Source organism: Thermococcus nautili (genome assembly GCF_000585495.1).
In the GTDB taxonomy this organism is placed as follows: domain Archaea; phylum Methanobacteriota_B; class Thermococci; order Thermococcales; family Thermococcaceae; genus Thermococcus; species Thermococcus nautili.
In genome coordinates, this window is sequence record NZ_CP007264.1 from 164,603 (window position 1) to 218,157 (window position 53,555).

General features: G+C 54.5%; 63 protein-coding genes, 4 tRNA genes and 1 CRISPR repeat array (2 of these 68 running past the window's edge). Of the genes, 54 read left to right on the plus strand and 13 right to left on the minus strand.

Features of this window, described 5'->3' with window-relative positions; all coding sequences use genetic code 11:
* The 11 genes from BD01_RS00915 to BD01_RS00965 form a co-directional block, all read left to right on the plus strand.
* On the plus strand, positions 1 to 750 hold the final stretch of the coding sequence (locus BD01_RS00915; protein ID WP_042693076.1) for a DNA-directed RNA polymerase subunit A'. It extends 1,971 nt beyond the left edge of the window; only the last 750 of its 2,721 coding nucleotides appear in the window; its start codon lies beyond the left edge, outside the window; the stop codon is at positions 748 to 750.
* A gap of 5 nt (positions 751 to 755) precedes the next feature.
* On the plus strand, positions 756 to 1,931 hold the full coding sequence (gene rpoA2 / locus BD01_RS00920; protein WP_042688987.1) for a DNA-directed RNA polymerase subunit A'': 1,176 nt from the start codon (positions 756 to 758) through the stop codon (positions 1,929 to 1,931).
* 13 nt (positions 1,932 to 1,944) lie between these two features.
* Complete coding sequence (locus BD01_RS00925) at positions 1,945 to 2,253, plus strand: 50S ribosomal protein L30e (protein WP_042688989.1); 309 nt, start codon at positions 1,945 to 1,947, stop codon at positions 2,251 to 2,253.
* Positions 2,253 to 2,690: a NusA-like transcription termination signal-binding factor gene (locus tag BD01_RS00930; protein WP_042688991.1), complete on the plus strand. Its 438-nt coding sequence runs from the start codon at positions 2,253 to 2,255 to the stop codon at positions 2,688 to 2,690. The genes BD01_RS00925 and BD01_RS00930 overlap by 1 nt, the downstream gene beginning before the upstream one ends.
* A gap of 10 nt (positions 2,691 to 2,700) precedes the next feature.
* A complete protein-coding gene (locus BD01_RS00935; RefSeq protein WP_042688992.1) occupies positions 2,701 to 3,144 on the plus strand; it encodes a 30S ribosomal protein S12 in 444 nt (147 codons plus the stop codon).
* Positions 3,145 to 3,150: 6 nt separating this feature from the next.
* Positions 3,151 to 3,798, plus strand: a complete 648-nt coding sequence (gene rpsG / locus BD01_RS00940) for a 30S ribosomal protein S7 (RefSeq protein WP_042688994.1) — start codon at positions 3,151 to 3,153, stop codon at positions 3,796 to 3,798.
* Between the two features lie 97 nt (positions 3,799 to 3,895).
* A complete protein-coding gene (locus tag BD01_RS00945; RefSeq protein WP_245599256.1) occupies positions 3,896 to 4,138 on the plus strand; it encodes an AbrB/MazE/SpoVT family DNA-binding domain-containing protein in 243 nt (80 codons plus the stop codon).
* Positions 4,135 to 4,500 carry a type II toxin-antitoxin system VapC family toxin gene (locus BD01_RS00950; RefSeq protein ID WP_042688998.1) on the plus strand — a complete coding sequence of 122 codons (366 nt, stop codon included), beginning with the start codon at positions 4,135 to 4,137 and terminating at the stop codon, positions 4,498 to 4,500. The genes BD01_RS00945 and BD01_RS00950 overlap by 4 nt, the downstream gene beginning before the upstream one ends.
* A 94-nt stretch (positions 4,501 to 4,594) precedes the next feature.
* The gene (locus BD01_RS00955; RefSeq protein ID WP_042689001.1) at positions 4,595 to 4,825 is read left to right on the plus strand and encodes an AbrB/MazE/SpoVT family DNA-binding domain-containing protein; all 231 of its coding nucleotides are present in this window, start codon (positions 4,595 to 4,597) and stop codon (positions 4,823 to 4,825) included.
* Between the two features lie 2 nt (positions 4,826 to 4,827).
* Positions 4,828 to 5,223, plus strand: a complete 396-nt coding sequence (locus tag BD01_RS00960; RefSeq protein WP_042689002.1) for a type II toxin-antitoxin system VapC family toxin — start codon at positions 4,828 to 4,830, stop codon at positions 5,221 to 5,223.
* Positions 5,224 to 5,479: 256 nt separating this feature from the next.
* Positions 5,480 to 5,722, plus strand: coding sequence for a hypothetical protein (locus BD01_RS00965; RefSeq protein ID WP_042689003.1), 243 nt, complete (start codon positions 5,480 to 5,482; stop codon positions 5,720 to 5,722).
* 71 nt (positions 5,723 to 5,793) lie between these two features.
* On the opposite strand, the gene BD01_RS00970 is transcribed toward BD01_RS00965, so the two are convergent.
* The 3 genes from BD01_RS00970 to BD01_RS00980 all read right to left on the minus strand — a co-directional run bounded on the left by BD01_RS00970 (position 5,794) and on the right by BD01_RS00980 (position 8,986).
* Positions 5,794 to 6,522 (minus strand): hypothetical protein, encoded by a 729-nt coding sequence (locus BD01_RS00970; protein WP_042689005.1) that lies wholly within the window; start codon positions 6,520 to 6,522, stop codon positions 5,794 to 5,796.
* Between the two features lie 20 nt (positions 6,523 to 6,542).
* Positions 6,543 to 7,661 (minus strand): alkaline phosphatase family protein, encoded by a 1,119-nt coding sequence (locus tag BD01_RS00975; protein ID WP_042689006.1) that lies wholly within the window; start codon positions 7,659 to 7,661, stop codon positions 6,543 to 6,545.
* A gap of 74 nt (positions 7,662 to 7,735) precedes the next feature.
* Positions 7,736 to 8,986, minus strand: a complete 1,251-nt coding sequence (locus BD01_RS00980; RefSeq protein ID WP_042689009.1) for an Nre family DNA repair protein — start codon at positions 8,984 to 8,986, stop codon at positions 7,736 to 7,738.
* 87 nt (positions 8,987 to 9,073) lie between these two features.
* On the opposite strand from BD01_RS00980, the gene BD01_RS00985 reads away from it, so the two are divergent.
* From BD01_RS00985 to cas1b, 9 genes are all read left to right on the plus strand, one after another.
* Positions 9,074 to 9,159, plus strand: a tRNA-Ser gene (locus BD01_RS00985).
* A 19-nt stretch (positions 9,160 to 9,178) separates the two neighbouring features.
* Positions 9,179 to 9,253, plus strand: a tRNA-Cys gene (locus BD01_RS00990).
* 108 nt (positions 9,254 to 9,361) lie between these two features.
* Positions 9,362 to 10,195 carry a CRISPR-associated endoribonuclease Cas6 gene (cas6, locus tag BD01_RS00995; protein ID WP_051482141.1) on the plus strand — a complete coding sequence of 278 codons (834 nt, stop codon included), beginning with the start codon at positions 9,362 to 9,364 and terminating at the stop codon, positions 10,193 to 10,195.
* Positions 10,196 to 10,250: 55 nt separating this feature from the next.
* Positions 10,251 to 11,609 (plus strand): type I-B CRISPR-associated protein Cas8b1/Cst1, encoded by a 1,359-nt coding sequence (cas8a1, locus tag BD01_RS01000; RefSeq protein WP_245599257.1) that lies wholly within the window; start codon positions 10,251 to 10,253, stop codon positions 11,607 to 11,609.
* Positions 11,606 to 12,694 (plus strand): type I-B CRISPR-associated protein Cas7/Cst2/DevR, encoded by a 1,089-nt coding sequence (gene cas7i, locus BD01_RS01005; protein ID WP_042689010.1) that lies wholly within the window; start codon positions 11,606 to 11,608, stop codon positions 12,692 to 12,694. Before cas8a1 ends, cas7i begins: the two co-directional genes overlap by 4 nt.
* 4 nt (positions 12,695 to 12,698) lie before the next feature.
* A complete protein-coding gene (cas5b, locus tag BD01_RS01010; protein ID WP_042689013.1) occupies positions 12,699 to 13,316 on the plus strand; it encodes a type I-B CRISPR-associated protein Cas5b in 618 nt (205 codons plus the stop codon).
* Complete coding sequence (locus tag BD01_RS01015; RefSeq protein WP_042689016.1) at positions 13,313 to 15,490, plus strand: CRISPR-associated helicase/endonuclease Cas3; 2,178 nt, start codon at positions 13,313 to 13,315, stop codon at positions 15,488 to 15,490. Before cas5b ends, BD01_RS01015 begins: the two co-directional genes overlap by 4 nt.
* Positions 15,487 to 16,002, plus strand: a complete 516-nt coding sequence (gene cas4 / locus BD01_RS01020; protein WP_042689017.1) for a CRISPR-associated protein Cas4 — start codon at positions 15,487 to 15,489, stop codon at positions 16,000 to 16,002. The genes BD01_RS01015 and cas4 overlap by 4 nt, the downstream gene beginning before the upstream one ends.
* Before the next feature lie 9 nt (positions 16,003 to 16,011).
* On the plus strand, positions 16,012 to 16,992 hold the full coding sequence (gene cas1b, locus BD01_RS01025) for a type I-B CRISPR-associated endonuclease Cas1b (RefSeq protein WP_042689018.1): 981 nt from the start codon (positions 16,012 to 16,014) through the stop codon (positions 16,990 to 16,992).
* Here cas1b and cas2 read toward each other — a convergent pair.
* Both cas2 and BD01_RS01035 read right to left on the minus strand, forming a co-directional pair.
* Positions 16,989 to 17,246 (minus strand): CRISPR-associated endonuclease Cas2, encoded by a 258-nt coding sequence (cas2, locus tag BD01_RS01030; RefSeq protein WP_042689020.1) that lies wholly within the window; start codon positions 17,244 to 17,246, stop codon positions 16,989 to 16,991. The genes cas1b and cas2 overlap by 4 nt on opposite strands.
* Positions 17,247 to 17,758: 512 nt before the next feature.
* Positions 17,759 to 20,196: direct repeats of the CRISPR family, unit length 30 nt; unit sequence GTTGCAATAAGACTCTAGGAGAATTGAAAG.
* Positions 20,197 to 20,254: 58 nt separating this feature from the next.
* The gene (locus BD01_RS01035; RefSeq protein ID WP_042689023.1) at positions 20,255 to 20,953 is read right to left on the minus strand and encodes an acetate--CoA ligase family protein; all 699 of its coding nucleotides are present in this window, start codon (positions 20,951 to 20,953) and stop codon (positions 20,255 to 20,257) included.
* A gap of 142 nt (positions 20,954 to 21,095) precedes the next feature.
* On the opposite strand from BD01_RS01035, the gene BD01_RS01040 reads away from it, so the two are divergent.
* Entirely contained in the window at positions 21,096 to 22,364 is a 1,269-nt protein-coding gene (locus BD01_RS01040; protein WP_042689025.1) for a DUF4139 domain-containing protein, read from the plus strand.
* Here BD01_RS01040 and BD01_RS01045 read toward each other — a convergent pair.
* On the minus strand, positions 22,361 to 22,597 hold the full coding sequence (locus BD01_RS01045) for a hypothetical protein (protein WP_042689027.1): 237 nt from the start codon (positions 22,595 to 22,597) through the stop codon (positions 22,361 to 22,363). The genes BD01_RS01040 and BD01_RS01045 overlap by 4 nt on opposite strands.
* Before the next feature lie 91 nt (positions 22,598 to 22,688).
* Here BD01_RS01045 and BD01_RS01050 point away from each other — a divergent pair, with 91 nt between their 5' ends.
* From BD01_RS01050 to trmBL2, 3 genes are all read left to right on the plus strand, one after another.
* The gene (locus BD01_RS01050; RefSeq protein WP_051482142.1) at positions 22,689 to 23,189 is read left to right on the plus strand and encodes an SWIM zinc finger family protein; all 501 of its coding nucleotides are present in this window, start codon (positions 22,689 to 22,691) and stop codon (positions 23,187 to 23,189) included.
* Between the two features lie 39 nt (positions 23,190 to 23,228).
* Positions 23,229 to 26,903, plus strand: a complete 3,675-nt coding sequence (gene rgy, locus BD01_RS01055) for a reverse gyrase (protein WP_042689032.1) — start codon at positions 23,229 to 23,231, stop codon at positions 26,901 to 26,903.
* 295 nt (positions 26,904 to 27,198) lie between these two features.
* On the plus strand, positions 27,199 to 27,993 hold the full coding sequence (gene trmBL2, locus BD01_RS01060) for an HTH-type transcriptional regulator TrmBL2 (protein WP_042689033.1): 795 nt from the start codon (positions 27,199 to 27,201) through the stop codon (positions 27,991 to 27,993).
* A 71-nt stretch (positions 27,994 to 28,064) separates the two neighbouring features.
* On the opposite strand, the gene BD01_RS01065 is transcribed toward trmBL2, so the two are convergent.
* From BD01_RS01065 to BD01_RS01075, 3 genes are read right to left on the minus strand one after another with little or no spacing between them, the layout of a single operon-like run.
* Positions 28,065 to 28,277 carry an ArsR family transcriptional regulator gene (locus BD01_RS01065; RefSeq protein WP_042689035.1) on the minus strand — a complete coding sequence of 71 codons (213 nt, stop codon included), beginning with the start codon at positions 28,275 to 28,277 and terminating at the stop codon, positions 28,065 to 28,067.
* Positions 28,274 to 28,594, minus strand: coding sequence for an Sjogren's syndrome/scleroderma autoantigen 1 family protein (locus BD01_RS01070; protein WP_042689038.1), 321 nt, complete (start codon positions 28,592 to 28,594; stop codon positions 28,274 to 28,276). The genes BD01_RS01065 and BD01_RS01070 overlap by 4 nt, the downstream gene beginning before the upstream one ends.
* 4 nt (positions 28,595 to 28,598) lie before the next feature.
* Complete coding sequence (locus BD01_RS01075) at positions 28,599 to 29,324, minus strand: arginase family protein (RefSeq protein ID WP_042689041.1); 726 nt, start codon at positions 29,322 to 29,324, stop codon at positions 28,599 to 28,601.
* Positions 29,325 to 29,462: 138 nt separating this feature from the next.
* Between BD01_RS01075 and hxlAB the strand changes: the two genes are divergently transcribed.
* From hxlAB to BD01_RS01100, 5 genes are read left to right on the plus strand one after another with little or no spacing between them, the layout of a single operon-like run.
* A complete protein-coding gene (gene hxlAB / locus BD01_RS01080; RefSeq protein WP_042689044.1) occupies positions 29,463 to 30,683 on the plus strand; it encodes a bifunctional 3-hexulose-6-phosphate synthase/6-phospho-3-hexuloisomerase in 1,221 nt (406 codons plus the stop codon).
* Between the two features lie 8 nt (positions 30,684 to 30,691).
* The gene (locus tag BD01_RS01085; protein ID WP_042689047.1) at positions 30,692 to 31,456 is read left to right on the plus strand and encodes a hypothetical protein; all 765 of its coding nucleotides are present in this window, start codon (positions 30,692 to 30,694) and stop codon (positions 31,454 to 31,456) included.
* Positions 31,437 to 32,072 (plus strand): TIGR02253 family HAD-type hydrolase, encoded by a 636-nt coding sequence (locus tag BD01_RS01090; RefSeq protein ID WP_042689049.1) that lies wholly within the window; start codon positions 31,437 to 31,439, stop codon positions 32,070 to 32,072. Before BD01_RS01085 ends, BD01_RS01090 begins: the two co-directional genes overlap by 20 nt.
* Positions 32,072 to 32,254 carry a hypothetical protein gene (locus tag BD01_RS01095; RefSeq protein WP_042689052.1) on the plus strand — a complete coding sequence of 61 codons (183 nt, stop codon included), beginning with the start codon at positions 32,072 to 32,074 and terminating at the stop codon, positions 32,252 to 32,254. Before BD01_RS01090 ends, BD01_RS01095 begins: the two co-directional genes overlap by 1 nt.
* Positions 32,251 to 33,078, plus strand: a complete 828-nt coding sequence (locus BD01_RS01100) for a DUF4392 domain-containing protein (protein ID WP_042689053.1) — start codon at positions 32,251 to 32,253, stop codon at positions 33,076 to 33,078. The genes BD01_RS01095 and BD01_RS01100 overlap by 4 nt, the downstream gene beginning before the upstream one ends.
* Here the strand turns inward: BD01_RS01100 and BD01_RS01105 are convergent.
* Together BD01_RS01105 and BD01_RS01110 are read right to left on the minus strand one after the other, a co-directional pair.
* Positions 33,068 to 33,430 (minus strand): hypothetical protein, encoded by a 363-nt coding sequence (locus tag BD01_RS01105; RefSeq protein ID WP_042689056.1) that lies wholly within the window; start codon positions 33,428 to 33,430, stop codon positions 33,068 to 33,070. The two genes, BD01_RS01100 and BD01_RS01105, sit on opposite strands and share 11 nt — an antisense overlap.
* On the minus strand, positions 33,417 to 34,220 hold the full coding sequence (locus tag BD01_RS01110) for a hypothetical protein (protein ID WP_042689058.1): 804 nt from the start codon (positions 34,218 to 34,220) through the stop codon (positions 33,417 to 33,419). Before BD01_RS01110 ends, BD01_RS01105 begins: the two co-directional genes overlap by 14 nt.
* A gap of 131 nt (positions 34,221 to 34,351) precedes the next feature.
* Here BD01_RS01110 and BD01_RS01115 point away from each other — a divergent pair, with 131 nt between their 5' ends.
* From BD01_RS01115 to BD01_RS11370, 12 genes are all read left to right on the plus strand, one after another.
* Entirely contained in the window at positions 34,352 to 34,834 is a 483-nt protein-coding gene (locus BD01_RS01115) for a hypothetical protein (protein WP_042689060.1), read from the plus strand.
* A gap of 5 nt (positions 34,835 to 34,839) precedes the next feature.
* A complete protein-coding gene (locus BD01_RS01120) occupies positions 34,840 to 35,193 on the plus strand; it encodes a roadblock/LC7 domain-containing protein (protein WP_015859493.1) in 354 nt (117 codons plus the stop codon).
* A 13-nt stretch (positions 35,194 to 35,206) separates the two neighbouring features.
* Complete coding sequence (locus tag BD01_RS01125) at positions 35,207 to 35,872, plus strand: DUF2226 domain-containing protein (RefSeq protein WP_042689063.1); 666 nt, start codon at positions 35,207 to 35,209, stop codon at positions 35,870 to 35,872.
* Between the two features lie 30 nt (positions 35,873 to 35,902).
* Positions 35,903 to 36,523 carry an HD domain-containing protein gene (locus tag BD01_RS01130; protein WP_042689067.1) on the plus strand — a complete coding sequence of 207 codons (621 nt, stop codon included), beginning with the start codon at positions 35,903 to 35,905 and terminating at the stop codon, positions 36,521 to 36,523.
* A 92-nt stretch (positions 36,524 to 36,615) separates the two neighbouring features.
* Positions 36,616 to 37,128 (plus strand): KH domain-containing protein, encoded by a 513-nt coding sequence (locus BD01_RS01135; protein ID WP_042689068.1) that lies wholly within the window; start codon positions 36,616 to 36,618, stop codon positions 37,126 to 37,128.
* Between the two features lie 79 nt (positions 37,129 to 37,207).
* On the plus strand, positions 37,208 to 38,524 hold the full coding sequence (gene aspS, locus BD01_RS01140) for an aspartate--tRNA(Asn) ligase (RefSeq protein ID WP_042689069.1): 1,317 nt from the start codon (positions 37,208 to 37,210) through the stop codon (positions 38,522 to 38,524).
* 70 nt (positions 38,525 to 38,594) lie between these two features.
* On the plus strand, positions 38,595 to 40,646 hold the full coding sequence (locus BD01_RS01145; protein WP_042689070.1) for a BatD family protein: 2,052 nt from the start codon (positions 38,595 to 38,597) through the stop codon (positions 40,644 to 40,646).
* A 35-nt stretch (positions 40,647 to 40,681) separates the two neighbouring features.
* Positions 40,682 to 41,044, plus strand: a complete 363-nt coding sequence (pth2, locus tag BD01_RS01150) for a peptidyl-tRNA hydrolase Pth2 (protein WP_042689073.1) — start codon at positions 40,682 to 40,684, stop codon at positions 41,042 to 41,044.
* Positions 41,045 to 41,047: 3 nt separating this feature from the next.
* Positions 41,048 to 42,295 carry a tRNA pseudouridine(13) synthase TruD gene (truD, locus tag BD01_RS01155; RefSeq protein ID WP_042689075.1) on the plus strand — a complete coding sequence of 416 codons (1,248 nt, stop codon included), beginning with the start codon at positions 41,048 to 41,050 and terminating at the stop codon, positions 42,293 to 42,295.
* 48 nt (positions 42,296 to 42,343) lie between these two features.
* Positions 42,344 to 43,084: a phosphoglycolate phosphatase gene (locus BD01_RS01160; RefSeq protein ID WP_042689076.1), complete on the plus strand. Its 741-nt coding sequence runs from the start codon at positions 42,344 to 42,346 to the stop codon at positions 43,082 to 43,084.
* Positions 43,059 to 43,490, plus strand: a complete 432-nt coding sequence (locus tag BD01_RS11365; RefSeq protein ID WP_245599259.1) for a GNAT family N-acetyltransferase — start codon at positions 43,059 to 43,061, stop codon at positions 43,488 to 43,490. Before BD01_RS01160 ends, BD01_RS11365 begins: the two co-directional genes overlap by 26 nt.
* A 19-nt stretch (positions 43,491 to 43,509) precedes the next feature.
* Complete coding sequence (locus tag BD01_RS11370; RefSeq protein ID WP_245599260.1) at positions 43,510 to 43,893, plus strand: hypothetical protein; 384 nt, start codon at positions 43,510 to 43,512, stop codon at positions 43,891 to 43,893.
* Here BD01_RS11370 and BD01_RS01170 read toward each other — a convergent pair.
* Positions 43,886 to 45,031 (minus strand): M20 metallopeptidase family protein, encoded by a 1,146-nt coding sequence (locus BD01_RS01170; protein WP_042689078.1) that lies wholly within the window; start codon positions 45,029 to 45,031, stop codon positions 43,886 to 43,888. The genes BD01_RS11370 and BD01_RS01170 overlap by 8 nt on opposite strands.
* A gap of 120 nt (positions 45,032 to 45,151) precedes the next feature.
* Here BD01_RS01170 and BD01_RS01175 point away from each other — a divergent pair.
* The 13 genes from BD01_RS01175 (at position 45,152) to BD01_RS01235 (ending at position 52,156) form a co-directional block, all read left to right on the plus strand.
* Positions 45,152 to 45,229, plus strand: a tRNA-Ala gene (locus tag BD01_RS01175).
* Positions 45,230 to 45,240: 11 nt separating this feature from the next.
* Positions 45,241 to 45,318 (plus strand) — tRNA-Val (locus tag BD01_RS01180).
* 682 nt (positions 45,319 to 46,000) lie between these two features.
* Entirely contained in the window at positions 46,001 to 46,261 is a 261-nt protein-coding gene (locus BD01_RS01185) for a 50S ribosomal protein L37ae (RefSeq protein WP_014121315.1), read from the plus strand.
* 24 nt (positions 46,262 to 46,285) lie between these two features.
* The gene (locus BD01_RS01190) at positions 46,286 to 46,435 is read left to right on the plus strand and encodes a DNA-directed RNA polymerase subunit P (protein ID WP_042689082.1); all 150 of its coding nucleotides are present in this window, start codon (positions 46,286 to 46,288) and stop codon (positions 46,433 to 46,435) included.
* A 51-nt stretch (positions 46,436 to 46,486) separates the two neighbouring features.
* Positions 46,487 to 47,125, plus strand: a complete 639-nt coding sequence (locus BD01_RS01195) for a ribosomal biogenesis protein (protein ID WP_042689085.1) — start codon at positions 46,487 to 46,489, stop codon at positions 47,123 to 47,125.
* Positions 47,071 to 47,346 carry a KEOPS complex subunit Pcc1 gene (pcc1, locus tag BD01_RS01200; RefSeq protein ID WP_051482143.1) on the plus strand — a complete coding sequence of 92 codons (276 nt, stop codon included), beginning with the start codon at positions 47,071 to 47,073 and terminating at the stop codon, positions 47,344 to 47,346. Before BD01_RS01195 ends, pcc1 begins: the two co-directional genes overlap by 55 nt.
* Positions 47,347 to 47,408: 62 nt before the next feature.
* Positions 47,409 to 47,759 (plus strand): prefoldin subunit beta, encoded by a 351-nt coding sequence (locus BD01_RS01205; protein ID WP_042689089.1) that lies wholly within the window; start codon positions 47,409 to 47,411, stop codon positions 47,757 to 47,759.
* 27 nt (positions 47,760 to 47,786) lie between these two features.
* Positions 47,787 to 48,107, plus strand: a complete 321-nt coding sequence (locus tag BD01_RS01210; RefSeq protein ID WP_042689090.1) for a DUF3194 domain-containing protein — start codon at positions 47,787 to 47,789, stop codon at positions 48,105 to 48,107.
* Positions 48,085 to 49,068 carry a DHH family phosphoesterase gene (locus BD01_RS01215; protein ID WP_042689093.1) on the plus strand — a complete coding sequence of 328 codons (984 nt, stop codon included), beginning with the start codon at positions 48,085 to 48,087 and terminating at the stop codon, positions 49,066 to 49,068. The genes BD01_RS01210 and BD01_RS01215 overlap by 23 nt, the downstream gene beginning before the upstream one ends.
* Before the next feature lie 5 nt (positions 49,069 to 49,073).
* Positions 49,074 to 49,400, plus strand: a complete 327-nt coding sequence (locus tag BD01_RS01220; protein ID WP_042689095.1) for a hypothetical protein — start codon at positions 49,074 to 49,076, stop codon at positions 49,398 to 49,400.
* A gap of 44 nt (positions 49,401 to 49,444) precedes the next feature.
* Complete coding sequence (locus BD01_RS01225) at positions 49,445 to 50,557, plus strand: hypothetical protein (protein WP_042689098.1); 1,113 nt, start codon at positions 49,445 to 49,447, stop codon at positions 50,555 to 50,557.
* The gene (locus tag BD01_RS01230) at positions 50,484 to 51,209 is read left to right on the plus strand and encodes a tRNA-binding protein (protein ID WP_042689100.1); all 726 of its coding nucleotides are present in this window, start codon (positions 50,484 to 50,486) and stop codon (positions 51,207 to 51,209) included. The genes BD01_RS01225 and BD01_RS01230 overlap by 74 nt, the downstream gene beginning before the upstream one ends.
* Positions 51,210 to 51,307: 98 nt before the next feature.
* Positions 51,308 to 52,156, plus strand: coding sequence for a hypothetical protein (locus BD01_RS01235; protein WP_051482144.1), 849 nt, complete (start codon positions 51,308 to 51,310; stop codon positions 52,154 to 52,156).
* Between the two features lie 162 nt (positions 52,157 to 52,318).
* Here the strand turns inward: BD01_RS01235 and BD01_RS01240 are convergent, their stop codons facing one another.
* Positions 52,319 to 53,555, minus strand: the 3' portion of a protein-coding gene (locus BD01_RS01240) for an aldehyde ferredoxin oxidoreductase family protein (protein ID WP_042689103.1). The gene runs 623 nt beyond the window's last position; the window shows 1,237 of its 1,860 coding nt (coding positions 624-1,860); its start codon lies beyond the right edge, outside the window; it ends in the stop codon at positions 52,319 to 52,321.

Consider the following 53,555-nt stretch of genomic DNA (forward strand, 5'->3'; position numbering starts at 1 on the left):
ACGATATGGGTCATTACCCACAAGGGCTTCACCACAGCCATAGACGACGAGGACCTCCCGCAGGAGGCCCTTGATAGGATTAAGGAAATCATCCGTGACGCCGAGGAGAAGGTGAACAGGCTCATCGAAGCCTACAAGCGCGGCGAGCTTGAACCGCTCCCAGGTAAGACCCTTGAGGAGACCCTTGAGAGCAAGATAATGGCCGTCTTAGCGGAAGCGCGTGACAACGCCGGTAAGGTCGCCGAGAGGTACCTCGGTATGAGCAACCACGCGGTCATCATGGCCAAGACCGGAGCGAGGGGTAAGATACTCAACATCACTCAGATGGCGGCGATGCTCGGTCAGCAGTCAATCCGTGGAAAGCGTCTCTACCGTGGCTACCGCGGAAGGGTCCTCACCCACTTCAAGCCCGGCGACTTGGGAGCCAGGGCCAAGGGATTCGTCATTAACTCCTACAAGAGCGGTCTCACACCACAGGAGTACTTCTTCCACGCAATGGGTGGACGTGAGGGACTGGTCGATACCGCCGTCAGGACTGCCCAGAGCGGTTACATGCAGAGAAGGTTAATCAACGCCCTCCAGGACCTCAAGGTCGACTACGACGGAACTGTGAGAGACCCGACCGGAATCATCGTCCAGTTCCGCTATGGAGAGGACGGCGTTGACCCGATGAAGAGCTGGGGAGGCAAGACCGTTGACGTTGACAGGGTTATAATCAGGACCCTGTTGAAGACCCGTGCCAAGGGGTGATGCTCATGGTTTCCGAGAGAACTATAAAGAACCTCGTTGAGAAGGCCGACCTTCCCAAGAGCGTTAAGGACGAACTCTACCAGAAGCTCCTGAAGTATAACGAGAAGTACGACCTCAAGAAGGCCGAGGTTGAGGCCATCATCGAAGAGACCGTTAAGGAATACCAGAACGCCCTCGTTGAGCCTGGAGAGGCGATAGGAACCGTCGCGGCGCAGTCAATAGGTGAGCCTTCAACCCAGATGACCCTCAACACCTTCCACTACGCTGGTGTCGCCGAAATCAACGTCACCCTCGGTCTGCCGAGAATCATCGAGATTGTTGATGCCAGAAAGAACCCATCGACCCCAATCATGACTGTCTACCTCGACGAGAAGCACCGCTATGACCGCGAGAAGGCCCTTGAGGTTGCGAGGCGCATCGAGGGAACGACCCTTGAGAACCTCGCGAGGGAGGAGACGATAGACATCCTCAACTTCGAGTTCATCGTCGAGATTGACCCCGAGAGGCTTGAGAAGGCCGGCCTCGACATGGAGAGGGTCAAGAGGAAGCTTGAGAGCTCATTCAAGAGCGCCGAATTCGAGGTTGAGGGATACACGCTCATAGTGAGGCCCAAGAAGGTAACGAAGCTCTCAGACCTGAGAAAGCTTGCCGAAAAGGTTAAAAAGCACCGCCTTAAGGGTCTCTCGGGCGTCGGAAAGACCATCATAAGGAAGGAAGGCGACGAGTACGTGATATACACCGAGGGCTCGAACTTCAAGCAGGTCCTCAAGGTTCCTGGTGTCGACCCGACCAGGACGAGAACCAATAACATCCACGAGATTGCGGAAGTGCTTGGCATTGAGGCAGCTCGCAACGCAATCATCGAGGAAATCGTCAACACGATGCGCGAGCAGGGTCTTGAGGTTGACGTCAGGCACATCATGCTCGTCGCCGACATGATGACCCTCGACGGCGTCATCCTGCCGATAGGCAGGCACGGTGTCGTCGGGGAGAAGGCGAGCGTCTTAGCAAGGGCGGCCTTCGAGATTACGACCCAGCACCTGTTCGAGGCCGCCGAGAGGGGAGAGACAGACCCGCTCAACGGTGTCGTTGAGAACGTCCTCATCGGCCAGCCCGTTCCCGTGGGTACGGGAATAGTCAAGCTGGCAATGAATCTCCCCCTGAGACCGAAAAGGGAGTAGGGAGGTGTAGTTAATGGTTGACTTCGCCTTTGAGCTTAGGAAGGCCCAGGACACGGGTAAGATAGTTATGGGAGCCAAGAAAAGCATCCACTACGCCAAGGTCGGCGGGGCAAAGATGATTATAGTGGCCAGGAACGCGAGGCCGGACATCAAGGAGGACATCTACTACTACGCCAAACTCAGCGGAATCCCGGTTTACGAGTTTGAGGGAACCAGCGTCGAGCTCGGAACCCTCCTCGGAAGGCCCCACACCGTTTCGGCCCTCGCGATAATTGACCCGGGCGAGAGCAAGATACTCGCCCTTGCCGGGGGTAAGGAGTGATGCCGCTCAAGCTCAACACCGACCAGATAAAGTACATAGCGCTCTTCGAGAGCATGACCGGGGCAACAGTGCTCGACTGCCTCATCGACACCAACAGGAACAGGCTCATCTACGTCATCAAGAAGGGTGAGATGGGTCTCGCCCTCGGAAAGAAGGGCTCGAACGTCAAGCGCGTCCAGAACATGCTCGGCAAGGACATCGAGCTCATAGAGCACTCCGAGAACCCGGAGGAGTTCCTGAGGAACATTTATAAGAGCCTCGGGGTTAAGGTTAAAAAGGTTCATATCACCGAGAAGAAGGACGGTAAGAAGGTCGCCCTCCTCGACATCGGCCCGCGCGACAAGCCTCGCGCAATCGGAAGGGGCGGCCAGAACATAAACCTCGTGAAAGAGTTGATGGAGAGACACCACGGCATTCACGACGTGATTATAATTTGAGGTGATGTTCATGCCCGGAAAGAAGGCTCCGTATGGTGAATTTGCCGGTAGAAAGCTCAAGCTCAAGAGGAAGAAGTTCCGCTGGAGCGACATTCGCTACAAGAGGAGAGTTCTCAGGCTCAAGGAGAAGAGCGACCCGCTTGAAGGCGCTCCGCAGGCCAGGGGAATAGTTCTTGAGAAGATAGCCGTCGAGGCCAAGCAGCCTAACTCAGGAATGCGTAAGGCGGTTCGTGTTCAGCTCATCAAGAACGGTAAGGTCGTCACCGCCTTCACCCCCGGTGACGGTGCCATAAACCACATCGACGAGCACGACGAGGTCATCATCGAGGGAATCGGCGGTCCTAAGGGCGGTTCGATGGGTGATATCCCTGGAATCCGCTACAAGGTCGTCAAGGTCAACAGGGTCTCACTGAAGGAGCTCGTCAAGGGAAGGAAGGAGAAGCCGAGGAGGTGAAAGAGAATGGCCAAGCCACTCACCGAGCGCTTTTTCATCCCGAAGGAGCTTAAGGTCATGGGGCGCTGGAGCGTTGAGGACGTTGTCGTCAACGACCCCTCGCTGAGACCCTACATAAACCTCGACGCGAGAATCCTCCCGCACAGCCACGGCAGGCACGCCAAGAAGCCCTTCGGCAAGGCCCAGGTTCACATCGTCGAGAGGCTCATCAACAAGGTCATGAGGAGCGGTGCCAGCCACTACAAGGCCGGCGGTCACTTCATGAGGCGCGAGCACCGCTCGATAATGAGCAAGAAGATGAAGGCCTACGAGGTCGTCAAGGAGGCCTTCATGATTATCGAGCGCAGGACCAAGCAGAACCCGATTCAGGTTCTCATAAGGGCCATCGAGAACTCCGCCCCGAGGGAGGACACGACCACCATCGCCTTCGGTGGAATCCGCTACCACATGGCCGTTGACGTCTCCCCGCTCAGGAGGCTCGACATCGCCCTCAAGAACATCGCCCTCGGTGCTAGCATCAAGTGCTACCGCAACAAGACCACATACGCCCAAGCCCTGGCTGAGGAAATCATTGCCGCCGCCAACAAGGACCCGAAGAGCTTCGCCTACAGCAAGAAGGAAGAAATCGAGAGGATTGCCCAGTCCTCCCGCTGAGGGTTGGGTTTCCTGTTCTCATTCTCTCTTCAGTTTATATATTACCGCTTCCGTTGTTGCCAAAAATTATTTATTGTCCAAAATTCAACAACATAGCATGACAACTGAAATTGTCAAAGTAGACAAGAATGGAAGGATATATCTCCCCGCATCCCTGCGGAAGAAATTTGGGACCAGCTCTTTCTACGTTGAGGAAAGGGGGGATGAGATAGTTCTTATCCCGGTTCGCAAAAGAATCATGAAGTACTACGGAGTATTCAAAGGTGAGAATCTAAGTGCGGAAGAGATTGACCAGTTAATTGAGGAGAAAACAGAGCAACTTCTGAGGGATGAGCTGTGAAGGTTTACGTTGACGTGAATGTTCTGTATTATTTCCTCACAGCCAACGAGGAGTTCGGAGAGCGTGCGAGAGACCTGCTTGAGAGATACAGCGGAAACATGATAACTTCAGCCCTTACAGTATGGCAACTTTATATTCTGTTTAGGAGGCAAAAGACTAAGTTGAACATCACTGATATACTTCTGGATTTGGGAATTGAGGTAGTTCCCTTAACCATGGAAATCCTTAGAAATGCCGAAAGATGCAAAAAGCTCGATTTCGACGATGCCCTTCATTACGCCACTATGAGGGCCCATGGGATAAGGACAATCCTGTCAAACGATAAGGATTTCGACAAAGTTGACGTAGAAAGGGTATTCTAAACCTGCACTGGGCATGTCCCCTTCCCATGTTTCTCTCTGTTGATTTCCAAATGTTTTTATGCTTTGTGGGTAAGATTATTTTGGTGGTAGTAAGATGACAACCGTAAAAGTTTCTTCGAAGGGCCAGATAGTCTTACCCAAGGCCATTCGTGAGAAGTTCGGCATCAAAGAGGGCGATGAACTTGAGGTTCTTGACTTTGGGAACGAGATTGTGATAGTTCCGATAAAGAAAGGCCTAAAACTCAGGGGGCTTGTGAAGTTCGAAAAACCCGCTAAGGAGATTCTAAGGGAGATTAGAGCAGAAGAGGAGGAGCCGGAGGACTGACCATGAAAGTCGTCCTGGACAGCCATGCAATTCTTGCCTATATAAACGACGAGCCTGCGGCCGAGAAGGTTCAAGAATACCTTAACCTCGGGAAGGAAGGAAAGGTTGGGCTATACATGAACGTTGTTAATGTGGGAGAAGTTTACTACGTTCTTTCAAGGCGAAAGGGCGTTGATGTGGCCAATATTGCGATAGCGCTTCTAAAGCGGGAACCAATAACGTTCATCATTGCGGATGAAAGGCTCGCTTTAATGGCCGGTCGGATAAAAGCCTTCCACAAGTTGAGCTATGCAGATGCCTTCGCCGCCGCCACTGCAATAGACCTCGATGCGGTACTCTTAACGGGGGACGATGAGTTCAAGAGTGTTGAGGATAAAGTGAAGATTGAGTGGCTCTGAGTTTTTGAGTTAAAGGAGAAAGGCCCAAACCAATTATAACGCCCTTAATCTTCCCGTGCTCGTCCTAAATGTACTCAACACCCTCCATACCCACACCTGAAGGGATTTTGTTCCGCGCCTATTTACCCCCTTCGCCCTGCATGCTTCACAAGGTCAGAGATTTTTCGGACTTTCGCCCTCATCTTCAGTTATCGAACGCAAAACGGCACGGGAAAAACCATTTAACCTCCAGGGCCCATCCCAAATCGGTGAGAGAATGAGTGAGGTTATCAACTCCCATGCGCTCCTCCGGAAAATAGAGCGCATAGAGAAAGAACTGGAGGACTTAAGGACCATGTTACTCAAGATGGTCGTCGAAAACCTATCAGCGGGTGATGAAATAGACAGGGAAACGTTGAAAGCCTTTGAGAGAGACCTTAAGGACATGATAGAGGGCAAAGTTGAAGTTCTTAGCGCCGATGAGACCATTAAAATCCTTTCGGAAAAGGTAGGAGGTTAACGCTTTTTGTACGCCCGCCGGCCAGATAAAGCCCCCACAAGTTGGAATCATGCCGATGCTTTATGCCGCATTCAGACTTCACTAAACCTCACCCTGAATGAGTCCCTATCTTTATCGATTCTCAGTGAAAATCTGGCGTAATAGCTGTCGTAGGCGAAGTCGTCGAAGACCATTCGACCGCCACCCTTTACCTGCAGAGGCTTTCCTTTCCCAGTAACCTCAACTCTCAGTATCCCGCCGTTTCCGGGCAAAAGTCTGAATCCCCTGATAACGCCCCTAAATGGTCTTACAGTGATGGCGCCCTCCCAGAAGTCCAAAAGCACGGGCGAGAGCCGGCCCGTTATTTTTATGTACTCACCTCGTTTGAAGATAATCTCCCCCGTAAGTTCCTCATCGATTGGCGCATATACAAACGATTCCCTGCCTGCTCTGCAAAGCCGACAGCGGACTGGAAAATTTATCACTGCCCTAGAGAGAACCCCAAAGTCCACAACCAGGTAAACCACTCCCCAGTAGATTTCCTCTTCCCCATCATTGCACAATACCTCTCGCTCCACCCTGGGAATTGTCTGGGCGTATCCGCCGAGAATTCTGGCGACTACTCTATACGTTCCCTCGTCGTCCAGGGGCTCGATTGAAGGGGTGGCATTCCTCAGAACTTCCACTTTGTCTATGGTGGTCTCGATAACGGGTTCTACCTCAATCTCCTGCCCTATCCTGAACACTTCAGAGGGTTCCCTCAGGCCACCGGAGGTCATGTCCGAAAGCGTTGTATCGTCAATGTAGAGGTTTAGCTCCACGTCCGCTCCACCTATCCCAGTTATATCAAACTCCTCCCCACCATGTTTCCCGGCTTCTCAACTCCAAAGAACCTCAGAACCGTCGGCGCTATGTCCATGAGGCTCGGTTCCTCGAGGTTAACCTCCTCAAACCCCCAGAGAATCAGCGGGACCTTTATCACCGGTTCATTCATCGAGCCGTGCATTCCCCTGACCCAGTGGCTTGCTCCCTTTATCCCCTTGCACATCCTGTGGGAGCAGAACCAGTAGCCGGGCTTCGCTGAGACAATCAGCTCCCCGCTGTTCGGGCTGTTGAGATGGGGCAAATCCTCGCGGAAGAAGACGGCCTTAACACCCGGCGCCCTCCTCAGGACCTCAAAGGCTTCCTCGGCCTCGTTTGGGTTCCTCAAATAGACGTGAACGCCTCCGCCGGAGGAAACGCGGAGCGTTTCAATCCCGTGCTTCCTGAGATAGGTTTTCAGGTTCACCCACGTGTGAACCTCCTCCTGCCCGTGGTCGGCGAAGATTATGAAGGTGTACTCGTCCTTGAGGCGCTCCCAGAGGGTTCTGACCGCGGTATCAACCGTCTCAACGGCCTTAAGCGCACCCTCGCTCAACGGCCCGTGGTCGTGGCTCATTCCGTCTATAGAGGCGAAGTGGACGAGAAGCAGGTCAGGTTTGCATTCCTCGTAGAGGTAGAGAGCCGAGTTTAGAACCCACACGTCTTTCCTCCAGTCGCGCCCGTGATTGCGGTACATCTTGTCGCTCGCGAAGAAGGGAGGAAAAATCCTCACGTCGGTTCCGCTGAAGGGGGGCATCGTGTAGCCCGAAACACTCGCCGTTCTAACTCCCCTCTGGCGAAGTATATCAACGATTGTCGGGGCCTTGATAACCTTATGGGGATTGAAGGCGACCTCGTAGTCGTAGAAGTTCACCTTCCTGTCCGTTAGCCTGTCGTAGTAGCCGTTCTCAACGACGCCGTGGTCCCTCGGCCAGACCCCGGTCATCACGCTCGTGTGCACCAAATCCGTCAGCGTCGGGAAGATGGAATCCACGACAGCAAAGCTCCCGGTTTCTACCAACTCGCTCAGGAACGGCATGTGCTTGAGGTTGTAAACGCCGTTTCCGTCGAGGCTTATGAGGGCGAGCTTTTTTCTCATTTCCATCACCGGTGTCAGCCTGACGTGCACTCATCACCGCTCAGTGGGATGGAGCGGTCATCATTCACCGGGCTTCATTGGTCAATCCGGTATAAATTCCTTCCGAGCCATTCGTCGAGCGTCTTCTGCCTCGCGAGGCTTCCTAAGATGTAGCTCCTCTTGAGGTACTCCTCGAAGGGGTGCTCAAGCCTTCTCCGTATCGCTTCGAGGGCCTCGTTGAGCGTCTCGAAGCGGCCGATTGGATTGCTTAAAGCCTTTTTCACGCCGAGGCGAATCTGCCAGACGCCGACAGGGGCGTAGTACTCGGGCGTAACTTCCCTGAAGACGACAGCCCGCGCCTGCCTCCTTCTCGCCCTGAGGGCTTCGAGGACGCTCAAGCGGGCGGCATGATAGGCGCCAGCTGTTTCCTTGACGTACTCCTTCCTTCCGCGGAAGTCCTCGTAGTCGTGAATCACGCTCGGCTTCTCGCTACCGAAGAGCGAACCCTTCAGCCAGACCTCCAAAAGCTCGAAGGCGTAAGACTGGGGCATCAGCAGAACGGCGTAGCGGTTGCCGAGGAAGCGGTAAAAGTAAACCTCGTAGTCGTTTATCTCCGGGTAGTGCAGAATCTCGCGCCTCAGGTTCTTGCCTATGGTGTCCTGAACCGCTGTGATGCTCCACCGCGTCGGGACGAGCTTCCTCTCAATTCCCAGGAGGCCCGCCGAGAGGAGCCTTATGATGTAGTACTCGTCGAAGCCCCAGTCGTAGAGGCGCATTATGGCCTGCTCAGCCTTCAGCTCGTCGCTCACCACGTAGTCGGTTCTCCTCGGTATCCTCGGGTTCTCGGTCAGCTCGAAGTCGAGGAGTTCTGCTTTGGGTCCGATGGGCGGGGCGAACTCGCTCGGCAGAACCTTGAGAACGGGCTTTCTCTTGAGGATTACCTCGCTGTCCACGGGTTTTATTGACATCGCCAATTCCTGGACCTCGCTCAAAATCCTCCCGCTCTTCCTTACGTCCACATCGGCCTTCGTCTCGCCCATGACAAGGAGGGAGCGGTAGTAGAGGATATCGCGAATCGTCTTGTCCTCCCACTTGAGAGGACTGTCGAGATGGCTGGTGTTTCCTTCGATTGGAGGAACGAGGGGGCCGATTCTGACCTTAGGGTAGCCGTACTCGCCGACGAAGATGCTTGGCGGGGAGGAGCCGAAGAGGTAGCGCTTGTTGAGCTTCTGCTCCACAGTACGGGCTACCCTAAAGCGCTCGAGAATCGGGCAGGTTGGCCTTCCGCAGAGGAGTTTCCGGCCCTTACAGACTGCGCAGAGCTTGGAGTTGAAGAGCTCCACCATTGGGGATGACTTGTCCCAGGGATGTAAAAGCTTTGCCCCGCCAAAAAACTTAAAAACCCTCCCCGGCTCATATAACCTGGGTGCTGTGCCGCGGTAGCCTAGCCTGGTAGGGCGCCGGCCTGCTAAGCCGGTGGGCGGTGCCCACCGGGGTTCAAATCCCCGCCGCGGCGCCATTAACTTCTCTGGGTCAATGCCGGGATAGCCTAGAGGCGAGGCGAGGGACTGCAGATCCCTTCCACCCGGGTTCAAATCCCGGTCCCGGCTCCAAACCCCTTAACGTTTTTGAGGTTTCTACTCATAAACATGGAAAAATTTATAAGCTTCGACCCTGACCTTTCTCTGATTCCTATTCCCTATCGTACGTGGGGTGGTATCTTGCGGTTTGTAATAAGGTTAACGCCCCAGAGTGAGCCGTTTAAAGTGCCCTTTAATCATCTTCACTACCTTCAGGGGTTGGTCTACCGGCGAATTCAGCGCACCAGCCCCGACCTTAGCCTTAAGCTCCACAATCCCAAGGTTCCCAAGTTCTTTACTTTCTCCCTGTTTATGGCTGAGAAGCGGGATTTTCTTGAGGACAAACCCTATTTTCACGGCTACCGCAGGGGTTATTTCTATTTTTCAACTGCCATCCCTGAAATCGCAGAGGCGTTTATCGGAGGGCTCCTCCAGGACCCAGAGGTTGAACTGTGGGGTGAAAACTTTACCGTCGAGGAAGTAAAAGCAATATCTGAACCGAACAAACTTGCTGGCAGAAAGATGATAACTCTGTCTCCTATTGCCGTGACTACCCTAAAGCCCCAGTTCGGCAGGCTCAAACGCTACGACCTCAATCCAACCGAGCCGGAATTCTATGAGAACATCCGAGAGAACCTGATTGACAAGTACGTGGCCCTCTATGGGAAGGTTCCGGAAGAGAAGGACGTTGAATTCAAAGTTCTCCTTGCCAAGCCCAAGCGCCTCCAGGTGAAACCCGGGGTGTACCAGAGGGCATGGCACCTCGTTTTCAGGGCAATGGGCAGTGAAGAGCTCCTCCGCGTTGGCTACCTCGTTGGCTTTGGGGAGAAGAACTCGATTGGCTTCGGGATGGTGAAGGTTGATGGGCGAAACGAGCCGAAGAAAAAGCGCTGGAAGGGAGGTGTGAATAATCGGAAGGGAAATTTCACTCGCTCGATTCTTGAACAACCCCACTCAAACAAAATCTCCATGTAGTGATGGGAAAACCAGAAAATCCAGAGCCCTCTTCACTTGGACTGGACACCCCTTTGTGGATGCCGGTCTCGTTGCACTGCTCCTCATAAACAGAAAGAACTCTCCGGAAGAACTCACAGAAGAGGACATCGAGAAGGCAATAGACTTTGCCTCAAAGCTCTACGCGCGCAAGGAGTGGAGTTCCGGCTACATTCACGCGATGATGCTCCCCAACAGTGGAATCCTGATGGCCAACCCGAGCATGGCGAAGAAGAGAACTCCAGAGGCAATAGCCAAGAACCTCAGGGGTCTCCTCGAGGAGCCCGAAGACCCCAACGCGCCAATCTGCGAAATCTGCGGTAGGAGACACTCCCGTCCAAAACCAGTCTACCGCTCCGACTTCCCGCTGGTCGGCACTGGAGGAGTCCCCAACTACTTCCCTTCCGCCAAGGACGGCCTCAACGTCTGCTCTCACTGCCTCTTTCTCGTCCAGTTCCTTCCACTGGTCGCCTACAAGGTCGGGGGAAGGGTTCTCGTGATGCACACCTACCCCTACGAGCTCATGCTCGAACTCCATAGAGAAGCCTTAAACGACGTCAGGAAGAACTTCCTTGCCTCGAACGCGAGGGACTTCAAGAGGCCGGAGAACTTCCTGTTTCACCTCCTCGGAGAGCTGACGAGGAAGACGGAGCGTGACGACCTCTGGGCCAACGCGTCAATAACGCTTTACTATTTCGTTGTCAATAACAAAAGCCCAGACGTTACGATAATCCACGTTCCAACGCCCGTCCTACGCTTCATCGCCCACGCGAGCAGGGAGGACCCAAAGGGCTGGAAGAGGATTGTGGCTATGGGCTGGCGCAAACGGCCGGCCGAGGAGGAGTTTGAGAAGTACGAGAGGAGCTACGCCAACGAGGTCTACGCCAGGCTCTTGGCCGAGGAGAGCATTTTGCCCTACTTTATCGATGTGAAAAACCGCCGTGCGAACGCGAAATGGTCGCTTTTGTCTTTCTACTGTTCGGAGGTGTTGGGTTTGGATAAGGAAGCTCTGGAGTTTATCAGAGATGTTGGCGATAGGATTGTCGAAACGCTGGAGAAGCTCCCCGACAACCAGCTTTCGAGGCGCGTCAGGGAGCTGGAGAAGGCGGAGAAGCTCTACCAGTTCGAGGCCTTCTTCGTGAACCTCGAAAAGCTCCGCCAGAGGCTTGGGATAGAGAAGCCCCTGATGACCTTTGACGAGTTCGCGACGGTTCTAACATCTTACGGCGAGGACCTTAACGTCTCGTGGAGGACCGTCAAGCACCTGCTCCTCTTCAGGGTCTATGAGAAGCTCCACGACCGCCTGATGAAGGCCTCAGAAGAGGCCGAGGAGGCCGGAGAAGCTGAAGAAATTGAGGACGTTGGGATTTACGGCCTTGGGGAGGTGGAAGAATGAGGTTTGCAACCGGAATGGTGCTGATTGACGCACCGCACTCCGCTCTGAACATGCTCGGAATCGATGAGAGCCTCGCCGACAGGAACGTCACGAGGGTTAAGACCTTCAGAAGGGGAGGAAAGCGCTACCCCTACGTCTCGCCACAGGCCTGGCGCTACTGGTGGCGCTTTACCCTCAAGGAGCACTTCAACTGGGAGCTCTCCCCGCTCTACCGCGAGCAGAAGCAGGTCTTCACCGCGGCGAATCCGCTCAAGTACCCGGACGACGATGTTTTCGGCTACATGAGAGCCTTCAAGAAGGGTGGGGTTAACGTCACCGTCACGAGGGTCTCGCCCCTCAAGAACACGCCCCTGATTTCGATACTGCCTGATAGAAGCTCCGTGACGGTTGACGAGGGCTACGCATCAAGGCATGAAGGGGACCCCGTTCCCTACAGCCAGGAGTTCTACTCGACGGTTTTCAAGGGGGCCTTTTCGCTCGACCTCGACTCCGTCGGACGGTTCACAATCATCAGCAAGGCCGGCTTCAAGAACCTCCTCACGTGGGACGACGTTCCAAAGGACAAGAAGGGCAACCCAAAGAAGGGCACAGAGGACGTCGTCAATGAAATCAAGGAGATGGAGCGCATAGCTGAAGAACTCGGCGTCAAGAGAACTGGAAAAGAGTGGGTTATGCCTCCAGAAATCCGGAAGAAGCGCGCCACAGAGGCCATCAAAGCCCTTCGCCTCCTGACCGGTGGGGCCAAACAGAGCCAGTACCACACCGATGTGACCCCGAAGTTCGTTCTGCTCCTCAACGTAGATGCCGGCATAAACCCCTTCATAAGCGACCTCGTCTTCGAGGAGAGGGGTGAAATCCGCTTCGACGCCGGGGCCCTTGCGAAGAGGCTCAAAGACCTCAAAGAGGTCATCCCCAAGAACGCGAGGCTCTGCATCGGCTACGACGAGGGTTTCACCCGCTCCCTCGGCTGGGACGTCAATGAAATTGCCAAGACACTGGAAAAAGCCGGCGTTGAGGTCTTTATAGGCACCGTTGGGGAGGCGATAGAGGAGTTCGCTAAGGAAATTGAGGCCTACTACGGGTGAGCCCATGATACGGGTCAAACTGAGGGCGTGGACTGCTTCCTTCCGCTATCCCACTTTTCAATCGGGCCACCAGCCGACACTACCGGTTCCCCCACCCTCAACGGTTCAGGGAATACTCTCCGCGGCGAAGGGTGAGCCTGTCTACCTAACCGAGCTCCCCTACGTCGGCTACGTCTTCAGGAGCGAAGGTAAAGGCCTTGACCTCGAAAAAATCTACGCCCTCGGAAAGGTCGAGACGGACATAATGAGGCGCGAGTTCCTCTACAACGCCGAGCTTTACCTCTACCTCCCAGATGAGTGGGCGGAACACTTCAGAAGGCCAAGGTATCAGCTCCTCCTCGGCCGTTCGAGCGACGTGGCGACGGTTGAGGAGATAAAAGAGGTTAGTCTGGAGGAAAGGGAAGCCCCGGTCGGCGGGACCGTCCTTCCGGTGAGTCTCGGAGTTCCTGGCGTCGTTCACGCCCTCGTCGTCGAGTACGACTATTCGGTAACGCCAAGGAAAGCAAGGCTCGTCAGGCCCTTCGTCGTCCTGCCGTTTCCAAGGGGCAAAGCGCCGAGGCTGAAGCTCCCCTACGACGAGGAACTCGGGGTCGGCGTTTACCTCCACAGGTGGCGCGAATGAGGGTCTGCTACGCCAAGTTCCTTCCGCACGATTTCCTTGAGTGCCATACCAACGACGCGATAAACGTGCTGAGGAGCATGAAAGGGGCGTTCAAGTGGCTTGAGGAGTTCTTCCCCCGCATCTGGGAGCTTTCCTTTTACTCCGTTCTTCTCCACGACCTCGGCAAGTGTGCGAGCGGGTTCCAGAGGGACCCCCGAAAGTGGGGCTATCGGCACGAGATACTCTCGACACCATTTACGGCCTTCCTCGACCTTCCCGAGGACGAGAGAAACCTCATTGCACTCGCAATCCTCACCCACCACAGGACCCTCGACGAGCTTGAAGAGATACTGCCCAGCGGGGAACACCGTGCGGAGTTCGAGGACAGGGTGGAGGAGCTCCTCCAGAACAGGGACTACATTGAGGGCATTTTCTTTGAACGTGTTCCCTACTGGGAGCTGTATTTCTTCGGAAGGCGGAAGGGCCTTTTCAACCCCCCGGAAGACTGGGCCGAGCGAATTATGAACTACGACTTCGACTCCCTGCTAACTTGGTATGAGCGGAACTCCCAAAAGTACTGGAACGAGCTAGTCTTCCTCCGCGGAATCCTCAACGCCTCCGACCACCTCGCTTCAGCCGGTGAGCTTGCCGTTCGCCTGTTGTCTGACATAAGAACTGCCGTTGAGGCAAGGGTTCCGCCCGAGCGCTGGAGGCCTCTCCAGAGGCGGGCGGGAGAAACTGAGGGCAACCTAATCCTCCGCGCACCCACGGGCTATGGTAAAACCGAGGCTTCCCTCCTCTGGGCTGACAGGAACGCCTTCCGAACCAAGAAGGGAGTGGCGAGCAGAATCTTCTACGTCCTCCCTTACAAGGCCAGCATAAACGCCATGCACTCGCGCCTTTTGGCGCTCTTCCGCGAGCCCGAACTCGTTGGGGTTCTGCACAGCTCTTCAGCCTTCTACCTCTACTCCTCAGAGCTTGAATACAGGCGCCTCTCCTCGCTTTACCGGAAGATTTACACGCCCCTCAAGGTTACAACGCCTTTCCAGCTCATGAAGCCTTTCTTCGGCGTCGGCTTCCCTGAGATGGGCCTGATGGAGCTAACTGGTTCGCTCCTAATCTTCGATGAGATTCACGCCTACGAGCCGAACGTCCTCGGAATAATCCTCGCGATGCTCGAACTGCTGAAGGAGAGAAAGACCAGAACCCTCGTGATGAGCGCAACCCTGCCCGAGTTCCTTGAGGAGCTCTTACGCGAAGCTCTCAACCCCAAACTGTTAACCGCTCCTCCTGAAGATGCTGACAGATTCACGAGGCACCGCGTGAACGTTATAGACGGCTCAATGGACGAGGTTGAAGAACTGCTCGCCGAAGTTCCGGCGGATGGTCCCGTTTTAATTGCCTGCAACACCGTATCGAGGGCGATGGAGGTTTATTCCCGCCTGAGCGAGGACCACAACGCCATGCTCCTCCATAGCAGGTTCACCTATGGAGACAGGGAGGAAAAGGAGAGGAATCTCCTCGCAGACCTGAACAACTACGACGTCGTTGTTGCGACGCAGGTAGTTGAAGTCTCGCTCGACATAAGCTTCTCGACGATAATCACCGAGCCTGCTCCCCTCGATGCACTCATTCAGCGCTTCGGCAGGGTGAACAGGAGGGGATTTGGAGAACCGCGGGACGTCCATATCCTGACGAAAGGTGGAGACGGAGACAAAAAGATATACCCGATAGAGGTCGTGAAGGAGAGTCTCAAACTCCTCGAGGAGCTCAACGGAAAACCTCTCCTCGAATCCTTGGTTCCAGAACTCGTTACCCGTGCGTATGAACCTCTGGCGAAGAAGCTCACGGAGGAGGTGTTAACGTACAGGGAGCAGGCCCTCGAACTGTTCAGGGGCCTAAAGCCTCTGAAGGGCGGGGAGAGCGAGAGGAGATTCTATGAGATGTTCCACGGCCTTGAGGCGGTTCCCGGGGTCTATCAGGACAGGGTTTTGGAGCTGATTAACCACGGGCGGTCAATCGAGGTTTACCGCTACCTCGTGCCGGTTCCAATGTGGCTGTACCTGAGTGAAAGTGACGCCTTTCACAGGCTCTCTGACAGGGGGCCGGGGAAGTACGTGCTTGTTGCGGAGCTCGAGTACAGCCCGGAACTGGGCCTCCAGCGGGAACCGAGGGAAGGAGGGGACATAATGTGAGCTCCGAGGAATATCCAATCACCGACCTCCTCATCACCGGCACAGAGATAAACTACCTCTTCATCTGCCCGACGAAGCTCTGGTACTTCGCGAAGGGCATCACAATGGAGCAGGAGAACGAGTGGGTTGACCTCGGCAGGTTCCTTCACGAGCAGCGCTACGCCAACGAGGAGAAGGAAGTCCTCGTTGGGAGCATAAAGATTGACTTCATTCGGCGGGGCGATACCATAGAGGTTCACGAGGTCAAGCTCGGCAAAAGCATGGAGAAGGCCCACGAAATGCAGGCGCTCTACTACCTCTACTACCTCAAAAAGCTTGGCATAAAGGCAAAGGCCGTCCTCCACTACCCGAAGCTCAACGAGACAAAAGAGGTAACTCTCGACGGCAGAGAGGGTGAAATCGAGAAGGCGATAAAAGAAGTTGAGCGGATTAAATCTCTCCCGGCTCCACCGAAGCCCGTTAAATCGAAGAAATGCCTCAAATGCGCTTACTACGAACTCTGCTGGGTTTGAGGTGGTCGCATGAGGAAGCGCTCCCTGACCCTGCTCTCGGACGGAACGCTTTTCAGACGGGAGAACACCCTCTACTTCGAGAACGAACGCGGCAGGAAGCCCCTCGCGGTTGAGGGAATTTACGACATCTACATCTATGGACACGTGACGATAACTTCTCAAGCTCTCCATTATCTGGCCCAGAAGGGTATATCCGTTCACTTCTTCAACCACTACGGCCACTACGATGGGAGCTTTTACCCCAGGGAAAGCCTCAACTCAGGGGATTTGGTCATCAGGCAGGCAGAGCACTATCTCGACCGAGAGAAGCGCCTCAAACTGGCGAGGCTCTTCGTTAGGGGAAGCGCCCTCAACATGGAGCGGAACCTGAGGCGCTGGAAAGTTAATGATGGCTTCTCTGAGGAGCTGAGGGAACTCCTAGAGGAACTTGAGGGGGCGCGGAAGATAACAGAGGTCATGAACGTCGAGGCGAGGATTCGCGAGGCCTACTATTCGAGATGGGACGGTCACCTTCCAGAGGGTTTTAAGATAGTCAAACGCACTCGTAGACCGCCGGAGAACGAGATGAACGCCCTGATAAGCTTCCTCAACTCAAGGCTCTACGCGACCATTGTGAGCGAGCTCTACAACACCCAGCTTGTCCCTACCGTCAGCTACCTTCACGAGCCCGGGGAAAGGAGGTTCTCCCTTGCCCTCGACCTGAGCGAGATTTTCAAGCCGATTGTAGCGGACAGGCTCGCGACGAGGCTCGTAACCAAGAGAATGCTCTCGAAGGAGCACTTTCGGGAGGAGCTCAACGGTGTCCTCCTGACGAAGGAGGGGATGAAGAAGGTCCTTTCCGAGTACGAGAAGGAGCTCACGAAGAGCGTTAAACATCCAGAGCTGAAGAGGAACGTCACGAAGAAAAGGTTAATTCGTCTTGAGGCTTACAAGCTCATCAAGCACCTCGTTGGGGTGAAAGAGTACGAACCGCTGGTGGCGTGGTTTTAAATAATATCCTCCATCGGGTTCTTCTCCGTTCCGAGGACGTCGCGCAGTGGCTGGGAGCGGAGGCGATAGATTACCACCGAATCCTCGCTTTCGTCTATTATTTCCCTCAGACCGGCCTTGATGCGCTCGTATTCCGCCCTCGTGACCTCGCCCTCGAAGACGCTGTTCTGAACCCAGTGAAGGTGCTGGCGGAGAAACTTCTTCACGTGATTAACGCGCTTCACGTTAACGTCGTAGACCACGATAATGTACATGGGACCACCATCAAAGTTTTAGGTCGAGGAATTTTAACTTTTCCGATGCATCACGCTCAGAACGCTCTGATTTTGGATAGCGACCACCATAGCGGAGAAAGCGCAAAAACCTTCCCCAATATCACCAGGAAATCGATTTTTATGCGCTAAAAAACTAGAACATATTGTTATATTTTTGTTGCAATCCATTCCAAATTTCCTTCCAAATACTGAGATAAAGGTGTGCCTGGTCCAGATTCGCCCAATCCCTGTTTAAATCTGACCGTTTTTCATAAAAGGAGATTTTATATCAGCTTCCAAGAAATCGCTGGCGCCAACCCCTCGGCATTTGACAGTACTTATTCCGGGATTGATACAAATCGGGTAAAAGACGGCATCGCCACCTTTGTAAGTGGGTTTATTCCCTCAACCACGACTAACAAGACCTTCGAAATTAGCACCAATCTCCGGAAAGGCTTAAATATCGAGAGGTCTTCTCTCTTTGTTGGGCGAAAGAATGAATTTCGCGCCCTGTTGCAATAAGACTCTAGGAGAATTGAAAGCTTTTGTTGTCTTGTCCGCTACGTCGTCCGGCACCCGGTTGCAATAAGACTCTAGGAGAATTGAAAGTCATGAAGTCGTCACGATTAAGGAAAAAGTGTAAAACGTTGCAATAAGACTCTAGGAGAATTGAAAGCTGTTTTTCAGTCGTCAAGCCAAGCAACGCAAAAAGGTTGCAATAAGACTCTAGGAGAATTGAAAGGAAGTTCCGGCGTCAAATGTAACACTCTTTATCTGCAGTTGCAATAAGACTCTAGGAGAATTGAAAGCTGTTTTTCAGTCGTCAAGCCAAGCAACGCAAAAAGCGTTGCAATAAGACTCTAGGAGAATTGAAAGAATTTTCAGGTTCTAGCCAGCCCAAAGGACCAACTTCGTTGCAATAAGACTCTAGGAGAATTGAAAGCCTCCTGTTGTGTTATAGTTATAGTCTCATTCTAACTCGTTGCAATAAGACTCTAGGAGAATTGAAAGCGAACTCCGGTTTTCCTCATGCCATTTCGTGTGCTCCGTTGCAATAAGACTCTAGGAGAATTGAAAGTATTGAGCATTGGATTACTTTTCGTTGGGAATGTAGAGTTGCAATAAGACTCTAGGAGAATTGAAAGAAAAATTTTCAGTCCAGTTCCTTGAGAACATTAGAGAGGTTGCAATAAGACTCTAGGAGAATTGAAAGGGGTCTCCCTCACCATTGACCTTGACGCCATAAGCCGTTGCAATAAGACTCTAGGAGAATTGAAAGATCCCCCAAACCATAGCCCAAGCCCGAGGCCAATAAGGTTGCAATAAGACTCTAGGAGAATTGAAAGTATTTGTCTTTTATCGTCAATCTCAACGTCCCATCGAGTTGCAATAAGACTCTAGGAGAATTGAAAGCCTCCTGCGCGGGATTCTCCTTTTCACAGCCCTACCCAGTTGCAATAAGACTCTAGGAGAATTGAAAGAAAGTATGGCCCTGTGAAGAGGATTGGCTTTGAGCTAGTTGCAATAAGACTCTAGGAGAATTGAAAGACGAGGTTTGGGTGAAGCTCAGCGAGGGCGGTCTCTAGTTGCAATAAGACTCTAGGAGAATTGAAAGGAGACGGGGAAACGACGGAGAGTAAAGAACTGGAGGGGTTGCAATAAGACTCTAGGAGAATTGAAAGTGCGGCCAGCTCCGACCAGAAGCAGGCGATTCTGAAGTTGCAATAAGACTCTAGGAGAATTGAAAGGTTATCATATCCCACTCGCCACGTGCTGTTCCTCCATGTTGCAATAAGACTCTAGGAGAATTGAAAGGATTTTGAGCTGAAATACAGGCAACCCCTAGCCAGGTTGCAATAAGACTCTAGGAGAATTGAAAGGACCGGTGTCGAGCATCTGCTTGATTTCTGAAGCGTAGTTGCAATAAGACTCTAGGAGAATTGAAAGCTCGTGCTTGGTCAGGCGCTTTCCTTCGGCAACCTTCGTTGCAATAAGACTCTAGGAGAATTGAAAGTGACTGCTGTCGTGCCGATGGGGATGAGTGGCTTCCGTGTTGCAATAAGACTCTAGGAGAATTGAAAGGAGGTGGTGGACAATGAATGAGCGCATCTTGAAGGAGGTTGCAATAAGACTCTAGGAGAATTGAAAGGGGCGAGGAACATTGACATCGTTGGGTGGTTTGTGGGTTGCAATAAGACTCTAGGAGAATTGAAAGAGGGTTGCGTTCTGCTGGAAGGAATCCCAGAAAGGGTTGCAATAAGACTCTAGGAGAATTGAAAGCGCTATAAACCCGACGTGTTTAAACACGTTGCGATGTGTTGCAATAAGACTCTAGGAGAATTGAAAGCTTTGCAGGGACGTCGTTTTATTATTCCGCATACCGGGTTGCAATAAGACTCTAGGAGAATTGAAAGCCGTAAACGTGCTCGGAGACCCAGCGGGGCACTTCCGTTGCAATAAGACTCTAGGAGAATTGAAAGACCCCAAGGAGGATAAGAAGCTCGCCGAGAGCATGTTGTTGCAATAAGACTCTAGGAGAATTGAAAGAGCGAACTACTTTCCCGGCTTAAATTCGGGAATAAAGTTGCAATAAGACTCTAGGAGAATTGAAAGGGGTGCAGAGCTGCTGGACAAAGTAGGCGATAGGCTGGTTGCAATAAGACTCTAGGAGAATTGAAAGGTACGTTGAGAAGGGCGTTTATGCAATCAAGTTCAGCGGTTGCAATAAGACTCTAGGAGAATTGAAAGTTCACCGCCCAGAGCATTTACCACGCCAGCATTGACGTTGCAATAAGACTCTAGGAGAATTGAAAGAAGGGGCTTTCTTTTTGCGTGGCATCACTTAGCACCCCCCTGTTGCAATAAGACTCTAGGAGAATTGAAAGCAAGGAGAACCGCGTCGAGTACCTGAAGAAGAAGCGTTGCAATAAGACTTGAAGAGACTCAAAAGCCCCGTGCCCTTTGAGCTAAGTTCCAAAATTTAGGCAGAGAAAAAGGGCAAAAAGCCCTCAGAGAAGCATCCTCGCGTCGACGGCAACGGCGCCGTCCTCGTAGGCGAAAATCGGGTTGATGTCGAGCTCCTTAATCTCGGGAAGCTCGAGGGCAAGCTCGCCGACCTTGACGATGATGTCAGCCAAAGCCTCGATGTCCACCGGCTTCTCACCGCGCGCTCCGGCGAGAATCGGGTAGGCCTTGATTTCCTTAATCATCTCAAGGGCTTCCTCCTTGGTAATCGGGGCGACGCGGAAGGAAACGTCCTTGAGAATCTCGACGAAGATTCCACCGAGACCGAACATGATGGCCGGGCCGAACTGCGGGTCGCGTATCATACCGACTATGACTTCCTTGCCGAGCGGGAGCATCTTGTAGATTATGACGCCCCAGAGGTCGGCGTCGGGCTTGTACTTCTTGGCGTTCTCCATGATGGTCCTGAAGGCCTCCCTGGCTTCCTCGTCGTTCTTGATGTTGACCTTAACACCACCGGCGTCGCTCTTGTGGATAATCTGCGGAGAAACGATTTTCATGACGACGGGGTAGCCGATTTCACGGGCGAACTTAACGGCTTCCTCCTCGTTGGTCGCGACCTTGAAGTCCGGAACCGGGACGCCGTAAAGGCGGAGTATCTCCTTTGCCTCGGGCTCAACGAGGGGCCTGTTCTCGGCCTTGGCCTTCTCGATTATCTTCCTTGCCTCTTCGACACGGCTCATCTCAATCACCTCGTAAGCTTGACGTTTATCACTCAGAGGGGAAGGTTAAAAGGGTTTCCATTTGCAAAGTTTTGGTTCAAGCCCGGTTGAAGCCGTGGGTGACTATAAATAGGACAAAGGCCAAAGTTAATTGGTGAGCAGTATGAGGAAAAGGTTCTTTCCCTTGGTCGTTTCGCTCGTTGTCATTGTTCTCGTAGCCCTCTCCTTCCAGGGGGAGAAGGCCTCGACGAGTGACGTTACGGTTGCACTCTACAGTTCGGCGAGCGTTGGGGTCATCGAGCGAACCTTCGAGGTGGAGCTGAAGGCCGGGATAAACGAGGTTCCGCTGAAGGAGCTTTCCGGCCTGAACCTGGCGGAGGTCAGCGTCAGACCCCTCGACGACGGCGTCTCGGTCATGGGGCTCTTCGGTAGCAGTGAGAGCAAAGTTGGGAGCGACGTTGAGGTCGGTCTGAAGAACGGGAAGGTTATAGCTGGAAAATACCTCGGAACCCGGGACGGGAAAATAGCGGTCGAGGGGGACGGCTACTACCTGATAAACCCGAACGAGGTCGCCTACTTCAAAACGAAGGACCTCGGAGGGTCGAGCGTTTACGCCGTCCTCAGGTCGGAGAAGGCCGGGAAGTTCAGGGTGAGCGTCACCTACCGCGTTTCCGGGATAAGCTGGGAAAGCAGGTACAGGCTCTACATCGGTGACCAGGCCGAGCTCAGGGGTTACGTTGTCATAAAGAACCCCACCGACAGGGAGTTCAGCGATGCCAAAGTTCTCCTAGTCGCTGGAGACGTCAGCTTTTACTCCACATACACCCAGCCGCGGAACCTTTATGAAAAGGCGGGGGATACGAGCGAGGTAACGGTTGGCTCCCCTGAGAAGGTTGAGGCCTTCTACCTCTACCGCCTCGGCGTTGCGGACATCAAAGCGGGGAGCACGATGGTCTACCCCTACGTCGAGCTGAGGGCTCCTTTTGAGAGGGAGTACCTCTACGAGAGCTGGGCCTACGGCGGTGAGAGGCCCGTCTACGAGTCGATTTCCTTCAAGACGGACAAAGTCCTTCCAGCTGGAACCGTGGAGATTTTCAAGGAAACTCGGGATGGGGAGCTCTTCATAGGCGAGTCGAGAATCGGGCACACGCCGAAAGGCGATACCGTCAGGATAGGCATCGGCAGGGACTACGAGCTCAAAGGCACCACGACCGTCCTCGAGCGGAGCAACGATGGAAAACACTACAAAATCAGGATAACCCTCCAGAACTTCGGGAACGAGACGAAAACCGTTATCGTCCGGCACCACAAGTGGGGTAAGGTGACCTACGCCAGCCTTCAGCCCCTCGACGAGACGGCCGACTACGTCGAGTTCTCGGTGACCCTGAAGCCCGGGGAAAAGAGGGAGATAACCTTTGAGTACGGGAGTTAGCTCTTCCGCAGGGTTATCTCGAAGCCCTTATCTCCTTTTGTCACGTCCATGACGAGGCTCTTGTCGTAGTCTATGAACTTCGTGCCCACGATGTTGTAGCCCTCCTTCCTGAGGAAGTCGGCCATCTTAAGCCCCAGGTCGTCGAAGAACTCGGCCGCCATCGTGGCCAGGCTCGGCTCCTTTATCCCAAGCTCGTCGTGATACCTCCTCGCCAGCTCAAAAACGTCGCTCATGATGACCACCGATGATAGTATTCCTTGGCGTTAAAAACCCTTTCGCCGAAAGGCTTAAATTCATCCGGACTAACCCCAAGGAGTGGTAAAGATGGCGAGGGTTCTCTGGGTCGTCAAGGCAGGCGATAGGCTCTACTCCAAGGTCTTGGGGGAGTATCCGTACTACGTTGAGGTTGACCTTTCCACCGGCGAAAGCCTCTGCACCTGCCCGCTCGGCGGAAACTGCCCCCACGTCTCTGCGGTGGTTGAGACCTACGAGAAGGGCCTGTACTTCGACGCAGGAAGCGAGGGGCCCCTGAATCCCGAATCGCTCGCGTGGGCCTATCTATCAGAGGTTCCCCGGCTGGCGCTTGAGGTCACCCTTGCGGAGCTCTTTAACTCCCTCAGAAGGGACGAGAGCGGGAGCGAGACGGCGATGCTCTTCCTCCGCGCGTTGAGACTCGTCCGCGAGACGAAAGCCGAGGAGTACCTCCACCCTCTCGGCGAGGCCCTCGATGAGCTGTCGGCTGTTTTCCACGATTATCCCCTCGTGAGCAGGCTGAGGGAAGCCTACGAAGGGGTCAAAAACGCCCTCCAAAAGGAACCCTTATAAGGGCTTACCAGCCGAAACACCAACTTAGAGGGTGGGAATATGAAGGCGATTTACAGGGAGGCCTGCCCAAACTGCTCGGGTAGAATCTCCGACGAAAGGCTCGTGATGAAGAACCCCTGTGATGAGTGTCTCGATAATCCCGTCACCGCTGAGGACTACTTTGAGCTCGTGAAGGCCGTGAGAGAGGCGCTCAAGGAGAGAAAGAAGCTCAAGGCCTGGGAGGAAATCTACTCCCTCGAAAAGGGGCTCAGGGACGTTGAGAAGTTCTTCGAGGAGGCCACTGGCTTTAGGTTCTGGAGCGCCCAGAGGACGTGGGTCAAAAGGCTCCTCAAGGGAAGGAGCTTCTCAATAATCGCTCCAACCGGAATGGGCAAGAGCACCTTTGGAGCGTTCATGTCCGTCTACTACGCCACGAAGGGCAAGAAGAGCTACATAGTCGTCCCCACGACGCCCCTGGTAATCCAGACCATAAGAAAGGTTCAGGCGATAATCGAGAGGACGGGGCTCAGCGTTAACCTCGCCTACTACCACGGCAACCTCAGGAAGAAGGAAAAGGAAGAGATGCTCGTCAAAATTGAAAGCGGGGACTACGATATACTCATAACGAGCGCCCAGTGGTTAGCCAGAAACTTCGACGAGAAGCTGAAGGGCAGGCACTTCGACTTCATCTTCGTTGACGACGTTGATGCCTTCCTCAAGGCGAGCAAGAACATAGACCGCTCTCTCCTCCTCTTAGGCTTCACCGAGGAAATCATTGGCAAGGCGTGGGAAATCATAAGGCTCAAGAAGCAGATGAGTAAATACCTGAACGGTAGAGCCGAAGACAGGGATGAGAGGCTGAAGGAGCTCAACGAGGCCATAGAGAAGCTCCAGCGCGAGATTGAGGAGTTCAAGAGGAAGAACGACATTGGAATCATGATTATCGCCTCGGCAACCGGTTCGGCAAGGGGCGACAGGATAAAGCTCTACCGCGAACTGCTCGGCTTCGAAGTCGGTTCCGGAAGGAGCGCGCTGAGGAACGTCGTGGACAGCTACCTGAAGCCGAGCAAAGACGTTAAGGAGCACGTGGAGGAGCTCCTCAGGAAACTCGGGAAGGGCGGCCTGATATTCGTTCCCATTGACCAGGGGCTGGGTTACGCCGAGGAGCTCGTGAACTACCTCAGGGAAAGAGGTTTTGCGGTTGAGCTCGCGAGCTCGAAGAACAAGAAGGCCGTTGAGAGGTTTGAGAACGGCGAGGCCGATTATTTGGTCGGCGTCGCAACCTACTACGGCTCGATAGTCAGGGGTCTGGATTTGCCCCACCTCATCCGCTACGCGGTCTTCACGGGTGTTCCCAAGTTCCGCTTTAGCATAGACCTTGAGAGGCCCACCATATACCGCGCCCTCGGTCTGCTGGGCGAGGTCATGGACTTCCTTGACGATGAGGACAGGAAAACTGCAGAGAAGCTCCACGCGAGGCTCAGAAGGCTGATTAGAAACATCCCGCAGTTCGAGCTCCTAAAGATTGAGGAAGCCTTGGCGGAGGGCCTTCCCATCGAGAACGACTTCCACAAGACGGTTCTCAACGTATTCCGCGAGCTGGTTGAGTTCCTGCGCGAGGTCCTGAAGAAGGAGGACGTCCTCAAGAGGCTCGCGGAAGACCCCTTCGTCAGCCTCGTGAAGGAAGAAGGCAAGTGGTTCATCGAGATTCCAGATGTTAGGACATACATCCAGGCAACTGGGAGGACGAGCAGGCTCTTCGCGGGCGGAATAACGAAGGGACTCAGCGTCCTAATAGTGGACAACGAGAAGGTCTTCAACGGCCTTGTCAGGCAGATGCGCTGGCGCTTCACAGAGTTCAAGATGGTGCCCTTCGAGGAGCTCGACCTTGAGAAACTCCTGAAGGAGATAGACGAGGACAGGGAGAAGGTAAGGCTCGTAATGGAGGGCAAGATAAGCTCGAAGGTCAAAGACCTCGTCAAATCGGCCCTCATGATTGTGGAGAGCCCCAACAAGGCCAGGACGATAGCCAACTTCTTCGGCAGGCCGAGCAAGAGGCGCATCGGTGATTTGGTTGCCTACGAGGTGAGCATAGGCAACAGACAGCTTACGATTCTCGCGAGCGGGGGGCACATGTTCGACCTCGTCACCGACGAGGGCTACCACGGCGTCCTAATCGAGCGCGAGAAGGACATGCTCAGGTTTATTCCCGTCTACGACACCATAAAGCGGTGCCGTGACTGTGGCTACCAGTTCGTGGACTGGGAGAAGAAAGGCATCTGCCCGCGCTGTGGCTCAACGAACGTCCGCGACGCCCTTGAGAACGTCATCGCGATGCGCGAGATTGCCCAGGAGGTCGACGAGATACTCATTGCGACCGACCCCGATACGGAGGGTGAGAAGATAGCCTGGGACATAAGGAACATTCTAAGCCCCTACACGCCGAACATCAAGAGGACGGAATTCCACGAGGTCACGAGGCCGGCCATACTGAAGGCAATAGAGGAAGCCAGGGACGTGAACGAGAACCGCGTCGAGGCCCAGATTGTCAGGCGCATAGAGGACAGGTGGATAGGCTTCGAGCTGAGCGGTGAGCTCCAGAGGGTCTTCGAGAACAGGAACCTCTCCGCTGGCAGGGTTCAGACGCCCGTTCTCGGCTGGATTATCGAGAGGTATAAGGAGTTCAGCGAGAGCGAGGTCTACTTCCTCGGCTTAACGCTTGAGAACGGCCTTCAGGTAACGGTTGAGCTTGGAAAGGACGGCAAGGACGTCGAGCCACCGGAGTACGTTACGGTGGAGGATGTCCAGCTTGAGGAGAGGGAACTCAACCCCGCCCCGCCGTACACGACCGACGCAATGCTCCGCGATGCCTCGACGTTCCTCAAGCTTTCGGCCCCGGAGACGATGCGCTTGGCCCAGGACCTCTTCGAAATGGGTCTCATCACCTACCACAGAACCGATTCAACCCACGTGAGCAACGCGGGAATAGAGGTTGCCAAAGAGTACATAACGAGCGAGCTCGGCGAGGAGTACTTCAAGCCGAGACCCTGGGGTGAAGAGGGCACGCACGAGGCCATAAGGCCGACGAGGCCCATCGACACGGGCAGGTTGATGCAACTCATTCGCGACGGCGTAATCCAGCTCCCGAGGAACCTCACGCGCAACCACTACAGGCTCTACGACATGATATTCAGGCGCTTCATGACGAGCCAGATGGTTCCTGCGGTCGTTCTCCACGAGAGGGCGGTGATAAACGCGGGCGTTGGAAAGGTCGAGCTCGAGGGTTACGTCGAAATCATCAAGGACGGCTGGACGAAACTCAGAAACCCGCCCATGAGGCAGTTGCCGAAGCTTGAGCAGGGCGCGAAGCTCAAAGTGGTTGAGTCCAAGAAGTGGAAGGCGCCGAAGGTTTCCCTCTACACGCAGGGCGACATAATAGCCCTGATGAAGGAGCGCGGTATTGGAAGGCCTTCAACGTACGCGAAAATCGTTGAGACCCTCATACGACGTGGCTACGTTGTCGAGACGAGGGGCAGGAAGAAGCTCGTTCCGACGGAGAAGGGCATAAAGGTCTACCACTACCTCGTCAGCAAGTACCGTGAGCTGGTGAGCGAGGAGCGCACGAGGGAGCTTGAGAAGCTCATGGACCTAATCGAGGAAGGAAAGGCGGATTACATGAAGGTGCTGAACGACCTTTACGTCGAGATTAGGCGATACGTTTACGGGGAGGGGTAAACGGGGATGTTTATCCCTCCGTACTTTAGGTAACTATTTTTGGTCATCTCAGCCCCCATTTATAATCGGGTAGTGAAACTTTGGTTTACGGTTGTTGTTTTATTTGAGGGTAAAACCAAAAACCTTAAAATCCCTCTTTGAGTAATGCCTTTGCATGTCTATGCAACCCGGGTTTTATCTCGGGGAGTCACTAGTTGCAATCTGAGTGTGTTTGTATGCAACACTCCCAGTGTTTGGAAAAAGTTTATAATGGATTCCTTCGAAAATATGAATAGAAAATGTGGTGGTGGTAAAGATGGTTAAGGACAGGATGGTGGAACTCCTTCAGGAGCACTTCGAGTTGAACCTCTACGAGGCTAGGGCGTACGTCGCCCTCGTCGGCTTCGGCGTTCTCACCCCTGCCGAGCTCGCCAGCGTCTCCGAGGTTCCCGCGCCGAGGACCTACGACGTCCTCAGGAGCCTCGAGAAGAAGGGCTTTGCCATTAGCCAGCCGGGCAAGGTCAACAAGTACAGGCCCGTTCACCCGGAGAACATCCTCGAGAAGTTCATCGAGGAGTGGCAGGAGCGCGTCAAGGAGGAGCTTGAGGCCAAGAAGCAGGCGAAGGAGGAGCTCCTTCAGCTCATGAAGCCCCTCATCGAGACCGAGATTCCGAAGTACGGTGTCGAGCGCGTTTGGGTTGTCAGGGGAATCAGAAACGCGACCCTCAAGACCAGGGAGATGTTTGAGGACGTTAAGGAGCAGATTCTCCTCGCCGACGACGGCTACATAGCCATCAACCTCGAGAGCGACCTCCTCAAGGCCATCGACAACGGCGCCAAGGCCAAGATAATCGTCACCGAGCCCGTACTCAAGAGGATTGAGGGCTCGAAGATTCTTGACTACGCCAAGAAGGGCAAGCTCGAGCTCAGGGTCCTCGACAAGTTCGACCTCCCGATGCTCATCTGCGACGACGAGGTCTTCTTCGCCCTCGAGGACATGGCCGCGCGCTACTTCAACTACGAGACCCAGGTCTGGATTAAGGACTTCAGGATTAAGGCCCTCTTCGAGGCCAAGTTCAACGAGTACTGGGAGAAGGCCAAGAAGGTCTGATTCCCCTTTCTTTTTGTTTCCGCTTATCGTTTTTGGATTCTGAATATGAAATCCGAATATGAAAAAAGAGGTTAGACGTACTTGAACTCCTCTTCGAGCTCGTCTCTCTCCTTCAGCTTCCAGTAGAGCTTGCCGTCCTTCTGGTAGCTCTCGACCTTTCCGCTCTCGGCGAAGCGGAGCAGGTAGCGCCTTACCTCCATCGGCTTGATGCCGGTCTCTTCGGCTATCTCCTCAACCGTCTTCGGGCCGTTTTCGAGGGCCTTAAGGACCTTCACGTTCTTCATTCCCCTCCCTCCAGAGCCTTGTACCTTTCCAACAGGTTGATTATCAGCTCCATAACCCTTAAGTGTTTCTCAAGCTCCTCGATGTCGTCGGGCATTGAGTTCGCCAGCTCGGTGAGCTTCTCCATGAGCCTCTCCTCAACCCCTTTCATCTCGCTCGCCATCTGCTTCTTCCTGTGCTCACAGACCGGACAAAAAACTCTGCCGTCCTTCTCGAAGAGGGGGGAGCCACACTTGGGGCAGTGTCTGTCGAGCATCTTCGCGCCGGACAGCATCAGGGGCATGATTATCTTCCGTATCTCCTCGTCGCTAATCGACATGGCATCACCCCATCAGGAGCTGAAAGACCTCGAAGAAGGCCTTCTTTCCGAGCCTTGAGCGTCTAAGCCTGTCGGAAATCTCAGCTATGTCGAAGGCGATTATTTTGAAGTTCTCCTTTATTGCCTCAAGGATTTCAAGGAGTTCCTCGAGCGTCAGCTCCCCGTGCTGGAAGCGGGCTATCCTGTACTCGGGCCTCAGAACGTCCATATCGACGGTCAGGTAGATTTCCTCGCCGAGGTACTTCTTCGCTTCGCCTATTATCTCCTCGACCGAGTTCGTCTGGAAGTTCTTGTAGGCCCTCCACTTTCCGCGAACTTTCCTGCTCCTTAGCGTTGCCGGGAAGACCTTGACGCGCCTCGTCCAGAGCTGGGTTCGCTCGGTCGTTGGAATCATGAGAACCGGGGCCATCACAGCGGCCCTCTCGATTAGCCTTCGCTCGAGGGCGTAAGCCAGCCATGAGCCGTGGTCGAGGTAGTCGTGCATTAAATCGGTGTGGGCGTCAACGCTGATTAAAGATTTGGGCTGGAGCTTCTCTATTATACCGTAGGTGGCGAGGTGCTCACCGATTATGTAAGCCCTGTCCTGGGGAACCCTGTCCGCGAGCAGTTCGACCCTGCTGGCTTCGACGATGACGTAGTCGTCAATCAGCTTGTTCCTCTTCAAAAGCTGGAGCGCGTAGAGCACGCCTTCCCTGTTGGGTCTCTCGCCGAAGGGGATGAAGGTGACCATTCAACCCACCGAAAAGGATTAGGGGCTTCTTTTTTAAACCTTGACGAAAATTTTCGGCATTTTTTTGTAAATTTTCAAAGCCAAACTTTAAAAAGTCGCCCCGAAACCATAAATCGAAAACCTTTCGGAGGTCTCGCCATGATACTCCAGGTCGCCCTTGATTTGACCGACATCGAGCAGGCCATCTCTATAGCTGAGAAGGCCGCTCGCGGTGGCGCTCACTGGCTTGAAGTCGGGACGCCACTCATCAAGAAGGAAGGCATGCGTGCCGTTGAGCTTCTCAAGAGACGCTTCCCGGACAGGAAGATTGTCGCCGACCTCAAGACGATGGACACCGGAGCTTTGGAAGTCGAGATGGCCGCGAGGCACGGAGCGGACGTCGTTTCTATTCTCGGTGTCGCGGACGACAAGACCATAAAGGACGCCGTTGACGTCGCGAGAAGGTACGGAATTAGGGTTATGGTTGACCTAATCGGCGTCAAGGATAAGGTCAAGCGCGCCAAAGAGCTCGAAAAGATGGGCGTTCACTACATACTCGTCCACACGGGTATAGACGAGCAGGCCCAGGGCAAGAGCCCCCTGCAGGACCTTGAGGAGGTCGTCAAGGCCGTTAAGGTTCCCGTCGCGGTCGCCGGCGGTCTGAACCTTGAAACGATTCCGAAGGTCATAGAGCTCGGCGCGACGATAATCATCGTCGGAAGCGCCATAACCAAGGCCAAGGACCCGGAGAAGGTCACGAGGCAGATAATCGACCTCTTCTGGGGCGAGTACATGCAGACCATCAGGAAGGCCATGAAGGACATCGTTGAGCACATAGGGAACGTTGCCGACAGCCTCAAGCTCGAGCAGGTTCGCGGCTTCGTTGATGCCATGATTGGGGCCAACAAGATATTCATCTACGGGGCAGGAAGGAGCGGGCTCGTCGGAAAGGCCTTCGCTATGAGACTAATGCACCTCGACTTCAACGTCTACGTCGTCGGTGAAACCATAACGCCCGCCTTCGAGCAGGGCGACCTGCTCATAGCCATCAGCGGTTCCGGTGAGACTACGAGCATAGTCGATGCTGCAAAGATAGCCAAGAAGGAGGGCGGAAAGGTCGTTGCCATAACCTCCTACGCTAACTCGACCCTCGGAAAGCTGGCAGACGTCGTCGTCGAGATTCCGGGAAGGGCAAAGACAGACATCCCGACCGACTACATAGCGCGCCAGATGCTCACCAAGTACAAGTGGGTCGCCCCGATGGGAACCCTATTCGAGGACTCGACGATGGTGTTCCTTGACGGTATCATAGCCCTTCTCATGGCGACCTTCCAGAAGACCGAAAAGGATATGAAGAAGAAGCACGCGACCCTTGAGTGAGGGTTGCGATGCGCTCTTTCACTCATCTTTTTGTTGGAATCGGCAACGCTGGAGCCAGGATAGTCGACAGGATAAGCGCCGACGGCGTGGTTAGGGTGACAATCAACCCCGGCCACTACCTTCTGCGCCCGGGGCGCTACGCGGAGAGAATCAGGGACTTCTTCTCGCACCTGCCCGAGGACACCTTTCTGTGGCTTCTCTTCGAGGACAAGGAGATAAACCTCGAACTGGTTGACCTTATCCTCGAACACAGCCCCTCGGACGCGATAAAGCTCGCCTACGTCCTCACGCCGAGAAGGGAACTCATCCACGAGAAGCCAGTTTGGGCTGATAACTTCGAGACCGTCTTCTACGACTCCCTCTGGGACTTCCTGAGCGAGGACGTGCCTTTGGGGGTTGCCTTCGAGCGGGCATCGGTTTCGATAGCCGAGCTCTTTTCGAGGCTCTACTACTACCTCGAAAACCAGATGCTGGTCAACATAGACTACGCCGACCTGTTCAACATGATTCGCGGGGGCAACGTCGGCATAATGCGCCTTCTCGATAGGGTTGATTTCAGCTGGCACTGGGGAATATGGGAGAGGGGTCTGATAGGAATCCTCGTCGGGAACGACTTCCCACTGAAGGGGGCCCACGAGATACTGTCGCGTTTCCAGGAAATCCTCGCCGAGAAGGATATAATATGGGGCATCGTGACCGATGAGAACGTTAAGGGTGTCGAGATACTCGCGTTGCTCGTGAAGGGGTGGGAGGATGAAGGCGGTTCTCTTTGACGTTGATGGAACCCTGCTCACGGAAATGCCACTTATTCAGCTCTTCCTCCCCTGGGTCTACGATGAGCTCGCGAAGAGGCTCGGGGTCACCAAGGAGGAAGCGAGGGAGCGGTTCCTCAACGAGATTATGGCAAGGAGGGACACCTACGACTGGCACGACTGGAACTTCTTCTTCCGGCTCTTCAACGTTGACCTCAACTACGAAGAGCTCCTGAGAAGGTATCCCCACAAGCTCCACGTTTACCCTGACGTTACACCAACGCTGGAGTGGCTGAGGGAGAGTGGATACCGCTTAGGAGTCGTCACGAGCGGGCCCGAGTACCAGAGGCTCAAGCTCGAACTTACCGGGCTCGATAAATACTTCGACGTAATCGTGACGCGGGAGGACGTGAAGGCAATAAAGCCCGAGCCGAAGATTTTTCTCCACGCCCTTGAAAGGCTCGGTGTTGAGCCCGGCGAGGCTCTCTACGTTGGCGACTCCCTCAGCCAGGACGTTTACGGGGCCAAGCACGTTGGAATGAGGGCCGTCTGGATTAACCGCGACGGCTCGGACGGCTATCACATGGCCGATTACGAGATTAGAACCCTCCACGAGCTTAGGAAGATACTGGGGTGATGGGTATGAAGGTGTTCGAGGCGGAGGGTGTTTTCGTCCGCTACTCGGAGAAAGAGGTTGAGATAAGGCCCGGAGATAAACTCGTCCACAGGAGTGAGGAGCCAACGGAGCTCTGGTGGAAGCTTAAGGAGGCTGTCAAGGGCAGGAAGGTCAAGATAATAGTTTACGAGGTGGAAGAATGATTGCCCACCTGATAAACACCGACGTCGGTGGCAGGGGCGTCGGAAGGCTCTATCTCGACTACAGGAGGAGGGACTTTAATTTTTTACATAATTCTGCAAAGCTGTTTTTAGATAATTATGGAAAAGTGCTAATCGTTACCGGCTTTCCAATTCCTCCAATGAACGTTCCGGAAACCGACGGTCCACCGGGGGCGCTGGCGCTGTACCGTGCCGTCAGGGAGCTCGGCGGGGAAGCTGAGATTCTCGCTCAGGAAGAGGTCATCAACGCGATGATTCCCTTCCAGAAGGCCCTTTCCCTGCGCTTTGCAGGGGAACCAGACGTCTCAAGCTACGACCTCGTAATCTTCGTCGAGACGCCCGGAAAGGCTCAGGACGGCAACCACTACTCCATGTCCGGCCTTCCGGTCGTTGGAGAAACCTTTGACTGGGTCGCGGAGGAGGCTAAAGAACATGGAATCCCGACGATTGGAATCGGCGACGGGGGCAACGAGATTGGTATGGGGAAGGTTCGGGATTTGGTGGTTCGCTACGTCCCGCACGGGGAGAATATAGCCTCTACAATCGAGACCGATGAGCTTATCCTCTCTGCTGTCTCTAACTGGGGGGCCTATGGTCTGATAGCCCAGGCCTCTCTGGAGCTCGGGAAGAACCTTCTCTCCGGCTGGGAGGAGGCCTTCGTCGTCAGGCTCCTCGTTGAGAGTGGCCTCATTGACGGCGTCAGCAAGAAAAGGGAAGTGAGCGTCGACGGGATTCCAATCGAGGTTCACGTTGCTTTCGTTAAGTTTCTGAACGGGATTGTCGAGTTCAATCTCTCTAAAGTTTGAGCTCCTCCCTTGTGGCCAGTTTCAGTTCTTCAATTTCCTCCCAGGTGAGGACTCTTGTGCCCTTTGTCAGCATCATCACGTCGCTCGTGACCTGCAGGATGCAGTAAACCGCGCTTGGGGTTATCACAAGGTAGTCGTTGGAGGGCTCTATCTCCGCCAGTCCCTTCTTGAGCTCGGGCAGCTTTGCGGAGAGCTCCTCGGGGGATTCAAGCGTCCCGCCTATGGGCAGGCCCTCGGTAGTTGCGAGAAGGAAGCCGCTTATTTCGAACTTTCTGAGGAGCATATCTTTAAAGTCCAAAAACTCTTGGCTCTCCGGTCTCAGAAGTTTCCTAAGCCTATCAAGCAGGCCCATCTTTACCAACCTCCATCCCAATGCGTTTCATATATGATGAACACGAGGTCTCGACGAGTTCAACTCCCCGCGTTTTGAACCATTCATACGGATTCTCATGGGAGATTTCTTTTGAAATCCTCCTCGAAAGCCGTTTTTGAATTCGAATTAGCTCCTCTGAGGTTATCCACTGGTATTCGACTCCAAGGTTCTTTAGGTGCCTCGTCAATTTGTTGTCTTTGCCTCTGGTTGGAACGAGCGGAGGCGTTCTTGAGAGAAGAATGAGGGTTCGCTTTCCCTTCAGGCACTCTAAAACTCCATCGATTGTGTCTATGATGGGTTTGAGCCTGAGTGACTCTGCAAGCTTCCACAGAAGTATTTTGCAGTTTTTGACATCAACCATGAGGAGGAGTCTGTTGCGCTGTTCCTTCAGCGTGATGTGGAGAACTAGAATCCCAACGACCGCGTCCCACTCAAGAAGCGTTTGAAGGATTTCTCCCGAGATTTGCTTTGTTCTGTGCTCCCTGATGACGCTCCAAACCTTGTACCGAGATATTTTAACCCCCGTCTTCAAGAGGTGGTTGTGGATTTCCTCTATGGTATGCCCCCGCTCCTTTAAATCGACTATGAGGTTTACTATTTCTGATGGAAGTTCTTTCTTTTTCCTGCCTGGAGTTTTAATCTGTTTCGTTTTAAGAACCTGGAGTACGCGCCTTCGCGACACGCCCAGCACCGCCGCGATTTCATCGAGCTTCATTCCATCCTCTCGAAGCTTCAGTATCCTTTCAACGTCCTCTGGTTTGAGCTTCATAGGTCGTTGTGTGCTACTAATTTGGCAGGTTTATATAACTAATGCGAAATCTTTTCCAAATAATAGGCGGCAAATATTATATCGCGTCGTGACATCGTGTTGCTGACCTGCCCCTTCGAGGGGTGTCACCCATGACGGAGGCGAAGGTCGTGGAGAGGGTTAATGAGAGGTCTGAGGAAATGGCGACTAAAATAAACAACCTGATTCTCTACGGAATATACAAAGTCCTCGGGGCTGGAGCCAAGGGACTTGGAAACTCTGTTGGTGAGGAGCTTTTGAATACAATGATGGAGGAGTACGGACTAAACTTTGAGGGAAGCGATGACCCCCAGGAGCTCCTCAACCGCTTCACAGAGGTTATGATAAACACCCTCGGGTTTGCCGAGAGGGGTGAAATCATCGTGAACGGAAACAACGTCACCTTGAAGCTCGACAATCCCATGGACCTGTACGCCCTTCAGCTACTCGAGAAGAAGGGCATGAAGCCCATGCTCTACCCGATGGCCAACGCCATAGCCGTCGCCATCAAGAAGTTCAGCGGAAAGAACGTCCTGATTAAGGAAATTCGCGTTTCGGACAAGCACGTTGAAGTTGATATGCTGATTCTGGGGTGATGTGAATGTTTGAGAACGTTATTGCAGACCTTCTCAGGGTTGATGGCGTCAAGGGAGTTGCCATAGTGAGCAAGGACGGTCTCCTCATCGAGGGTCAGGCGAGCGACAGGACGATAGACGTTGAGAGCGTCGCCGCGATGGTCGCGACCATCTACGGTACTGCACTCAACGTGTCCAATGAGGTCTTCCACGAGGAAGCCGTTGACATGGTCACGCTCGAATCGCCGAAGGGCAAAATCATTACCGTCGAGGCGGGTGAAAACGCGGTCCTGACGGTTCTCACAGACCCGAAGGTCAACCTCGGTCTCGTCAGGATTTACCTCAAGAGGAACGCCCAGAAGGTCGCCTCAATGCTTTAGCCGGTGAAAGCGGATGTTTGGGGGCAAACTGATACGGATAGAAACTAATGAAAGCCTTCCCGAGGTCATTAAAAGCCTCGGGGACGGCTACGTTCTCTTTTCTTGGCGCGAGGGAGGGGACCTTAGGAGGGCGTTTCTTTTCGTTAGCTCTGGGGAGGTTGTTGGAGCGTTCGTGGAGTCAGTGCTCCAGGGCTACGCCAGGGAGGGAGAGGCCGCAGTGGAAGACATAGAAAATGCGTTGGCGGGAGGGTTAGTAAGGGCCTACGAACTCTATGCGGCATCATCCAGGGAGATACTCTCCGAAAGACCGACACTCCGCGTGAGTTCGTTTCCCTTCGCGAGCATCAGCGGCGATAACGTTGAGGGCCTGCTAAAGCTTTACCGCTCCTTCAGCGGTTGGCTTCAGGTTCGCGCTGGAGACAGAGAGTGGCGCTTGGTCGTTGAAAACGGCATGACACTTAAGGCTCATTTAACTGGGGAGAACCTGCTCGGCGACGAGGCTGTTCTATCGCTCCTCAGGGAATTCGGCCACGTAATCAAAAACGGTACATACCGCTTCTTCTCGGGAACCGCTAGACTCCCCGAGGGAAGTGAAGTCGTTGAGCACTCAACTTCCTTCCTTGACGTCGTTGAGTCTTTCCAGCTAAAGAGGGTCATTGAGTCCGGGTTATCCTTTTAAACCCCTTCCTTTTTCTCCAACCGATGCGCTATGAAGCTTGAGGAGTTCATACCCGACGCCAGGACGCGGGCGCTCATAGAGAGGACGCGCGAGTTCGCGAGGGGTTTCTTTGAGAGGGAGGGAACGCACGGATTCAGCCACGTGGAGAGGGTCTTCAACCTCTGCATGCACATAGGCAGGGAGGAAGGGGCGGACCTCGAAGTCCTCGCCCTCGCCTCGCTCCTCCATGACATAGCGAGGCCCCTTGAGGACGCCGGCAAAGTTGAAGACCACGCGGTAGAGGGCGCGAAAATCGCGAAGCGCTTCCTATTGAGCCTTGGTTATCCGGAGAAGAAGGCAGAGGCGGTGGCTCACGCAATAGAGGCCCACCGCTTTTCGAGGGGTCCGGAGCCGAGAACGCTCGAGGCGAAGATACTCAGCGACGCGGACAAGCTCGACGCGATAGGGGCCATAGGAATCGCGCGCGTTTTCATGTACTCTGGCGAGCACGGAAGGGACATAGAGGCCTCCCTCAGGCACTTCGAGGAGAAAATCCTCAAGCTCAAGGACTTGATGTACACCGAAACCGCGAAGCGCATCGCCGAGGACAGGCACCGCTTTACCGTTGAGTTCATCGAGAGAATTCGGCGGGAAATCGAGGGCGAGCTTTGAGTTCTTCCCCTTTCGGGCCACATAATAACCTTTTTAAAGGGCTTCCTGAATTAAGGGTTAGCCCATCAAGGTCATTCTAAGGAGGTGAGAACGTGAAGGCGCCAATCTGTGAGGTTTGTCTCAAGACCGACGACATTCTCTGCCCCGCTGACGAGAAAAAGCTCCAGGAGGGTATAATTTCTGAGCTGGACGTTAAGGTTGCACGCTTACTCTACAAGCTCCTCGGCGACGTTGACATCGAGTTCAAGAAGGCCGTCGAGGCTGGAGACCTCATCGTTATCGTTGTCGGTGAGGGAGACGTCCCGATAACCATCGGCAAGGGCGGGAAGAACATAAAGACCCTCATAAGGGAGCTTGGAAAGCGCGTTAGGGTTATCGAGGGCATGAAGGCGGAATCAACCGATGAGCTCAAGAAGCTCGCCTCCGACCTGCTCTATCCGGCCGGTGTCTTCGGCGTCAACGTCGTTTACAGGCCCGGAGGGGAGACCTACTACAAGGTTCTCGTCTTCGGTAGGGACAGGAAGAAGCTCCCGGAGAAGCCCGAGATACTCGAGAGCGTCCTGAGCCAGATAGTCGGGAAGGAGGTCAAAATTTCGTTTGTCTGACCCCTCTTCGGTTTCTTCGTTTCTCCCCCGTGCATCGAATACCTTTAAAAGCTCGCCCCTACTCCTTCTGGGGATGGCCATGTACAGGACGCACTACTCGAGCGAGATAACCGAGGAACTCAACGGCCAGCGCGTTAAAGTGGCTGGCTGGGTGTGGGAAGTCAAGGATTTGGGCGGAATCAAGTTCCTCTGGCTCAGGGACAGGGAGGGAATAGTTCAGATTACCGCCCCGAAGAAGAAGGTTGACCCCGAGATATTCAAGCTCATTCCGAAGCTCAACAGCGAAGACGTCGTCGCGGTCGAGGGAACTGTTAACTTCACGCCCAAGGCGAAGCTCGGCTTTGAGATTCTCCCGGAGAAGCTTGAGGTCCTCAGCAGGGCGGGGACACCTCTACCCCTTGACCCGACCGGGAAGGTCAAGGCCGAGCTCGACACCCGCCTGGACAACCGCTTCATGGACGTCAGAAGGCCCGAGGTAATGGCGATTTTCAAGATACGCTCGAGCGTCTTCAAGGCGGTCAGGGATTTCTTCCACGAGAACGGCTTCATCGAGATTCACACGCCCAAGATTATTGCGACGGCGACCGAGGGCGGAACGGAACTCTTCCCAATGAAGTACTTCGAGAAGGACGCCTTTTTAGCTCAGAGCCCTCAGCTCTACAAGCAGATTATGATGGCTTCGGGCCTTGACAGGGTTTACGAGATAGCGCCGATTTTCAGGGCGGAGGAGCACAACACAACGAGGCACCTCAACGAGGCGTGGAGCGTTGATGCAGAGATGGCCTTCATCGAGAGCGAGGAGGAGGTAATGGAGCTCCTTGAGAGGCTCGTGGCTCATACTATCAATTACGTCCGCGAGCACAACGCGAAGGAACTCGAAACCCTCAACTTCGAGCTGGAGGAGCCGAAACTGCCCTTCCCGAGGCTGAGCTACGATAAGGCCCTTGAGATTCTCGCCGACCTTGGGAAGGAAATCCCGTGGGGCGAGGACATAGACACCGAAGGCGAGAGGCTCCTCGGGAAGTACATGATGGAGAACGAGAACGCTCCGCTCTACTTCCTCTATAAGTATCCGAGCGAGGCCAAGCCTTTCTATATAATGAAATACGACGATAAGCCAGAAATCTGCAGGGCCTTCGATTTGGAATACCGGGGAGTTGAGATAACCTCCGGTGGCCAGAGGGAGCACCGCGTTGATGTCCTCGTCGAGCAGATTAAGGAGAAGGGGCTCAATCCAGAGAGCTTCGAGTTCTACCTCAAGGCCTTCCGCTACGGAATGCCCCCGCACGGCGGCTTCGGCCTTGGAGCTGAGAGGCTGATAAAGCAGATGCTTGACCTCCCGAACATCAGGGAGGTTATCCTGTTCCCGAGGGACAGGAAGAGGCTCACACCGTAAGGCCTTTATACCTTCCTCCCTTTCATTGTGTAGGCAATTGTGTACATATTGGTGTACGGAGGTATGCATAATGAGAAAACTCGTGGCTTTAATCTTGGCGGTACTCGTCTCTTTATCCGCACTTCACATCGGGAGTGTCGGTGCGTCGGACATTAAGTACGCCAGTGTCACAGGTATCAGTCTGCCCCTTGGAGGCAGTGCCCAGCTGGGCCCGTACACTGTTAAGTTCACCGATGCGAGCCTTGGCTGGGACAGCGTTTATCTAACTGTTGAAGGTCCTGATGGCAGGATGAGCGCCGTTCTTAAGGTGGGCAAGTCTTTGGCGTATCCCTCCAGTGACCCCGATAAGATGCTCCTCAACGTCTCGGTGCTCTGGATTAAGAGCGACTCCAAATCCGTGCTCCTGACGATAAGCTCACCGCTCACCAAGCTCTACTCGGGCAAGGCCATACCCGTTGGTACTGAGTTCAGCCTTCCCTCCGGATTCCCCCAGATAAAAATAAAGCTCCTCTCCGTTTCCGATACCGAGGCAACTTTCACGGTTAGGATGCCCTACGGAGCCTCATACACCCTTGAAATCCCAAAGGGTCAGTCAAGGTCCGTTTCATACAAGCTGGATGACCTTCACACATACGTTAGCTACCTCTCCATTGAGGTGCTCAACACCACCAAGAACAGCGGTGCGGTAATCAACCTCTACATCCCGAGGGTCGCGTCCACAACGCTCAAGGTGACCGTCCCTGGGGAGGAGACCCAGGAGAACCCAACGACCCCCGTTGTTGAGACAACAATCCTCTACAACGACCTCGTTTATGTGGGTGAGAGGCTTCCGGTTAAGTACAACGGCACCACCTACTACTTCAAGCTCCTCTCAGTAATCCCAGATTTGGCGAGGGTAGAAGTTTACACTGCCAATAAAACCTACGCAACCTACACCCTAGAAGCAGGTGACGTTCCCAAGGCCATACCGGGAACTCCGTTCCTCGTGGCCATCTCCAAGACCCAGCCCGACTACAAGAGGGCCATACTCAAGGTCTACGGCCCAATTGAAGCCGAAGTTAATCCAATACTCCGCTCGGCTCAGGTCGTTGCCAACATAACCGCCGTCCCGAAGAAGGTTCTCCTCGGGCAGGACATAGTGCTCTCGATAGGCGTTGAGAACCTTGGAAGGGGCGATGCATATCAGCTCAACGTCGCGGCACCGATTCCAAACGGTTTCCAGCTCGTCAGCATGACCAAGAGCTGGCAGATAAAGAACCTCCCCGCCTTTACCAAGCTCCCAATGCTCGTCTACGTCCTCAGGCCCACGAAGGTCGGCAAGTTCGACATCGGTAAGGTTCTCGTGACTTACTACGACGACCAGAGCCTTGAGACCGGCAAGATGAAGACCATCTACTCCGCCCCGCTCACCGACATCGAAGTCTATGCAATACCCAAGCTCTCGCTTAACGCCCTCGCCTACAACGGCACCTGGAGCAACTACGTCACCGCCAAGGTGAACAGCACGGTAACACTCGCCCTGACCGTCCAGGCCTCAAAGGGCAACCCGACCTACGAGTTCATCCAGAACGCGACGCTGGTGCTTACCTATCCGAAGTCGCTGAAGGGCCAGACCGTGCTGAACCTCGGCACGATAAAGGCCGGCGACGTTAAGACCGTCAAGGTTCCCCTGCAGGTTCTCGGAGAGAACCTCTCCCTCGTAAAGGCAACCCTCAAGTACCTTGACCCCCTCGGAAACGCCCACGAGGTTAACTTCGGAACCGTTGCAACCGTGAACAGCATCCCACCGGAGGTCATTGTCAAGGAAGTCAAGGTCTGGCCCAAGCCCGAGGAGCTTCCAGCGTACATCAACCAGACCCTCGCGAAGATGGACAACGCTACTCCCATAGCGGAGCAGATACTCAGCGTTGCCTCGGCCTATGTCCCACCGAAGAAGGAGAGCAACCCCTGGAAGCCCCTGGCGATAATCTTCATCCTGACGACCCTCGTCCTCGCGGGTGTCACGTACAACTACTGGCGCGAGCTCGAGGCCCTCAAAGAGAAGGTTCTGAGGAAGAAGCAGAGGCGCCCGGGAGGACTGCCAAAGAAGGACGAGGAAGAAAACGAGATAGAGCTACTTTAGTCAATTTTTTAAATCCCTTCCATCCCTTTTCTCCCATGAGCGCGTTCAGGTACAAGCAGGTTATCGTCTCACGGAGGGACTTAAAACTCAGCAAGGGCAAATTCGCGGTTCAGGTGGCTCACGGCGCAGTAACCGCCACCCTAAAGGCCCAGAAGGAGAGGCCCGAGTGGTTCAAGGCCTGGTTCAACGAGGGGCAGAAGAAGGTCGTCGTCAAGGCCGAAAACCTTGAGGAACTGTTCCAGCTGAAAGCCCAGGCTGAGAAGCTCGGTCTCCCTACGGCACTGATAAGGGATGCTGGATTAACAGAGATTCCCCCGGGGACAATAACCGTCTTAGCCATCGGGCCTGGACCAGAGGAGCTGGTGGACAAGGTTACTGGCCATCTCAAGCTGGTGTGAGTCATGGACTATCGCGAGTTCTTCTCCAGATTCCGGCACCTGAGCGAGAAGCCCGGGATAGGGGGTAGAATCAAGGCTTTTCCCAAGGATTTCGTTGTCATTGAGGAGCCTCTCCCCCAAATCTTCGAGGGGAGGAAGCACGCGATTTTCCTCCTCAAAAAGCGAAACTGGGACACGATGGCCGTGATAAAGGAAATCGCCAAGCGCGCCGGGATAAGCCACCGCGATATAGGCTTCGCAGGGACGAAGGACAGACACGCGGTAACCTACCAGTACATAAGCGTGCCGGCCGATGCGAGGGAGAATGTTGAGTCAGTTCAGATCCGGGACATCGAGCTGAGGTTCGTCTCCTACGGCCGGTTCATAAAGCTCGGCCACCTGCTCGGCAACAGGTTCAGGATAATCGTCAGGGACGTCGGTGAGAACGCTTTTGAAAGGACTAAGGAAATAATCCGGGAGCTCCGTGAGAAGGGGGGCTTTCCCAACTACTTCGGCTACCAGCGCTTCGGCGAGAGAAGGGTCGTGAACCATCTGATTGGAAAGCTTCTCCTCCAGGGGGAGTTTGAGGAATCGGCGAGGCTCTTCCTCGGCTACGCCGACGGGAGCATGGAGGGTGATGAAGCCAGAAAGAACTTCTGGGAGACGGGCGACGTTGACAGGGCCCTGGGGGAGTTCCCGCGCTTCCTCCGTTACGAGAGAACTCTACTCTACACCTACAAGAAGACCGGAAGCTGGAAAAAGGCCTTCCTGTCGCTCCCGCTCCCGATAATGCGCATCTTCATTCACTCCTACCAGAGCTACCTCTTCAACCTTTACCTGTCAAGGCGCATTGAGGAGCTACCTCTCAACGAACCACTGGTCGGCGATATCGTCGTCCAGGTGAAGGGAGGAATACCGTACCGCGACAGGACATACCGCGTCACCGAGACTAACATCAACTTCGTCCGTGAGAAGATAAAGAGGGGCGAGGCCATGGTTTCGGGCCCGCTCTTCGGCTTCGCGATGAGGAAAGCCAAGGGACTTCCCGGCGAACTTGAGGGGGAAATTCTCGAAGAGGAGGGATTAAGCCTCGACGCCTTCAAAAGGCTCCCGAAGCCGATGGCCGAACCCGGTGGAAGGCGGGAACTCCTCATTCGCCCAATAGGCATGACTTACGGCTACGTTCCCGGAACTGGAATGTGCTTCCGCTTCTTCCTTCCCAAAGGGGTCTACGCGACCAGCGTTTTGAGGGAAATTATGAAGGACCACTGAAAGCAAAGCCTTATATTCCCGCAACCTTTCCCGTCTTCGGGTGAGAGAATGAGGATTAAGGCCATATCTCTCGACATAGACGGTACGATAACCTATCGCGACAGGACGCTGAGCATCGACGCCCTGAAGGCCATAAGGCTCGCCGAGAGGCTAGGCGTTCCGGTAATGCTCGTAACGGGGAACTCCGTTCCATTTGCAGAGGCCGCGGCCGTTTTCATAGGAACGAGCGGGCCGGTCATAGCTGAAGACGGTGGAGCGCTCTCGTTGAAGGGCGAGGGAACGATGAGAAAGCGCGTTTTTCTGACAGATATGGACGAGGAGTGGATACTCTGGAGCGAGCTGAAGAAACGCCATCCCGAGGCAGAGCTGAGCTACTCGACGATGGAGCGAAAGGCCGGTCTCGTGATAACCAGAAAAGTTCCCGTTGAGGTCGTCAGGGAAATCATAGAGGAGCTGGGGCTTAACTTGGTGGCCGTTGATTCGGGCTTTGCAATCCACGTGAAGAAGCCCTGGATTAACAAGGGGACGGGAATAGAGAAGGCCTGCGAGTTTCTCGGGATAAAGCCCGACGAAGTCGCCCACGTCGGCGACGGTGAGAACGACCTCGATGCCTTCAGGGTCGTCGGCTACCGCGTGGCCATCGCCCAGGCCCCCGAAAGCCTCAAGCAGAAAGCGGACTACGTTACCGAGAAGCCCTACGGGGACGGCGGGGCGGAGGCGATAATGCACATCCTCAAGAAGTTCGGTTACCTGGGTGAGGACGATGAGAATCCGCCCGGCGACACTTGACGACGTTGGAGGAATCGTTGAGCTCCATACCGCCGGAGAAAAGGTGAGCGGTAGCCTCTACGAGCGCTACACCCAGGGTGGCCCCTGGATGGCCGTTGAGACCTTCTCGATTCACCTCAACAACCTCCTGCTCGATGACCAGCTTATTGCAGTGGCGGAGCTCAACGGAAAGGTTGTCGGCGAGGTTGAGGTGCTATTCTCGGAGGAGCCAATCAATGGGGAAATCAGAAGGATAGGGCACGTTGACGTCATAGAGGTTCACCCCGATTACCGGAGGAAAGGCGTAGGCAGGGCGCTGATGGAGTTCGTTGAGGACGTTGCGAGGGAAAGGGGAGTCGAGATGCTGACTGTTCAGCCGGAAGAGGAAGCGGAGGGTTTCTACAAAAAAGCTCGGCTTCAACGTTGAGGTCTTTGAGGGGACTACCGTGTGGGTTCCATTGAAGGGTGAGGGCAAGGCAGAGCCAACCGCATTTAGCTGGGATGACGTTAAAGAGCTTGAGCTCGTCGCGGGTCGTTTTCAGAGCTCGTACAGCATGTATTTCTCGGCGTTTAAGGACAGCATTGCGGGGATACACTACACGGTCGAGTCTGGAAGGGTTGGGGAGTCCTATTACGCGCTCAGGAACCTTCCGGGCAGGGAAGGGGTTGCGGTTCTTCTCTGGGGCAGGGTCGAGGACCTCAAGCCCCTCCTCGGGAGGGCAAGGGCTCTCGGATTCAAACGGGCCCTGACGGTCCTTCCGGGAGAAGTTGAAAGCTTTGGTGCCGAAAAGATACGAAAAATCAAAATACTCGCGAAGGAGCTCACCTGAGGAACTCCCTGGCGAGCGCCACTTCCATCGCGGTGCCGAGGTGAAGGACGTCCTCATCAACGTCGAACTTTGGATGGTGGTGCGGATAGACGATTCCCTTCTCCTCGTTCCTTATTCCGAGGGCGAGGAATGCTCCTGGAACGCGCTGGAGGTAGTAGGCGAAGTCCTCGGCGCCCATAGTGGGGGGAACTTCCCCGTGCCTGAGGCCGTATTTCTCTGCAACTTCTCTGGCAAACTGCGCCATATCGGGGTCGTTGATAGTTGGGGGTGTAAGGTCCTGCACGCTTACCTTGGCCTTTGCCCCGTGCGCTGAGGATACTCCCTCTGCAATCTCCTTTATTCGTTTCTTGAGAATGTCTCCGACCTCGTTTTTGTAGAACCTGAACGTTCCTTTGAGCGAAACTTTCTCAGGGATGACGTTGAAGGTCGTGCCACCGTTTATCGCCGTAACGCTGACAACGGCCGTTTCCTTTGGGTCAACGTTCCGGCTCACAACCGTCTGCAGTGCCAGAACTATTTCGGAAGCTATTGGTATGGGGTCAACCGTTTCGTGTGGGCTCGCTCCGTGTCCGCCCTTGCCGATTATCTTCGCCTCGAAAAATCCTGCTCCCGCCAGGAACGGCCCCTCGCGGATTCCAATGACTCCGCTCGGCAGGTCCATCCACACGTGGAAGCCAAAGATTGCGTCAACGCCTTTAAGGGCGCCCCCTTCAATCATCTTTAAAGCCCCGTTTCCACCTTCCTCCGCCGGCTGGAACACGAGCCTGACCCTGCCGTTGAACTCGTCAATGTGCTCGGCGATTATCTTTCCCGCTCCGAGGAGCATGGCCGTGTGGGCGTCGTGACCGCAGGCGTGCATCTTCCCTGGAACGCGGGACTTGTAGGGAACATCGTTCTCCTCCTGAACAGGCAGTGCGTCCATATCGGCGCGTAACGCTATGGTCTTCTCGCCCTCGCCGATGTCGGCTATGATTCCCGTCCCAACGCGTTTTATCCTGTATCCCCACTCGCGAAGGTGCTCCTCAACAATCTTTGAGGTTCTCTCCTCCTCGTACTTGAGTTCCGGCCACATGTGGAAGTCTCTTCTCCACGCTATTATCTGGTCCTTAATTCTCTCGGCTTCCTTGACGGGGTCCATTCCAATCACCGTTTCATCGTTGGTAGAGCTACATATTAACTTTTCGATGGGCATCTAAAAGGATTCCCGACCGCAAAATTTATAAACCCACCTAGAAAGGAGATAACGGCGTCGTCAGGTGGGCCGGTAGCTCAGCCTGGTATGAGCGCCGCCTTGGCAAGGCGGAGGCCCCGGGTTCAAATCCCGGCCGGTCCACCAACATTTGGGCTGGGCCCGTGGTCTAGACTGGTTATGACGCCACCCTGACAAGGTGGAGGTCCGGGGTTCGAATCCCCGCGGGCCCACCAGTTACAAACTTCGCCTGCGCGAAGTTTGACCAAGGTTCGTAGCTCCTTTTGGAAAGCGATATTCCGGATGATTTTCTCATTGACTTGTCGTCTTGAGTGTGAGAACCTCCCAATTGCTCCTTTTGCAGAGGTTTACTTTTAGAATCGACGCCCGAAGGGCGTCAAAGGAAAATAAACCCTTTGAAAGGGTTGTTTTGGGTGATTCTCTCTTAGAAAGCTCGATTTTCCCAATAAAATCCCCCTTCCCTTGAGCCCTTGAGCGAGGAGCTACTAACTTTTGGTGAAGCTTTTCCCAAAAGCTTCAGCGCTGGCGGAAAAGTAGGTGCTTTTTTGAAATTCGGCAACTGTGAGAGAGTTTCTTTTTGACTTGCTCTTTCAAGAGTGTTTCATTTCCCAAACGGCGTCCAAAGGACGCCAAAAATAAGTTGAAACTGTTTCACTGGGCCCCTTTAATGTTAAACTTGTGTTGAAGTTCCCACTTTGAGAGTGCACGACTGACTTCTTGCTCTTTGGTAAGAATGGCGTTCTTTTCGCCAGCCTTTCTTAAAGGCTGTACAAAAGCTTTAGCGCAAGGTTTATTAAGAACGAAAAAGCTCGATGTCCGTAGTTATGCAAAGGTTTATAAAACGTCCCCGGAAACACTTTCCAGTCTTCGAGAATGCTTAACTTTGGGGTGATGCTCATGGGAAGGACTGTTAAGGTCGGTTCAGCCGGAAGGTTCGGTCCAAGGTACGGTCTCAAGATTAGAAGAAGGGTCGCGGCCGTTGAGGCCAAGATGAAGCAGAAGCACGTTTGTCCCGTCTGCGGAAGGAAGGCCGTCAGGAGGATTAGCACCGGCATATGGCAGTGCCAGAAGTGCGGTGCCACCTTCGCCGGCGGTGCCTACCTGCCGACCACTCCGGCAGGAAAGGTCGCGAAGCGCGTTGTCGCTTCCAAGGCCTGATTCTTTTCCTTTGAGGTGATTCCTATGGTAGTTGCCATCTACCGCTGTGCCAAGTGCGGTAAGGAGGTCGAGCTCGACCTCGCCACGACCAGAGAGGTCCGCTGTCCCTACTGCGGAAGCAAGATACTCTACAAGCCCCGCCCGAGGGTCGCGAGAAGGGTTAAGGCCATCTGAGCCTTTTCTTTCGAAAGGCTTTTATCAACCAAACCCAAACGAGTGGTTGCCATGATGCTGATAACGACTTCCCACAGACCGACGAGGAGGACGAGAAGCTTCGGCCACGACCTGGAGAAGGTCTTCCCCAACTCGCTCTACCTGACAAGGGGAAAGAAGACGATTCAAGATTTGCTCATGGAGGCCTACGACAGGAACTACGAGAGGCTCTTGATAATCAACGTCTGGAAGGGCAACCCGCTCAAGATGACCTTCATCAAGGTTGACCCCGACGACTGGGGCTACCTTGGCTACCTCTACCTCCACGGCATCAAACTTCAGCGTGAAATCGGTTTCAGAAACCTGAGGCCAATCCGCGAGGAGATGCCCTTCGTCGTAACCACTGCCAAGCGCGTTGGAATAGACCACACAGCCTTCGCCCAGGCCTTTGCCGAGCTCACCGGCGGAAAATTTGTGCCGAGGGGTAACAAGAGCCTCCAGACGATAGCGGACAAGAACAACACCGATGTAATCGGCGTAATCGAGAACTACCCAAGGGGAATGGCCGTCAACTTCTACCGCTTTGACGTTACAAAAGACAGGCCCGTCGGGCCGTTAATCCTCGTGAAAATCTGGATTATGGAGGACGGGCGGAGATGGGACTACAAGGAGGCGCTGGGTCTGAAGAGGTCTGGCCAATCGAGGGAGTGATTGAGCTTGCCTTTCCCGACGAGGAAACGGCCAGGGTTGTCTACGAGAGCGTTCTCTACGAGCACAAGACAGTCCCCTACAGGCGGAGCAGGATTGATTTCCTTCTCGACGGAAGGAAAATCGTAATCCGCTTTTTGGCCAAAGACAACTCGGCCTTACGGGGAACGCTGAACTCCTATTTGAGATGGATTAAGGTCGCAATGGATTCTCTGGAAGTTTAGCCTAAACTATTTAAAGCCCCGCCCTTATTCTAACCCGGCATCACGATTACGGAGGTGTTGTCATGCAGGGTATTCCGCCGCAGGTTCAGTCCATGCTGGCCCAGCTTGAGAGCTACCAGCAGCAACTTCAGCTTCTCGTCCAGCAGAAGCAGAAGGTCCAGCTCGAACTCAACGAGGCCAAGAAGGCCCTTGAGGAGATTGAGAAGCTCCCCGACGACGCGGTCGTCTACAAGACCGTTGGGACGCTCATCGTCAAGACCGACAAGGCCAAGGCCGTCGAGGAGCTCAAGGAGAAGGTAGAAACTCTCGAAGTCCGCCTCAGTGCCCTTGAGAGGCAGGAGAAGAAGCTCAATGAGAAGCTCAAAGAGCTTACAGCCAAGATACAGAGCTCGCTCCGCCCGACGGCGGGCTGATTTCCCTTTTCTCCTCCGGTGGTGGGCATGGAGCAGAGGGGCGTTATTAACATCGGCCTTCCAGAGCTGAGCGAGGAGGAGATAATAGAAATAGGAGAGCTGGCGCAGAGGGTCATAATAAAGCACGTCTTCGACGCCCTCAACAGGAGCGACGTCAAGGACATCGAGGTGACCACGAGGATAAACCGGGACGAGACACTCAACCTCGAAATCGAGGTCTATATTGAAGTGCCTGTCTTCGTCAAGGTGGACGTCGAGAGGCTGATTGACGAGGCCCTTGAGAAGGCCTACGAAGCGGTTGAGAGAAAGCTGAGGGAGATTGCTAATGAAGGGAAAGCTCAAGCTTAAGCGCTTCCTCCAGCGCTCGCGTGACAAATCCTATCTCCTCCTCTGCCATCACAACGCCGACCCCGATTCCCTCGGCTCGGCGATAGCCTTTGCCCGCTACCTCAGGTTTACCGGCGTTGAGAGGGTCAGGATAGGCGTTGCCCAGAGCGTTTCCTCCTACGCGAAGAGGCTTTTGACGCTCTCGCCCGTTCCAGTTGAGAAAAACCCGGCCGTTGAGGAAGACGTTGTCGTAATTTTCGACACTTCCTCCCTCGAACAGCTCGAACCGATTGAGATTCCGAAGGGGAAGACGGTAATCCTGATTGACCATCACGTCGAGAAGGAGAGGCCGATTAAGGCAGACATAGCGGTCGTTGACTCCTCAAGGACATCAACAGCTGAAATCGTGTGGGAGCTGTTCAAGTACCTCGGCTTTGCCGACGAGGAAAGTGCGAGGGCCCTTTTGGCAGGAATCGTTACCGACACGGCCAACTTCCGCTTCGCGAACGCGAAGACCTTCAAAGCGGTGAGCGAGATTTTAGAGAGGTTTCCGCTCCAGATGGGGGAGATATTTTCCCTCGTTGCCCCTGCCAGCGACGAAAACACCGACAACGCCCGGAGGATGGCCGTCCTCAAGGCCTGCCAGAGGCTCGAAATCAGAAAGTTTAGGAAGTACATCATCGCCGTCTCGAAGGTCTCAGCCTACGAGTCCTACGCCTGCAAGGTCTTCCTCCAGCTTGGGGCCGACATCGCGATAGTCGGGAGCGAGAAGAAGGGCGTCAGGATTTCCGCGAGGGCCAAGGAGAGTCTCGTTAAGAAGGGCCTCCACCTCGGAAAAATCATGGAGAAGGTGGGGCCCGTCATTGAAGGCTCTGGCGGTGGCCACGCCGGGGCCGCAGGAGCGAACGGAAAGGCCAACCTTGATAAAGCCATAAAGCTAATCCTCAGGGAGATTGAGAACTTCCTCAGGGAGAACGGGTGATTGAGATGGCGAAGTGCCCGCTGTGCGGAAAGCCCCTCGACTGGGGGGAGCTGGTTGAGCAGATGCTGAGCATTGAGAACGCCGAGGAAACGCTGAAGGACCGCGAAAAGTTTATCGGGGCCGTCGAGGGCTTTGCCTTCAAGTGCCCCCACTGCGGTGAGGAGTTCTACGGCAAGTATTTGCCGAGGGATGAAGCGGAGAAGGTCTTTGAGCTCCTCAACGAGTTTAAGGGTTCGATAGACTGGGAGAACAAGCGCGTCCGCCTCAGGCTGAACAGCCTCTTAGCTCTGGACAAGATGCTCGAGAACTGGGACAAGAAGATGAAGGGGTAACCCTTTTTAGGTTTTGGCACTATTTCAATAGTCCGGTGGTTTCTGTGGAATCGGTGAAGGAGAGGCTCAACGCCGGTGACTTCAAGGGCGCCCTTGAGCGGGCGAAGTCCTTAGACGACCCTCTGCAGAGGATTTTAGCGCTCAGCCTGGTCATGACAGAGTTCCCGCGCGAGGAGGTTCTCTCCGAGATGCTCGAAGCGGTTGAGAGGGTCACAGGCACCTACGAGAGGGCAATAGCGTATTCACTCGTTGGCAGAGCTTTTTACATCCTCGACCGCGAGAAAGGCGGTTCCTTCTACTTCGAGCGGGCGGTGAGCCTTGCGAAGTCCCTCCCATCGCCGAGGCTCAGGGGGGAGGCTTTGGCGGGAATCGCGAGGAACCTCGTTTTAGCGGACCGATACGGCGATGCCTACATCCTCTTCAGCGAGGCCGTTGATGAAATCCAGCGCGCGAGGGGGTTGAGTTCAAGGGCCCTTGAAACGCTCCGCAGGGTCGCGAGGCTCATCGAGAAGAGCGCCGACGAGATTCCCAACGAGAAGGCCTTAGCATTTTACCGGCTCGCCCGCGACATCTACGACTCCCTCTTCTTCAAGCTTCAGGCCAAGCACCTCTCAGACAAGATTGCGCTCATCGAAGACGTTCTCAAGCACGGCAGGGCCGTCGTCACCGAGCTGATAGAGAAGGGCGACGTCGAGAGGGCCATCGAGGTTATGCGCTTCCTCCCGCTTGAAGACAGGGCCGTTGAGATGCTCCACCTGAGCTACTGGCTCTTCCTCCACGAGAGGCCCTACCTTGCGAGAAAGGTCTTCAACGATGCCCTTGACCTGATTCTCGTCGGAAAGTTCCAGCCGAGGGACGGCGAGATTTTCTCGATAGCCCGGAAGATGCTCAAAATCGGCCGTCTCGAAGAACCCCTAATCCTGGCCGGCGTCATCAGGGACGTGGGGCTGTCATCGGAGCTCCTCGGCGAAGTTGCACTCGCCTACTCCCGGAAGGACCCGGCGAGGGCGCGCTCGATAGCCGAGGGGATACGGGACGAAAGCGTTAAGAGACGGGTTTTGAATGCCCTCGAAGGTGGTGAAGATGTGGGACACAAGCAAGGACTACCGCTTACTGGTGGCGGAGAAGGCGATAGAGCTCTTCCTGAAGACGGTTGAGGGGGCGAAGTTCAAGGGTCACTGGGACAAGAAGAAAGCGATAAAGCTCGGCAAGGAGATGCTCCCGGAGATACAGGCGATGCGCTACAGCTACATAGAGCCGAACGAGCTAATCGAGACCCCCCAGATGAAGGCCCTGAAGGAGAAGGCCCTCGGAATAATCGAGGCCCTTGGCGGGGAGGACTGGCACCACAAGTTCATAAGCAACGCCTCAAAGGACGAGCGCGAGAAGGTTGAGGAGCAGGTTGCGAAGATTCGCTTCTTCCTGAACACGATACTCGGCCTCGACAAAAGGCTCGCCCTCGGAAAGATAAACGACCCGGTCATAGCGGTCGACATCAAGGTCGGGGAGGTTATGAGCGTCGCCAAGCACCCCAACGCCGACAGGCTTTTGGTTACGAACGTCAACATCGGTGACAGGGCGATAACTGTAGTCACCAACGACCTCACCGTTAAGGAAGGAAACCGCGTGGCGGTCGCTTTGCTCCCGCCGGCCAACTTCAGGGGAATAGTCAGCGAGGGCATGTTCCTCGGCGCTGGAGAGGGTGTTCTCAAAGATGTCAAGGGCGAAATCGGCGGTCTGCCCAAGGGCATTCCGCTGGAGGCCTTAAACGAGACGAGGAACTTGGTCGAGGCGTTTTTGAAAGGATGACCTCTTACTATACCCTTTTGTCGCTTTTCAACTCTCCTTAAGTTGCCCGAAGAAAAGTTATAAACGTTTATCCCCAAACATAATAACGGTGACTGGACGTGGGGTGGAGCAGGCTCGTTCCCGTGGTTATCCTTGTCGCCCTCATAGCTGGCACGCTGGTGGCCTTGGGAGGCCTGCCGTCTGACGGGGAGGATTCTCAGGGGCTTTCCTCTTTCTGTCCATCTACGCCCACCGCGAGGGTTGCCTCCTTTGACTGGGGATTCATAGCCCTTGAAAACGCCAGCGAGGTTAGAAACGTTCCCTTCGTGAAGTTCAGCGTTGACCCGTACGGCAGAACGAACGTGAGCACAGGCAACGTGACGGCAAAAGTCCAGGTCATGGTTTTAATGGCCTGCAGTTACGATGGAAAACTCCTCTGGAACCTCACGCTTTCGGGCTACGCCTGGGCCTACGATGGTGGAAAATATGGCGTTAAAGCAAACGGAACGGCCCTTCCTGCCCTCCTTGTGGCGAATACGAGCGACTACCTCTACGTTCTCGTTTATCAAACCACGCCGAGGTCTTATTCTGAATTTAGAAACTACGTGTCAATCAACGACTACTTCTACGTTCTCGGCAGAAACGGAACTGTTAGAGAGTTCGACCTTGGGCGGGGCTTCGTTCCCATCAGGAACACGTTCCTCGTTTCCAACGGTAGCTACGTGCTGATGGGCTTTGAAAGGCCTCAGCCGGATGGTTCTCCAATGTCCGGCTACGTCATGATTCTAAACGGAACTAAGGTTGTCTGGAGCAGACTCTTCCAGATGAACGACCCGAGCTGTCTCTGCTACGTCATTCCCGGCTGGGGCAGGATTGACAGAAACGGGTGTGCAGTTTTCGGCCTCTACGACGGCGAGGGGAGGTACTGCAACGGGGAGTTCACGTACGTAGCCAACACGACGGGGTGAATCGAGGAAAGACCGGAGATGCCGTCCTTGCGGTTCTCTGGGGTGTTCTTTTTCCGTCCATTCTCCCTCCGAAGCTTATCCGTTGTTGAGGCGCCAGCGTTGAGTGGAGCTCCCTTAGAAGTGTCATTAGGTGCGAAATAAAAATGAGACAAGAAAAGGCCTTCACTCTACGCCCATTCTCTTCCTCACAACTTCCAAAGCCCTCTCGGCATCGCTCTTGAACTCCGGATAGCCAAGCTCCTCCATAGTTTCCGGCAGCGGAACGCCGAGCTCCTCGTGCCAGCCCCTGAGCCTGTAGAACTCCTTACGAGCTTCAAGAAAGTCGTTGTAGTCTATGAAGGCCGCATTCCCCTTGGCCGGCCCGTCCGGCTCAGGTTCCCACCAGCGCGGTGGAATCGTGTCGTCGAGCGGAGGCGTCACCCAGTCGAGGGCGTCGTGTATGCGCGCGATGCTCTCAACAGCCTGGGCAATTTTCCTTAGCCTCTTGACCGTCCACTCCTCGCCAGTCGCGAGCGAGTAGAACCTCGCCAGGTCTTCCATCTTGTAGGACACGAACTTGCACGTTCCAAGCATGTCGGTGATGTAGCTCTCGTCCCTGCCCTCTATGAGCGAAGGCACGAGCTCTTTAGCGGGTCCCTGGTTCGGTAGCTGATGGGGTCTCGGCCAGCCCCTCAGGTGAGACGCTCCGACGTCAGCTGTGGCGTAGCTGAGGGCGTAGGTTCTCCTTCCGCGCGGGTCCCAGGCGGGGCTTTCCATGCCCTTCACGTGCACGGCGAACTCGCAACCTCTACCGAGCCTCTCGCAGGCTCTCTTTACGCCATCGGCGAGAATCGCCCCGATGCCCTTCTTCTCTGCCATCAGCTTGATGAGCTTTTCCTCGGCCTCCTCGTCGCCGAAGCCCCTGACCGGGAACCCTATCTCCTCCTCGCTTATGAGGCCCCTCTCGACCAGCTCAAAGAACCAGCCTATCGTCGCTCCCGTCGCTATGCTGTCGAGGCCGAGGTTGTTGACGAGCCAGTTGAAGTAGGCAACGGCCGGGAAGTTGAAGACGCCCGTTGCCGCTCCAAGCATCGCGATGCTCTCGTACTCGGGCTTGACGCGGATTTTCCTGCCCTTGTATTCGACCTCTACATACCTGGCGCACTTAATCGGACAGCTCTTGCCGTGGACGAACCACTCCGGCTCTACCTCGTACTTCTTGACCTCGTCCCCGCCCAGCTTCTCCGCCAGCTCCTCCGGAATGTAGGGCCTTGAGAAGTTGTAGGCCGGGCTCATTCCGAGGGAGGCCGAGCTTCTCAGCGCATCGCTCGTTCCGTAGTTTCTGCTGTGCTCATACTTCGGGTCGGTCGCGAAGTGGTCGTAGAACTCCTGCCAAAGCCTCTGGAACTCCTCCGGGCTG

Excerpts from the sequence above, each read along its gene's own strand:
- rpoA2 (WP_042688987.1), top strand. The coding sequence starts at position 756 with ATGGTTTCCGAGAGAACTATAAAGAACCTCGTTGAGAAGGCCGACCTT.
- BD01_RS00925 (WP_042688989.1), top strand. The coding sequence starts at position 1,945 with ATGGTTGACTTCGCCTTTGAGCTTAGGAAGGCCCAGGACACGGGTAAG.
- BD01_RS00930 (WP_042688991.1), top strand. The coding sequence starts at position 2,253 with ATGCCGCTCAAGCTCAACACCGACCAGATAAAGTACATAGCGCTCTTC.
- BD01_RS00935 (WP_042688992.1), top strand. The coding sequence starts at position 2,701 with ATGCCCGGAAAGAAGGCTCCGTATGGTGAATTTGCCGGTAGAAAGCTC.
- rpsG (WP_042688994.1), top strand. The coding sequence starts at position 3,151 with ATGGCCAAGCCACTCACCGAGCGCTTTTTCATCCCGAAGGAGCTTAAG.
- BD01_RS00945 (WP_245599256.1), top strand. The coding sequence starts at position 3,896 with ATGACAACTGAAATTGTCAAAGTAGACAAGAATGGAAGGATATATCTC.
- BD01_RS00955 (WP_042689001.1), top strand. The coding sequence starts at position 4,595 with ATGACAACCGTAAAAGTTTCTTCGAAGGGCCAGATAGTCTTACCCAAG.
- BD01_RS00960 (WP_042689002.1), top strand. The coding sequence starts at position 4,828 with ATGAAAGTCGTCCTGGACAGCCATGCAATTCTTGCCTATATAAACGAC.
- BD01_RS00965 (WP_042689003.1), top strand. The coding sequence starts at position 5,480 with ATGAGTGAGGTTATCAACTCCCATGCGCTCCTCCGGAAAATAGAGCGC.
- BD01_RS00975 (WP_042689006.1), bottom strand. The coding sequence starts at position 7,661 with ATGAGAAAAAAGCTCGCCCTCATAAGCCTCGACGGAAACGGCGTTTAC.
- BD01_RS00980 (WP_042689009.1), bottom strand. The coding sequence starts at position 8,986 with ATGGTGGAGCTCTTCAACTCCAAGCTCTGCGCAGTCTGTAAGGGCCGG.
- cas7i (WP_042689010.1), top strand. The coding sequence starts at position 11,606 with ATGAGGTTTGCAACCGGAATGGTGCTGATTGACGCACCGCACTCCGCT.
- cas5b (WP_042689013.1), top strand. The coding sequence starts at position 12,699 with ATGATACGGGTCAAACTGAGGGCGTGGACTGCTTCCTTCCGCTATCCC.
- BD01_RS01015 (WP_042689016.1), top strand. The coding sequence starts at position 13,313 with ATGAGGGTCTGCTACGCCAAGTTCCTTCCGCACGATTTCCTTGAGTGC.
- cas1b (WP_042689018.1), top strand. The coding sequence starts at position 16,012 with ATGAGGAAGCGCTCCCTGACCCTGCTCTCGGACGGAACGCTTTTCAGA.
- cas2 (WP_042689020.1), bottom strand. The coding sequence starts at position 17,246 with ATGTACATTATCGTGGTCTACGACGTTAACGTGAAGCGCGTTAATCAC.
- BD01_RS01035 (WP_042689023.1), bottom strand. The coding sequence starts at position 20,953 with ATGAGCCGTGTCGAAGAGGCAAGGAAGATAATCGAGAAGGCCAAGGCC.
- BD01_RS01040 (WP_042689025.1), top strand. The coding sequence starts at position 21,096 with ATGAGGAAAAGGTTCTTTCCCTTGGTCGTTTCGCTCGTTGTCATTGTT.
- BD01_RS01045 (WP_042689027.1), bottom strand. The coding sequence starts at position 22,597 with ATGAGCGACGTTTTTGAGCTGGCGAGGAGGTATCACGACGAGCTTGGG.
- BD01_RS01050 (WP_051482142.1), top strand. The coding sequence starts at position 22,689 with ATGGCGAGGGTTCTCTGGGTCGTCAAGGCAGGCGATAGGCTCTACTCC.
- rgy (WP_042689032.1), top strand. The coding sequence starts at position 23,229 with ATGAAGGCGATTTACAGGGAGGCCTGCCCAAACTGCTCGGGTAGAATC.
- trmBL2 (WP_042689033.1), top strand. The coding sequence starts at position 27,199 with ATGGTTAAGGACAGGATGGTGGAACTCCTTCAGGAGCACTTCGAGTTG.
- BD01_RS01065 (WP_042689035.1), bottom strand. The coding sequence starts at position 28,277 with ATGAAGAACGTGAAGGTCCTTAAGGCCCTCGAAAACGGCCCGAAGACG.
- BD01_RS01070 (WP_042689038.1), bottom strand. The coding sequence starts at position 28,594 with ATGTCGATTAGCGACGAGGAGATACGGAAGATAATCATGCCCCTGATG.
- BD01_RS01075 (WP_042689041.1), bottom strand. The coding sequence starts at position 29,324 with ATGGTCACCTTCATCCCCTTCGGCGAGAGACCCAACAGGGAAGGCGTG.
- hxlAB (WP_042689044.1), top strand. The coding sequence starts at position 29,463 with ATGATACTCCAGGTCGCCCTTGATTTGACCGACATCGAGCAGGCCATC.
- BD01_RS01085 (WP_042689047.1), top strand. The coding sequence starts at position 30,692 with ATGCGCTCTTTCACTCATCTTTTTGTTGGAATCGGCAACGCTGGAGCC.
- BD01_RS01090 (WP_042689049.1), top strand. The coding sequence starts at position 31,437 with ATGAAGGCGGTTCTCTTTGACGTTGATGGAACCCTGCTCACGGAAATG.
- BD01_RS01095 (WP_042689052.1), top strand. The coding sequence starts at position 32,072 with ATGGGTATGAAGGTGTTCGAGGCGGAGGGTGTTTTCGTCCGCTACTCG.
- BD01_RS01100 (WP_042689053.1), top strand. The coding sequence starts at position 32,251 with ATGATTGCCCACCTGATAAACACCGACGTCGGTGGCAGGGGCGTCGGA.
- BD01_RS01105 (WP_042689056.1), bottom strand. The coding sequence starts at position 33,430 with ATGGGCCTGCTTGATAGGCTTAGGAAACTTCTGAGACCGGAGAGCCAA.
- BD01_RS01110 (WP_042689058.1), bottom strand. The coding sequence starts at position 34,220 with ATGAAGCTCAAACCAGAGGACGTTGAAAGGATACTGAAGCTTCGAGAG.
- BD01_RS01115 (WP_042689060.1), top strand. The coding sequence starts at position 34,352 with ATGACGGAGGCGAAGGTCGTGGAGAGGGTTAATGAGAGGTCTGAGGAA.
- BD01_RS01120 (WP_015859493.1), top strand. The coding sequence starts at position 34,840 with ATGTTTGAGAACGTTATTGCAGACCTTCTCAGGGTTGATGGCGTCAAG.
- BD01_RS01125 (WP_042689063.1), top strand. The coding sequence starts at position 35,207 with ATGTTTGGGGGCAAACTGATACGGATAGAAACTAATGAAAGCCTTCCC.
- BD01_RS01130 (WP_042689067.1), top strand. The coding sequence starts at position 35,903 with ATGAAGCTTGAGGAGTTCATACCCGACGCCAGGACGCGGGCGCTCATA.
- aspS (WP_042689069.1), top strand. The coding sequence starts at position 37,208 with ATGTACAGGACGCACTACTCGAGCGAGATAACCGAGGAACTCAACGGC.
- BD01_RS01145 (WP_042689070.1), top strand. The coding sequence starts at position 38,595 with ATGAGAAAACTCGTGGCTTTAATCTTGGCGGTACTCGTCTCTTTATCC.
- pth2 (WP_042689073.1), top strand. The coding sequence starts at position 40,682 with ATGAGCGCGTTCAGGTACAAGCAGGTTATCGTCTCACGGAGGGACTTA.
- truD (WP_042689075.1), top strand. The coding sequence starts at position 41,048 with ATGGACTATCGCGAGTTCTTCTCCAGATTCCGGCACCTGAGCGAGAAG.
- BD01_RS01160 (WP_042689076.1), top strand. The coding sequence starts at position 42,344 with ATGAGGATTAAGGCCATATCTCTCGACATAGACGGTACGATAACCTAT.
- BD01_RS11365 (WP_245599259.1), top strand. The coding sequence starts at position 43,059 with ATGAGAATCCGCCCGGCGACACTTGACGACGTTGGAGGAATCGTTGAG.
- BD01_RS01170 (WP_042689078.1), bottom strand. The coding sequence starts at position 45,031 with ATGGACCCCGTCAAGGAAGCCGAGAGAATTAAGGACCAGATAATAGCG.
- BD01_RS01185 (WP_014121315.1), top strand. The coding sequence starts at position 46,001 with ATGGGAAGGACTGTTAAGGTCGGTTCAGCCGGAAGGTTCGGTCCAAGG.
- BD01_RS01190 (WP_042689082.1), top strand. The coding sequence starts at position 46,286 with ATGGTAGTTGCCATCTACCGCTGTGCCAAGTGCGGTAAGGAGGTCGAG.
- BD01_RS01195 (WP_042689085.1), top strand. The coding sequence starts at position 46,487 with ATGATGCTGATAACGACTTCCCACAGACCGACGAGGAGGACGAGAAGC.
- pcc1 (WP_051482143.1), top strand. The coding sequence starts at position 47,071 with ATGGGACTACAAGGAGGCGCTGGGTCTGAAGAGGTCTGGCCAATCGAG.
- BD01_RS01205 (WP_042689089.1), top strand. The coding sequence starts at position 47,409 with ATGCAGGGTATTCCGCCGCAGGTTCAGTCCATGCTGGCCCAGCTTGAG.
- BD01_RS01210 (WP_042689090.1), top strand. The coding sequence starts at position 47,787 with ATGGAGCAGAGGGGCGTTATTAACATCGGCCTTCCAGAGCTGAGCGAG.
- BD01_RS01215 (WP_042689093.1), top strand. The coding sequence starts at position 48,085 with ATGAAGGGAAAGCTCAAGCTTAAGCGCTTCCTCCAGCGCTCGCGTGAC.
- BD01_RS01220 (WP_042689095.1), top strand. The coding sequence starts at position 49,074 with ATGGCGAAGTGCCCGCTGTGCGGAAAGCCCCTCGACTGGGGGGAGCTG.
- BD01_RS01230 (WP_042689100.1), top strand. The coding sequence starts at position 50,484 with ATGTGGGACACAAGCAAGGACTACCGCTTACTGGTGGCGGAGAAGGCG.